At 73.0% G+C, this 46,041-nt stretch carries 38 protein-coding genes and 1 pseudogene; 23 read left to right on the top strand and 16 right to left on the bottom strand.

Going from position 1 to position 46,041, the window contains the following annotated elements; all coding sequences use genetic code 11:
* From ACFZAU_RS31070 to ACFZAU_RS31045, 6 genes are all read left to right on the top strand, one after another.
* The coding region (locus ACFZAU_RS31070) for an amidohydrolase family protein (protein WP_500554899.1) at positions 1 to 624 on the top strand (624 nt) is incomplete at its 5' end.
* Between the two features lie 17 nt (positions 625 to 641).
* Complete coding sequence (locus ACFZAU_RS31065) at positions 642 to 1,661, top strand: TIGR03842 family LLM class F420-dependent oxidoreductase (RefSeq protein WP_500554898.1); 1,020 nt, start codon at positions 642 to 644, stop codon at positions 1,659 to 1,661.
* A 17-nt stretch (positions 1,662 to 1,678) separates the two neighbouring features.
* Positions 1,679 to 3,217 carry an NCS1 family nucleobase:cation symporter-1 gene (locus tag ACFZAU_RS31060; protein ID WP_500554897.1) on the top strand — a complete coding sequence of 513 codons (1,539 nt, stop codon included), beginning with the start codon at positions 1,679 to 1,681 and terminating at the stop codon, positions 3,215 to 3,217.
* Between the two features lie 57 nt (positions 3,218 to 3,274).
* Entirely contained in the window at positions 3,275 to 4,093 is an 819-nt protein-coding gene (locus ACFZAU_RS31055) for an inositol monophosphatase family protein (RefSeq protein ID WP_500554896.1), read from the top strand.
* A complete protein-coding gene (locus ACFZAU_RS31050; RefSeq protein ID WP_500554895.1) occupies positions 4,090 to 5,520 on the top strand; it encodes a phytoene desaturase family protein in 1,431 nt (476 codons plus the stop codon). The genes ACFZAU_RS31055 and ACFZAU_RS31050 overlap by 4 nt, the downstream gene beginning before the upstream one ends.
* A gap of 62 nt (positions 5,521 to 5,582) precedes the next feature.
* The gene (locus ACFZAU_RS31045; protein ID WP_500554894.1) at positions 5,583 to 6,566 is read left to right on the top strand and encodes an aldo/keto reductase; all 984 of its coding nucleotides are present in this window, start codon (positions 5,583 to 5,585) and stop codon (positions 6,564 to 6,566) included.
* Between the two features lie 60 nt (positions 6,567 to 6,626).
* Here ACFZAU_RS31045 and ACFZAU_RS31040 read toward each other — a convergent pair whose 3' ends face one another.
* Together ACFZAU_RS31040 and ACFZAU_RS31035 are read right to left on the bottom strand one after the other, a co-directional pair.
* Positions 6,627 to 7,373 carry an SIR2 family NAD-dependent protein deacylase gene (locus tag ACFZAU_RS31040; RefSeq protein WP_500554893.1) on the bottom strand — a complete coding sequence of 249 codons (747 nt, stop codon included), beginning with the start codon at positions 7,371 to 7,373 and terminating at the stop codon, positions 6,627 to 6,629.
* 53 nt (positions 7,374 to 7,426) lie between these two features.
* On the bottom strand, positions 7,427 to 8,206 hold the full coding sequence (locus ACFZAU_RS31035) for a DUF4037 domain-containing protein (protein ID WP_500554902.1): 780 nt from the start codon (positions 8,204 to 8,206) through the stop codon (positions 7,427 to 7,429).
* Between the two features lie 80 nt (positions 8,207 to 8,286).
* Here ACFZAU_RS31035 and ACFZAU_RS31030 point away from each other — a divergent pair, with 80 nt between their 5' ends.
* Entirely contained in the window at positions 8,287 to 10,086 is a 1,800-nt protein-coding gene (locus ACFZAU_RS31030) for a gamma-glutamyltransferase family protein (RefSeq protein WP_500554892.1), read from the top strand.
* 173 nt (positions 10,087 to 10,259) lie between these two features.
* Here ACFZAU_RS31030 and ACFZAU_RS31025 read toward each other — a convergent pair.
* Positions 10,260 to 10,499, bottom strand: a pseudogene (locus tag ACFZAU_RS31025) (ADP-ribosylglycohydrolase family protein); the annotation flags it as partial.
* 94 nt (positions 10,500 to 10,593) lie between these two features.
* Between ACFZAU_RS31025 and ACFZAU_RS31020 the strand changes: the two are divergent.
* A complete protein-coding gene (locus ACFZAU_RS31020; protein ID WP_500554901.1) occupies positions 10,594 to 11,697 on the top strand; it encodes a glycerate kinase in 1,104 nt (367 codons plus the stop codon).
* A 64-nt stretch (positions 11,698 to 11,761) separates the two neighbouring features.
* Here the strand turns inward: ACFZAU_RS31020 and pssA are convergent, their stop codons facing one another.
* The 8 genes from pssA to ACFZAU_RS30980 all read right to left on the bottom strand — a co-directional run bounded on the left by pssA (position 11,762) and on the right by ACFZAU_RS30980 (position 21,643).
* On the bottom strand, positions 11,762 to 12,613 hold the full coding sequence (pssA, locus tag ACFZAU_RS31015; protein WP_499601402.1) for a CDP-alcohol phosphatidyltransferase family protein: 852 nt from the start codon (positions 12,611 to 12,613) through the stop codon (positions 11,762 to 11,764).
* Complete coding sequence (locus ACFZAU_RS31010) at positions 12,600 to 13,256, bottom strand: phosphatidylserine decarboxylase (RefSeq protein WP_499601401.1); 657 nt, start codon at positions 13,254 to 13,256, stop codon at positions 12,600 to 12,602. The genes pssA and ACFZAU_RS31010 overlap by 14 nt, the downstream gene beginning before the upstream one ends.
* Positions 13,257 to 13,427: 171 nt before the next feature.
* Positions 13,428 to 14,639, bottom strand: coding sequence for an acyl-CoA dehydrogenase family protein (locus ACFZAU_RS31005; RefSeq protein ID WP_500554891.1), 1,212 nt, complete (start codon positions 14,637 to 14,639; stop codon positions 13,428 to 13,430).
* 12 nt (positions 14,640 to 14,651) lie between these two features.
* A complete protein-coding gene (locus ACFZAU_RS31000) occupies positions 14,652 to 15,155 on the bottom strand; it encodes a MaoC family dehydratase (RefSeq protein WP_500460541.1) in 504 nt (167 codons plus the stop codon).
* Between the two features lie 55 nt (positions 15,156 to 15,210).
* On the bottom strand, positions 15,211 to 17,223 hold the full coding sequence (locus ACFZAU_RS30995; protein ID WP_500554890.1) for a protein meaA: 2,013 nt from the start codon (positions 17,221 to 17,223) through the stop codon (positions 15,211 to 15,213).
* Between the two features lie 14 nt (positions 17,224 to 17,237).
* Positions 17,238 to 18,575: a crotonyl-CoA carboxylase/reductase gene (ccrA, locus tag ACFZAU_RS30990; RefSeq protein WP_500554889.1), complete on the bottom strand. Its 1,338-nt coding sequence runs from the start codon at positions 18,573 to 18,575 to the stop codon at positions 17,238 to 17,240.
* 397 nt (positions 18,576 to 18,972) lie between these two features.
* Positions 18,973 to 19,731, bottom strand: coding sequence for a TetR/AcrR family transcriptional regulator (locus tag ACFZAU_RS30985; protein ID WP_500554888.1), 759 nt, complete (start codon positions 19,729 to 19,731; stop codon positions 18,973 to 18,975).
* Between the two features lie 124 nt (positions 19,732 to 19,855).
* On the bottom strand, positions 19,856 to 21,643 hold the full coding sequence (locus ACFZAU_RS30980; protein ID WP_500554887.1) for a 3-hydroxyacyl-CoA dehydrogenase family protein: 1,788 nt from the start codon (positions 21,641 to 21,643) through the stop codon (positions 19,856 to 19,858).
* 861 nt (positions 21,644 to 22,504) lie between these two features.
* On the opposite strand from ACFZAU_RS30980, the gene ACFZAU_RS30975 reads away from it, so the two are divergent.
* Positions 22,505 to 23,458: a HEAT repeat domain-containing protein gene (locus ACFZAU_RS30975; protein ID WP_500554900.1), complete on the top strand. Its 954-nt coding sequence runs from the start codon at positions 22,505 to 22,507 to the stop codon at positions 23,456 to 23,458.
* Here the strand turns inward: ACFZAU_RS30975 and ACFZAU_RS30970 are convergent.
* From ACFZAU_RS30970 to ACFZAU_RS30960, 3 genes are all read right to left on the bottom strand, one after another.
* Complete coding sequence (locus ACFZAU_RS30970) at positions 23,424 to 23,939, bottom strand: GNAT family N-acetyltransferase (RefSeq protein ID WP_500554886.1); 516 nt, start codon at positions 23,937 to 23,939, stop codon at positions 23,424 to 23,426. The two genes, ACFZAU_RS30975 and ACFZAU_RS30970, sit on opposite strands and share 35 nt — an antisense overlap.
* 52 nt (positions 23,940 to 23,991) lie before the next feature.
* Complete coding sequence (locus ACFZAU_RS30965) at positions 23,992 to 25,050, bottom strand: Rv2578c family radical SAM protein (RefSeq protein WP_500554885.1); 1,059 nt, start codon at positions 25,048 to 25,050, stop codon at positions 23,992 to 23,994.
* Positions 25,051 to 25,209: 159 nt separating this feature from the next.
* A complete protein-coding gene (locus tag ACFZAU_RS30960) occupies positions 25,210 to 26,376 on the bottom strand; it encodes an alanine--tRNA ligase-related protein (RefSeq protein ID WP_500554884.1) in 1,167 nt (388 codons plus the stop codon).
* 379 nt (positions 26,377 to 26,755) lie between these two features.
* Here ACFZAU_RS30960 and ACFZAU_RS30955 point away from each other — a divergent pair, with 379 nt between their 5' ends.
* The 8 genes from ACFZAU_RS30955 (at position 26,756) to ACFZAU_RS30920 (ending at position 38,555) form a co-directional block, all read left to right on the top strand.
* A complete protein-coding gene (locus tag ACFZAU_RS30955; RefSeq protein ID WP_500460552.1) occupies positions 26,756 to 27,199 on the top strand; it encodes an SRPBCC family protein in 444 nt (147 codons plus the stop codon).
* Positions 27,200 to 27,410: 211 nt separating this feature from the next.
* On the top strand, positions 27,411 to 29,798 hold the full coding sequence (locus ACFZAU_RS30950; RefSeq protein WP_500554883.1) for an MFS transporter: 2,388 nt from the start codon (positions 27,411 to 27,413) through the stop codon (positions 29,796 to 29,798).
* Positions 29,799 to 30,018: 220 nt separating this feature from the next.
* On the top strand, positions 30,019 to 32,514 hold the full coding sequence (locus tag ACFZAU_RS30945) for an ATP-binding SpoIIE family protein phosphatase (RefSeq protein ID WP_500554882.1): 2,496 nt from the start codon (positions 30,019 to 30,021) through the stop codon (positions 32,512 to 32,514).
* 134 nt (positions 32,515 to 32,648) lie between these two features.
* Positions 32,649 to 33,515: a class I SAM-dependent methyltransferase gene (locus tag ACFZAU_RS30940; protein WP_500554881.1), complete on the top strand. Its 867-nt coding sequence runs from the start codon at positions 32,649 to 32,651 to the stop codon at positions 33,513 to 33,515.
* Complete coding sequence (locus ACFZAU_RS30935; RefSeq protein WP_499601385.1) at positions 33,457 to 34,293, top strand: M55 family metallopeptidase; 837 nt, start codon at positions 33,457 to 33,459, stop codon at positions 34,291 to 34,293. Before ACFZAU_RS30940 ends, ACFZAU_RS30935 begins: the two co-directional genes overlap by 59 nt.
* A complete protein-coding gene (locus ACFZAU_RS30930) occupies positions 34,286 to 35,626 on the top strand; it encodes a M20/M25/M40 family metallo-hydrolase (protein WP_500554880.1) in 1,341 nt (446 codons plus the stop codon). The genes ACFZAU_RS30935 and ACFZAU_RS30930 overlap by 8 nt, the downstream gene beginning before the upstream one ends.
* Positions 35,623 to 37,620: a dipeptidyl-peptidase 5 gene (locus tag ACFZAU_RS30925; protein ID WP_500554879.1), complete on the top strand. Its 1,998-nt coding sequence runs from the start codon at positions 35,623 to 35,625 to the stop codon at positions 37,618 to 37,620. The genes ACFZAU_RS30930 and ACFZAU_RS30925 overlap by 4 nt, the downstream gene beginning before the upstream one ends.
* Entirely contained in the window at positions 37,617 to 38,555 is a 939-nt protein-coding gene (locus ACFZAU_RS30920; RefSeq protein ID WP_500554878.1) for a S66 peptidase family protein, read from the top strand. Before ACFZAU_RS30925 ends, ACFZAU_RS30920 begins: the two co-directional genes overlap by 4 nt.
* A gap of 22 nt (positions 38,556 to 38,577) precedes the next feature.
* Here ACFZAU_RS30920 and ACFZAU_RS30915 read toward each other — a convergent pair whose 3' ends face one another.
* Positions 38,578 to 39,324, bottom strand: a complete 747-nt coding sequence (locus ACFZAU_RS30915; RefSeq protein WP_500554877.1) for a DUF4232 domain-containing protein — start codon at positions 39,322 to 39,324, stop codon at positions 38,578 to 38,580.
* A gap of 230 nt (positions 39,325 to 39,554) precedes the next feature.
* Here ACFZAU_RS30915 and ACFZAU_RS30910 point away from each other — a divergent pair, with 230 nt between their 5' ends.
* The 6 genes from ACFZAU_RS30910 to ACFZAU_RS30885 all read left to right on the top strand — a co-directional run bounded on the left by ACFZAU_RS30910 (position 39,555) and on the right by ACFZAU_RS30885 (position 45,057).
* Entirely contained in the window at positions 39,555 to 40,745 is a 1,191-nt protein-coding gene (locus tag ACFZAU_RS30910) for a L,D-transpeptidase (protein ID WP_500554876.1), read from the top strand.
* A gap of 501 nt (positions 40,746 to 41,246) precedes the next feature.
* A complete protein-coding gene (locus tag ACFZAU_RS30905; RefSeq protein ID WP_499601379.1) occupies positions 41,247 to 42,224 on the top strand; it encodes an ABC transporter substrate-binding protein in 978 nt (325 codons plus the stop codon).
* A complete protein-coding gene (locus ACFZAU_RS30900) occupies positions 42,221 to 42,994 on the top strand; it encodes an ABC transporter permease (protein ID WP_500554875.1) in 774 nt (257 codons plus the stop codon). The genes ACFZAU_RS30905 and ACFZAU_RS30900 overlap by 4 nt, the downstream gene beginning before the upstream one ends.
* A complete protein-coding gene (locus tag ACFZAU_RS30895; RefSeq protein ID WP_500554874.1) occupies positions 42,991 to 43,764 on the top strand; it encodes an ABC transporter permease in 774 nt (257 codons plus the stop codon). Before ACFZAU_RS30900 ends, ACFZAU_RS30895 begins: the two co-directional genes overlap by 4 nt.
* Positions 43,757 to 44,557 (top strand): ABC transporter ATP-binding protein, encoded by an 801-nt coding sequence (locus tag ACFZAU_RS30890; RefSeq protein ID WP_500554873.1) that lies wholly within the window; start codon positions 43,757 to 43,759, stop codon positions 44,555 to 44,557. The genes ACFZAU_RS30895 and ACFZAU_RS30890 overlap by 8 nt, the downstream gene beginning before the upstream one ends.
* Positions 44,554 to 45,057 carry a methyltransferase family protein gene (locus ACFZAU_RS30885; RefSeq protein ID WP_500554872.1) on the top strand — a complete coding sequence of 168 codons (504 nt, stop codon included), beginning with the start codon at positions 44,554 to 44,556 and terminating at the stop codon, positions 45,055 to 45,057. Before ACFZAU_RS30890 ends, ACFZAU_RS30885 begins: the two co-directional genes overlap by 4 nt.
* Here the strand turns inward: ACFZAU_RS30885 and ACFZAU_RS30880 are convergent.
* Positions 45,030 to 45,548 (bottom strand): GNAT family N-acetyltransferase, encoded by a 519-nt coding sequence (locus ACFZAU_RS30880; RefSeq protein ID WP_500554871.1) that lies wholly within the window; start codon positions 45,546 to 45,548, stop codon positions 45,030 to 45,032. The genes ACFZAU_RS30885 and ACFZAU_RS30880 overlap by 28 nt on opposite strands.
* Positions 45,549 to 46,041 lie beyond the last annotated feature (493 nt).

Here is a 46,041-nt window from a genome sequence, read left to right as displayed (position 1 = left end):
GAGGGGCTGAACGTGTTCGGTGAGACGTGCCCGCAGTACCTGTTCCTGTCGACGGACAACCTGGCGGAGCCGGACTTCGAGGGTGCGAAGTACGTGTGTTCGACGCCGTTGCGGCCGAAGGAGCACCAGGCGGTGTTGTGGAGGGGGTTGCGGACGAACGATTTGCAGGTGGTGTCGACGGATCACTGCCCGTTCTGCTTCGTGGGGCAGAAGGAGCTGGGGCGGGGTGACTTCTCGAAGATCCCCAACGGTCTGCCGGGGGTGGAGAACCGGATGGACCTGTTGCACCAGGCGGTGGTGGACGGGCACATCAGCCGTCGCCGGTGGATCGAGGTCGCGTGTGCGACGCCGGCGCGGATGTTCGGTCTGTACCCGCGCAAGGGGACGATCGCGCCGGGTGCGGACGCCGACATCGTGGTCTACGACCCGGGCGTGGAGCAGGTCATCTCCGCGGCCACCCACCACATGAACGTCGACTACTCGGCCTACGAGGGCAAGCGGGTCACCGGACGCGTGGAGACCGTCCTGTCCCGCGGCGAGCCCGTCATCGACGGCCGGGAGTACGTCGGACGGGCGGGACACGGCCAGTACACCCCGCGCGGAACCTGCCAGTACCTCGTCTGAGAAAGGCGCGTGGACCCATGGACTTCGGACTCGTCCTGCAGACGGACCCGCCCGCTGCGGGGGTCGTGGAGCTGATGCGGCGCGCCGAGCGCAACGGCTTCAGCCACGGCTGGACCTTCGACTCGGTCGTGCTGTGGCAGGAGCCGTTCGTCATCTACAGCCAGATCCTGGCGAACACCGAACGTCTGGTCGTCGGCTCCATGGTCACCAATCCGGGGACGCGGACCTGGGAGGTGACGGCGTCGACCTTCGCGACGCTGAACGAGATGTTCGGCAACCGGACGATCTGCGGCATCGGCCGGGGCGACTCGGCGATGCGGGTGGCGGGCCGCAGGCCCAACACCCTCGCGCGCATCGAGGAGGCGATGCACGTCATCCGCGAGCTCGCAGAGGGCCGCGAGGCCGACCTCGGCGGCACGACCGTCCGCATCCCCTGGGTCAAGGAGGGAGCGGAACTTCCCGTGTGGATGGCGGCGTACGGGCCGAAGGCGCTGGCGATCGCCGGGGCGAAGGCGGACGGGTTCATCCTGCAGCTCGCCGACGTCTACCTGACGGAGTGGATGGTCAAGGCGGTCAAGGAGGCCGCGGTCGCCGCCGGACGCGACCCGGCCGAGGTGAAGGTGTGCGTGGCCGCTCCGGCGTACGTCACCGAGGACGACTCCCCGCAGGCGCTGGCCCATGCCCGCGAGCAGTGCCGCTGGTTCGGCGGCATGGTCGGCAACCACGTCGCCGACTTGGTGGCGAAGTACGGCGAGCACTCCGCGTCCGTGCCCGGGGAACTCACCGACTACATCGCGTCCCGTCAGGGCTACGACTACTCGCACCACGGCCGCACCGGCAACCCCGACACCGCGTTCGTCCCCGACGAGATCGTCGACCGCTTCTGCCTCATCGGCACCGCCGAGCAGCACGTCGAGAAGCTGCGCGCCCTCCAGGCCCTCGGCGTCGACCAGTTCGCGGTCTACGACATGCACGACGCCAAGGAGTCCACCATCGACGCCTACGGCTCCACCGTCATTCCCGCGCTCCGCGCCTGAGGGGGAGCACCCCGCCGATGCCGGCCCCCACGCCGCCCGCCCAGATCACGCACCCCGACGGCCGCGTCGAGCTCCGCCTCGACGCGGCCGCGCCGCACGGCCGGTACGCGAACCAGGACCTCCTGCCGATCCCCATCGCCGACCGGCACTGGACCACCTACAACTTCACCGCCCTGTGGATCGGGATGGCGCACAACATCCCCTCCTGGACCCTCGCCTCCGGTCTGGTCGCCCTCGGCATGGACTGGAAGCAGGCGGTGTTCACCATCGCCCTCGCCAACGTCCTCGTGTTGGTGCCGATGCTGCTCACCGGGCACGCGGGCCCCAAGTACGGCATCCCGTTCCCGGTGCTGGCGCGTTCCTCGTTCGGGGTGCGCGGCGCCAACCTCCCGGCGATGCTGCGCGCCGCCGTGGCCTGCGCGTGGTTCGGCATCCAGACGTGGATCGGCGGCCAGGGCATCTTCGTCCTGCTCGGCAAGATCTGGGGCGGCTGGGCGGGCGCCGCGCACGTGGCGGGCTACCCGTGGACGCTGTGGGTCTGCTTCCTCGCCTTCTGGGTGCTGGAACTCGCCATCATCTACCGGGGCATGGAGACGCTGCGCCGCTTCGAGAACTGGGCCGCGCCCTTCGTCCTGGTCGGGGCCGTCGTCCTGCTGGTCTGGATCACGAACAAGGCCGGCGGCCTCGGCCACCTGCTGGACCAGCCCTCGCGACTGGGCTGGGGCGGCGACTTCTGGAAGGTCTTCTTCCCCGCCCTCATGGGCATGATCGGCTTCTGGTCGACGCTCTCCCTCAACATCCCCGACTTCACCCGCTTCGGGGCCGGACAGCGCGCCCAGGTCTGGGGCCAGTCGCTCGGCCTGCCCACGACGATGACCCTCTTCGCCGTCCTGTCGGTGCTCGTCACCTCCGGATCCCAGGCGGTGTACGGCGAGGCCATCTGGGACCCGGTCGAGCTGGCCGGCAAGACCGACAACGTCGTCGGCCTGCTCTACGCCCTGGTCACGGTGCTGGTGGCCACCCTCAGCGTCAACATCGCGGCCAACGTGGTCTCCCCGGCGTACGACCTGTCCAACCTCGCGCCCCGGCACGTCGACTTCCGCACCGGCGCGCTGATCACCGGCGTCGTCGGGGTGCTGATCTTCCCCTGGAAACTGACCTCCACCCCCGAGCTGTACATCTTCACCTGGCTGGGTGTCGTCGGCGGCGTCCTCGGCACCGTGGCCGGCGTGCTCATCGCCGACTACTGGCTCGTCCGGCGCACGCACCTGGCGCTGGCCGAGCTGTACGAGGCGGGCGCCGGACGCTATTGGTACCACCGCGGCTGGAACTGGCGGGCGGTGCTCGCCCTCGTTGTCGGCGGCCTGCTGGCGGTCGGCGGTTCGTACTCCACCGTCGACGCCGAGGGCCGCAGACAGGGCCCGTTCCCCGTCGACGGCCTGATCCCGCCGCTGAAGCCGCTCGCGGACTACGGCTGGGCGGTGGGCCTGGTCACCTCGTTCGTGCTGTACGCAGCCCTGATGCGGAAGGCGGGGCCCGCCGCGCGGACGGCGTGAACCCGCCAAAGCCACGGCGGGTGCGCGTCGCCGCGGCCGATCTGGTCTGATGGAGGAGTGATCGATGACGCACTCTTCAAGGCCGTCGAGGACACGGTGCGCGCGGCCGCCGAGGCGGAGGTCGTGCCGCGCTGGAGGCAGCTGGGCGCCGCCGACATCAGCCACAAGACCGGACCGGGGGACCTGGTCACCGTCGCCGACCGCGAGGCGGAACTGCGGCTCGCCGAGGAGCTGCCGGCGCTGCTGCCCGGTTCCGTCGTGGTGGGGGAGGAGGCCGTGCACGCCGACCCCGGCATCCTGCGCCGCATCGGCGGCGACGCCCCGGTGTGGATCGTCGACCCCGTCGACGGCACCGCCAACTTCGTCGCCGGCAGGCCCGAGTTCGCCACGCTGGTCGCGCTCGCCCGCGGCGGCGAGGTGCACGCCTCCTGGACGTACGTGCCGCGCCTGGGCCTGATGGCCACGGCCCGGCTCGGCGGCGGAGCGCTCCTCAACGGCGAGCCGATCCGCACCGCGTACGACGTCGACGGGTCCGCGCTCAAGGTGGCCACCTCGCAGTTCGCCTTCCTCGACGAACAGGAGCGGCGCCGCTTCGAGGGCCTCGGCACCGACGGCCTCGAGACCCGCCAGTGCACCTGCGCCGGGCTGGACTACCTGGAGGTCGCCCGGGGCGCCATCGACGCCGTCGCCTTCACCTGGGAGTCGCCCTGGGACCACGCGGCCGGCGTGCTGCTGGTCGCCGAGGCGGGCGGGGCCAGCGTCACCGCCGAGGGCGTGCCCTTCCGGATCGGCGGCGGCAACGCCTTCCCCTTCTCCGTGGCGCGCGACGAGGCGACCGCGCGACGGGTCGTCGACCTCATGGCGGGTGACCGATGAGCAGGACCCGCGTCACGGACGTCATCGTCGTCGGCGCCGGCCCCAACGGCCTGACCGCCGCGGTCGAACTCGCCCGCGCCGGCCACTCGGTGGAGCTCTTCGAGGCCGCCGACCAGGTCGGCGGCGGCGCCCGCACCGAGGAACTGACCCTGCCGGGCTTCCGCCACGACCCCTGCTCCGCCGTGCACCCGTTCGGCGCCGGCTCGCCCGCGTTCAACGCCATGCCGCTCGCCGAGCACGGACTGCGGTGGCTCCACCCGGAGCTGCCGCTCGCCCACCCCTTCGACGACGGCACCGCGGCGGTGCTGGCCCGCACGGTCGGCGCGACGGCCGCCTCGCTCGGGCCGCGCGACGCGGGCACCTACCGCCGGCTCCTGGCCCCGTACGTCGGCCGCTGGCCGACCCTCGCCCACGACTTCCTGCGCCCCCAGTGGCGGGGCCTGCCCCGCGACCCGCTGCGCTTCGCGAGCTTCGGGCTGACCGGGCTCCCGCCGGTGGCCGTGCTCGCCCGGCTGTTCCGCGACGAGAAGGCGCGCGGGCTGCTGGCCGGTCTCGCCGCCCACGCCATCGCGCCGCTGACCAGCCCGCTCACCGGCGCGACGGCGCTGATGTTCGCCGTCGCCGGCCACGACGTCGGCTGGCCGGTGCCGCGCGGCGGCTCCCAGGCGATCGCCGACGCCCTCGCCTCCTACCTGCGGCTGCTCGGCGGCACGATCCACACGGGCGTCATGGTCCGCAAGCTCGACGAACTGCCGCCGGCGCGCGCGTACGTCTTCGACACCTCGCCGACCGCGCTGGCGCGCATCGCCGGGCTCGGCGACGCGTACCGGAACTACCGTTACGGACCGGCCGTCTGGAAGATCGACTACGCGCTGGACGGCCCGGCGCCCTGGACCGCCGCCGACGCCCGGCGGGCCGGCACCGTGCACATCGGGCCCACCTTCGGCGAGATCGGCGACGCCCTGAACCGGGCGGTGCGCGGCCGGCCGCCGCAGACCCCGTTCCTGATCGCCGCCCAGCCCAGCGTCGTCGACCCCGGGCGCGCCCCTGAGGGCAAGCACGTCTTCTGGGTGTACGGGCACGTGCCCAACGGCTGGAGCGGCGACGCCACCGAGGCCGTCGAGCGGCAGATCGAGCGCTTCGCGCCCGGCTTCCGGGACCTCGTCCTCGCCCGGGCGGTCAGCGGACCGGCCGAGCTCGCCGCCCGCAACCCCAACTACATCGGCGGCGACATCGGCAGCGGGGCCTTCGCCGGCCTGCAGACGGCCTTCCGCCCCAGGCCCAAGTGGAACCCCTACAGCACCTCGCGCCCGGGGGTCTTCCTCTGCTCCTCGGCCAGCCCGCCCGGACCCGGTGTCCACGGCATGTCCGGCCACCACGCGGCCCGCGCCGTGCGCCGTCACCTGGAGGAGGCCGCCCGCCGGTAGTGCCCGATGCGGGCCCCGCCCCGTCGGTCGCGGCCGGCGGGGCTGCGACTAGCATCGAGGACATGGAGCAGCGCGTATTGGGCAGGACGGGCCGCAAGGTGTCCGTCGTGGGTCTCGGCACCTGGCAGCTGGGCGCCGACTGGGGCGAGGTCCGCGAGGAGGACGCACTCGCGGTCCTGGACGCGGCCGTGGCGGAGGGCGTGACCCTCTTCGACACCGCGGACGTCTACGGCGACGGACGCAGCGAGCAGCTGATCGGCCGCTACCTGCGGGAGCGCCCGGACGCCGGGATCTTCGTCGCCACGAAGATGGGGCGCCGGGTCGCCCAGGTCCCCGAGAACTACGTCCTCGACAACTTCCGCGCCTGGAACGACCGTTCCCGGGCCAACCTGGGCGTCGACACCCTCGACCTCGTCCAGCTGCACTGCCCGCCGACCGCCGTCTACTCCTCGGACGCCGTCTTCGACGCCCTCGACACCCTCGTCGAGGAGCAGCGCATCGCGGCCTACGCCGTCAGCGTCGAGACCTGCGAGGAGGCGCTGACGGCGATCGCCCGCCCGGGCGTCGCGAGCGTGCAGATCATCCTCAACGCCTTCCGGCTCAAGCCCCTGGAGCAGGTGCTGCCGGCCGCCGCCCAGGCCGGGGTGGGCATCATCGCCCGCGTACCCCTCGCCTCCGGCCTGCTGTCCGGCCGCTACACCAAGGACACCGTCTTCCCCGCCGACGACCACCGCACCTACAACCGGCACGGCGAGTCCTTCGACCAGGGCGAGACCTTCTCCGGCGTCGACTACGCGACCGGCCTGGAGGCCGCCGCCGAGTTCACCGCCCTCTCCCCGGAGGGCGCCACCCCGGCCCAGACCGCGCTGCGCTGGATCATCCAGCAGCCCGGCGTCACCACCGTGATCCCCGGTGCCCACTCCGTCGAGCAGGCCCGCGCCAACGCCGAGGCCGCCGCCCTACCGGCGCTGCCGCAGAGCACGCTGGACGCCGTGCGGGACCTGTACGACCGGAGCATCCGCGCCCAGGTCCACCACCGCTGGTAGACCCGCGGCGGAGCCGTCACAGCCGTGCCCCCGGACGCTCGCCGTCCGGGGGCACGCGCGTCAGCCGGCCGCGGCCTCGCGGGCGATCCCGTCCAGGAGCGCCGGTAGAGAGTTCCCGATCGGCTCGCGCACCAGCTCGTCCGCGATCGCGTCGTACGGCGTCGGCTCGGCGTTGACGATCACCAGCCGCGCGCCGTGTTCCGCCGCCATCCCGGCGAGCGACGCGGCCGGCTGCACCTGCAGGCTGGTGCCGACCGCGACGAGGACCGTGCACCCCTTGGCGATGGTCATCGCGTTGCCCAGGACCACCGGGTCCAGCCGCTGCCCGAACATGACGGTCGCCGACTTCAGGATCCCGCCGCACTCCCCGCACGCCGGGTCCGGCTCGCCCGCCCGGACCCGCGCCAGCGCCGCGTCCATGGACGTCCGGTCGTGGCACCGCGTGCACACCACGGCCCGGGCCGTGCCGTGCAGCTCCAGCACCTTGCGCTCGGGCAGTCCCGCCATCTGGTGCAGTCCGTCGACGTTCTGCGTGATCACGCGCACCGGCACGCCCGACCGCTCCAGCCGGACGATCGCCTCGTGCGCGGCGTTGGGCCGCGCCTCCAGCGCCGGGCCCTCCATGCGCATCAGCCACGACCTGCGGCGCACCTCGGGATCGGCCATGTAGTGCTCGTACGTCACGAGCTTCTCGGCCTCGGGGTCGCGCCGCCACAGTCCGTTCGGGCCGCGGTAGTCGGGGATGCCGGAATCGGTGGAGATGCCCGCGCCGCTGAGGATCGCGACAAGCGGCTTCTTCGCGCTCATGCCGCGAGGTTACGCAGACCTGGACGGCCGCGGCCATCGGGTTTTCCCGCCGGTCAGGCCAGCGCCGCGCGCACCCGCGCGACCAGGGCCGAGGCGTCCTCCACCGCCGCCACCGGGTCGCCGAGGCCGGCCAGCACCGCCTCGGCGTGGGCGCGGAAGCCCGCCGGGGTGTCCGGGAGGGCGTCCGCCGCGGCGAGGGCCCCCTTCTCGTTGAGGCACCACACGCGGTGGTGGGCGTGGAGCGACTGCGCCAGCACCCCGACCGCCCGGGACAGGCACAGCGCCGCGTGCAGGACGTCCCCGGCACCCGCGGACTTGCGGGCGTTCGCGACGAGGAAGTCCGCCTCCCAGGAGGCCCCGACGAGCGCCCGGCGCAGCGGCTCGGGGTAGACCCGCGCGGCCTCACGCAGCGCGGTCAGCTCGCCCGCCGGGTCGGCCAGGACCCTGCCGAGGGCGACCTCCCCGGCGTACACCGGGGACCAGAAGCCCAGTGGATGGCCGGCCTGGACGCCCACCTCGTAGCGGCCGGCGCGGCAGTCGTCCCACACCCGCCGCACACGGTCCAGGTCCCGCAGGATCCAGTCGACCTGCACGCCGTCGACGCGCAACCACGCCCCGCCGTTCACCCAGGGCCCCCAGCCGCCGGGGCCGGCGACCTCGACCGGGGCGCCCGTCGCCTCGGCGGCGAGCGCGGCCAGCGCCGCCACGTCCGGTGCGCCGCGGTAGTACACGCCGAGGTCCCAGTCGGAGCCGGGGCGGTGCGCACCGCGTGCTCGGCTGCCGCCGAGCATCACCCCGACCACACCGGGGACGCGGGCGAGCGACCGCGCCATGGAGGCGACGGGGGGTGCGTGTTCGGTTTCATGGGACACCGTGCGAGTGTAGGAGCACCCCCGGCGCGAGGAGCACTGCATTGTTCACGACCCGCCCCACCCTTCAGGGCACCTTCGGAATGGCCTCCTCCACGCACTGGCTCGCCTCGCAGTCGGCGATGGCCGTGCTGGAGAGCGGCGGCAACGCCTACGACGCGGCGGTGGCCGCCGGGTTCGTCCTGCACGTGGTGGAGCCGCACCTCAACGGCCCCGCGGGAGAGGTCCCGATCATCGTCGCGCCCGCCGGCGGTCCGGTGCGCGTGCTCTGCGGCCAGGGCCCCGCCCCCGCCGGGGCGAGCGTCGACCACTACCGCGCGCTGGGCCTGGAGTTCGTCCCCGGCACCGGTCCGCTCGCGGCCGCCGTGCCCGGCGCCTTCGACGCGTGGATGGTGCTGCTGCGCGACCACGGCACCAAACCGCTCGCGGACGTCCTCTCCTACGCCATCGGCTACGCCGAGCAGGGCCACCCCGCGGTCGAGGCGGTCGGCGCCACGGTCGGCTCCGTCAAGGCCCTCTTCGAGACGGAGTGGACCACCTCGGCCGAGCTCTACCTGGCCGGCGGACGTCCGCCCCGGGCCGGGGCCCTGCTGCGCAACCCCGCTCTCGCCGCCACCTGGCGGCGGCTGCTGCGCGAGGCGGAGGCCGCCGGCAGCGGCCGGGAGGCGCAGATCGAGGCGGCCCGCAGGGTGTGGCGCGAGGGCTTCATCGGAGAGGCCCTGGCGGCCTTCGCCGCCCGTCCCGCGATGGACACCACCGGCGAGCGCCACGCCTCCACCCTGACCGGTGACGACCTCGTAGCGTACGAGGCCCGCTATGAGGACCCGGTCACCCTCGACTGGAACGGCTGGACGGTCTGCAAGGCGGGACCCTGGAGCCAGGGCCCGGCCCTCCTGCAGCAACTGGCCCTGCTGCCGCCGGACTCCGCCGACCTGGAGTACGGCACCGCCGACTACGTGCACACCCTGGTCGAGGGCACCAAGCTCGCGATGGCCGACCGCGAGGCCTGGTACGGCGACGCCGAGGACGATGTCCCCCTCGCGGAACTGCTGTCCCCCGCCTACAACGACGTGCGGCGCGCCCTGGTCGACCGCGCCAAGGCCTCCCACGAGCTGCGCCCCGGCAGCCCCGGTGGCCGCACGCCGCGGCTTCCCCGCTTCCCGCTCCACGACCCGGCGGCGGCACCGGACTTCGACGCCATGGGGGTCGGGGAGCCGACCGTCGCCCACAACGGCGCGACCCGCGGCGACACCTGCCACCTCGACGTCGTCGACCGCTGGGGCAACATGGTCGCCGCCACCCCCAGCGGCGGCTGGCTCCAGTCCAACCCGGTCGTCCCCGGGCTCGGCTTCCCGCTCGGCACCCGCCTGCAGATGACCTGGCTGCAGCCGGGACTGCCCAACTCCCTCACCCCGGGCCGCCGTCCGCGCACCACGCTCACCCCCTCGCTCGCGCTGCGCGACGGGGTGCCGGTGATGGCCTTCGGCACCCCCGGCGGCGACCAGCAGGACCAGTGGTCGCTGCACTTCTTCCTGGGCGTCGCCCTGCGTGCCCCGGTCCGGGGCGGTCTCGACCTCCAGGGCGCCATCGACGCGCCCAACTGGCACAACGACAGCTTCCCGAGCTCCTTCCACCCCCGGGAGATGCGCCCGGGCAGCCTCACCGTGGAGAGCCGCTTCGAGGAGTCCGTCATCGCCGGGCTCCGCGGCCGCGGCCACGACGTGACCGTCGGCGCCCCCTGGTCCGAGGGCCGCCTGTGCGCCGTGGCCCGCGACCCGGAGACCGGCGTGCTGTCCTCCGCGGCGAACCCGCGCGGGATGCAGGGCTACGCGGTGGGCCGCTGACCGGCCCGCCGGGGGCGGTCAGCGGCGGGCGGGCCGGTCAGGCGTCGTCCACGGGGCGTCGGGCCCGCGGGCCGGGGCGGCCGGGCTCCGGACCCGACGCTCGGCGTACGCCGCCCGCCCGGGCGGGACGCGGTACTACGCCGGGGGACGCCCGTTGACCAGCTCGATGGGAATCCGCGGGTGCACTGCGGCCACTCCGGGCGCAGCGCGAACTCGGCCGGGTCAGGCGGCGGGTCCAGCGCCGGGATGTAGTCGGTCAGCGGCAGCGCCCCGGCACGGCGCAGGTAGCGGTCGATCCGGTCACGCGTCCAGTGGTCGCCGCGTTCGACGGGCTTGCCGAGCATGTTGCCGGCGATCCGGCCGAGCCAGCCGCCGAGGACGCGGTCGTCGAGGGAGAGGGCGGAGAAGGCCATGCCTCCGGTGTACCGCCCCGCGCCCCGGGATAGGGTCCAAGCGGCGCGACCTGCCGAAAGGAAGATCAAAGTGACGGACGCACGACCAGTGCGGGTGCTCATAGCGGCGGACAAGTTCAAGGGTTCGCTCAACGCCGTCGAGGTGGCGGAGCGGCTCGGGTCGGGACTGCGGCGGGCCGCCCCCGGTCTCGTCGTCGAGTCCGTGCCGGTGGCCGACGGCGGGGACGGCACGGTGGACGCCGCCGTCGCCGCGGGCTTCGAACGGAGGCTGGTGGAGGTCACCGGCCCGCTGGGGGAGACGGTCACCGCCGCGTACGCGCTGCGCGGGGGCACCGCCGTGGTGGAGATGGCCGAGGCCTCGGGGCTCCGGCACCTGCCGCCGGACGTCTTCGCTCCGCTGACGGCGACCACGCGCGGCACCGGTGAACTGCTGGGGGCGGCGCTCGACGCGGGGGCCCGGTCCATCGTGCTCGGCGTCGGCGGCAGCGCGACCAACGACGGGGGCGCGGGCATGCTCGTCGCGCTCGGCGCCCGCCTGCTGGACGGCCGGGGCGAACCGGTCGGCCCGGGTGGTGCGGCGCTCGCGGGGCTGGCCTCGGCGGACCTGTCCGGGCTCGACCCCCGGCTCGCCGCGACCGAGGTCGTCCTCGCCAGCGACGTCGACAACCCGCTGCTCGGCCCCAAGGGCGCCGCCGCCGTCTACGGCCCCCAGAAGGGCGCCACACCGGAGGACGTCGCGACGCTGGACGCGGCCCTGGCCCACTACGCGGAGGTGCTGGGGGCCGGTGCGGCCGCCGAGGCCCCGGGCGCGGGTGCGGCCGGCGGGGTCGGCTTCGGCGCGCTGGTGGGGCTGCGCGCCTCCTTCCGGCCCGGCGTCCAGGTGCTCCTGGACATGCTCGGCTTCGCGGCGGCCCTGGAGCGGGCCGACCTGGTGATCACCGGTGAGGGTTCGCTGGACGAGCAGACCCTGCACGGCAAGGCCCCGGCCGGTGTGGCCGCCGCCGCCCGTGCCCGGGACGTGGACGTGGTCGCCGTCTGCGGCCGTCTCACGCTGTCCGGGGAAGCCCTGGGCGCGGCCGGCATCCGGCGGGCGTACGCCCTGACCGACCTCGAGCCGGACCCGGCGCGCTGCATGGCCGAGGCCGGGCCGCTGCTGGAACGCCTCGCCGGGGACATCGCGCGCGACCTCCCGGCCTGACCGGGCGAACGCCAGGGGCCCCGAGCCTTCCCGGCTCGGGGCCCCTGGCACGTACCTCGTACGGCTACGGAAGCTGCGCCGTACGCGCCTCACGGCGGTTGTTGCGGATCGTGTTGACCCGGCGGGTCGTCGCGAACAGCGGGATCACCGCCGCGGCGCAGATCTGCAGGGCCGCGCCCGTCTGCAGCAGCACGTCACCGCCGGGGACGGCGAACGCCCAGCAGACCAGGCAGCCCATGCTCAGCACGATCCAGGCGAGCGTGATCGTCGCGAGCCGGCCACGCGGCTTCGGGTACTCGACCCGGCTGACCATCAGCCACGCCACACCGACGATGGCCAGCACCGTCGGGATGAAGGGCAGCTCCAGCAGCACGACCGAGATGACCGTCATGGCCCCGAAGGGGCTCGGCATGCCCTGGAAGATCCCCTCCCGCACCGTCGTGCAGGAGAAGCGGGCCAGGCGCAGGACGACCGCCAGCAGCACCACGACCGCCGCCACGGCCGACAGCTTGCCGTAGGCGTCGTCCGAGATCAGGCCCCAGACGACCACGAAGTAGGCGGGGGCCAGGCCGAAGCTGATCAGGTCGGAGAGGTTGTCCAGCTCCGCACCCATCGCCGAGCTGCGCAGCTTGCGCGCCACCAGCCCGTCGAAGAGGTCGAAGACCGAGGCCATGAGCATCAGCAGCACGGCCGTGGCGGCGCTGTGCCGCGTCATGCCGCCGTCGGTGTTGCCCATCAGGTGCGGGACGAGCACCCCGGTGGTGGTGAAGTACACCGCCATGAACCCGCAGATCGCGTTGCCGAGGGTCAGGCCGTCCGCTATCGACAGGCGCGTCGACAGCGGCATGTCATCGTCGTCGTCCTCGTCCACCGAGGCGACCCACGGTGCCTGGGTGTCGGGATCAATCACGGTCAAGGCGCGTCACCCCAGCCACGGTGGTCTGGCCGACCTCGACGGCGGGCTCGACGCCCTCCGGCAGGTAGATGTCTACACGGGAGCCGAAGCGGATCAGGCCGATGCGCTCGCCCTGCTCCACCTTGGTGCCCTGCGGCACGTAGGGAACGATGCGGCGCGCCACGGCTCCGGCGATCTGCACCATCTCGATGTCGCCGAGCTCGGTGTCGAAGTGCCAGACGACGCGCTCGTTGTTCTCGCTCTCCTTGTTGAACGCCGGAACGAATCCACCGGGGACGTGCTCCACGGACGTGACCGTGCCGGCCAGCGGCGCGCGGTTCACGTGGACGTTCAGCGGGCTCATGAAGATCGCGACGCGGGTGCGCCCGTCCTTCCACGGCATGATGCTCTGCACCACGCCGTCGGCCGGCGAGATGACGCGGCCCTGGGCGATCTCGCGCTCGGGGTCGCGGAAGAACCACAGCATGCCCGCCGCGAGGGCGGTGGTGGGGACGGCCACGGCCGCCCAGCGCCCGGAGCGGCGGGCGCGGACCAGACTGACCGCCGCGGTGGCCACGGTCGGGAGGAGCCACGGCGACGCTCCGCGCGCGAGGCGTACGCCGGCCCGGCTGTCGCGTTGTGCAGAGGAATGGCTGTGGGGCATGGAAGACCTTCGTAGCGGAGGGTGCCGCAAAGATGGTGCTGGGGACGGCGGCTTTCCGTGAATGGTATCGGGAGTCACCGGCAACTGGGCAAGCCAGCAGTCGAGTCAGTGGCCGGTATTTGATGACTGGGTGTGACCTTTGGCTCGCACAAAGTGTCACAACCCAGACATTCACCCCTGGATCCGGTACTCCTCGAGCAGCCGGCGACCGATGATCATTTTCTGGATCTCGGCGGTGCCCTCGCCGATGAGCAGCATGGGTGCCTCGCGGTACAGGCGCTCGATCTCGTACTCCTTGGAGAAGCCGTAGCCGCCGTGGATGCGGAAGGAGTCCTCCACGACCTCCTTGCAGTACTCCGAGGCCAGGTACTTCGCCATGCCGGCCTCGAGGTCGTTGCGCTGGCCGGAATCCTTCTTGCGGGCCGCGTTCACCATCAGCGCGTGGGCCGCCTCGACCTTGGTGGCCATCTCGGAGAGCTTGAACTGGATCGCCTGGTGCTGCGCGATCGGCTTGCCGAAGGTCTGCCGCTGCTGGGCGTACGCGATCCCCAGTTCGAAGGCCCGCTGTGCGACACCGCAGCCCCGGGCGGCCACGTTGACCCGGCCGACCTCGACGCCGTCCATCATTTGGTAAAAACCGCGGCCGCTCTGACCGCCCAGGACGCGATTTGACGGAATCTTCACATCTTGGAGGATGAGTTCGGTCGTGTCGACGCCCTTGTACCCCATCTTCTCGATCTTGCCGGGCACGGTGAGGCCCTTCACCTTCGGGTTCGGGCCGAAGCCGGGCTCCTTCTCGATGAGGAAGGTCGTCATGGACTTGTGCGGGGCCGCGCCCTCCGGCTGACCCTCGTCGGTCCGGCACAGCACCGCGACGAGGTTGGACGTGCCGCCGTTGGTCAGCCACATCTTCTGGCCGTTGATGACGTAGTCGTCGCCGTCACGGACCGCCTTGGTGCGGATCGCGGAGACGTCGGAGCCCAGGCCCGGCTCGGACATCGAGAAGGCGCCGCGCACCTCGCCGGTGGCCATCCGGGGCAGGAAGTGGTCCTTCTGTTCCTGGGTGCCGTGCTGCTTGAGCATGTAGGCGACGATGAAGTGCGTGTTGATGATGCCCGACACGCTCATCCAGCCGCGGGCGATCTCCTCGACCGTCAGGGCGTACGTGAGCAGGGACTCGCCGAGGCCGCCGTACTCCTCGGGGATCATCAGTCCGAAGATGCCGAGTTCCTTGAGGCCCTCGACGATGTCGGTCGGGTACTCGTCCTTGTGCTCCAGCTCGTTGGCGACCGGGATGATCTCCTTGTCGACGAAGCTGCGGACGGTGGAGAGGATCTCCTGCTGGACGTCGGTCAGCCCGTCGGTCTGCGCGAGGCGGCTCATGTCTGCTGTCTCCTAGGCGTTCAGCTCGGGGCGGCCGGGCTGCTCGCCGCCGCGCTCCTTGACGTAGGTGGCGGTGGGGACCATCACCTTGCGGCGGAAGACGCACACCAGGGTGCCGTCCTGCTTGTAGCCCTTGGTCTCCACCTGGACGATCCCGCGGTCGTCCTTCGACTTCGACGGCCACTTGTCCAGCACCGTCGTCTCGCCGTAGATGGTGTCGCCGTGGAAGGTCGGCGCCACGTGCTTGAGCGACTCGACCTCCAGGTTGGCGATCGCCTTGCCGGACACGTCCGGCACCGACATGCCGAGCAGCAGGGAGTAGACGTAGTTCCCCACGACCACGTTCTTCCCGAAGTCGGTGGTCCGCTCGGCGTAGTTCGCGTCCATGTGGAGCGGGTGGTGGTTCATGGTCAGGAGGCAGAAGAGGTGGTCGTCGTACTCGGTGACCGTCTTCCCGGGCCAGTGCTTGTAGACGGCGCCGACCTCGAACTCTTCATACGTACGGCCGAACTGCATCTCTGCTACGCCTCCGGGGTGTCGAACGTGTTCGTACGGGTGTTCGCCGCGGGGGTCATGCGGCGACCTCCAGCGGGTCCAGCTTGTTGGCCCTGCGGATCTCGTCCACGATCCTGCCGATGATCTCGGTGATCCCGAAGTCCTTCGGCGTGAACACGGCCGCGACGCCGGACTCGACCAGCTTGGCCGCGTCCGCCGGCGGGATGATGCCGCCGGCGATGACCGGCACGTCGTCCACCCCGGCCCTGCGGAGCCGGTCGAGCACGTCCGGCACCAGCTCGGCGTGCGAGCCGGAGAGGATCGACAGGCCCACGCAGTGGACGTCCTCGGCGACCGCCGCCGAGACGATCTGCTCCGGCGTCAGCCGGATGCCCTGGTAGACCACTTCGAAGCCCGCGTCGCGCGCCCGTACGGCGATCTGCTCGGCGCCGTTGGAGTGACCGTCCAGCCCCGGCTTGCCCACGAGCAGCCGCAGCTTCCCGGCGCCCAGCTCCCGGGCGGTCAGCGCCACCTTGCGGCGGACCTCGGCCATCGGGGTGCCCGGCTCGGCGGTGACCGCGACGGGGGCGCTGCTCACGCCCGTGGGGGCGCGGAACTCGCCGAACACGTCGCGCAGCGCCCAGGACCACTCGCCGGTGGTGACGCCCGCCCGGGCGCACTCGACGGTGGCCTCCATGAGGTTGCCGGTGCCGGCGGCCGCGGCCTTGAGGGCCTCCAGCGAGCGCTGCGCCCGCACCTCGTCCCGGTTGTCGCGCCAGTCGTGGAGGGCGGCGACGACCCGCGCCTCGTTCTCCGGGTCGACGGTCATGATGGCGCCGTCGAGGTCGGAGGTGAGGGGGCTGGGCTCGGTGCCCTCGTAGCAGTTGACGCCGATGATCTTCTCCTCGCCGGACTCGATCCGCGCCCGGCGCTCGGCGTGCGAGGAGACCAGCTGCGACTTCAGGTAGCCGGACTCCACGGCGGCCATGGCGCCGCCCATCTCCTGGATGTGCTCGATCTCGGCGAGTGACCGCTCGACGAGTTCGCCCACCTTCGCCTCGACGACGTGGCTGCCGTCGAAGATGTCGCCGTACTCCAGCAGGTCGCTCTCGTGGGCCAGCACCTGCTGGATGCGCAGGGACCACTGCTGGTCCCAGGGGCGCGGCAGGCCCAGCGCCTCGTTCCAGGCGGGCAGCTGCACGGCGCGGGCCCGGGCGTCCTTGGAGAGCGTCACGGCCAGCATCTCCAGCACGATCCGCTGGACGTTGTTCTCCGGCTGCGCCTCCGTCAGGCCGAGCGAGTTGACCTGCACCCCGTACCGGAAGCGGCGCTGCTTGGGGTCCTCGATGCCGTAGCGGTCACGGGTGATCCCGTCCCAGATACGGGTGAAGGCCCGCATCTTGCACATCTCCTCGACGAAGCGGACGCCCGCGTTGACGAAGAAGGAGATGCGCGCGACGACGTCGCCCATCCGCTCCTGCGGCACCTGGCCGGAGTCGCGGACCGCGTCGAGGACGGCGATCGCGGTGGACATCGCGTAGGCGATCTCCTGCACCGGTGTGGCCCCGGCCTCCTGCAGGTGGTAGCTGCAGATGTTGATCGGGTTCCACTTGGGGAGGTGGTTGACCGTGTACGCGATCATGTCGGTCGTCAGCCGGAGCGAAGGGCCGGGCGGGAAGACGTACGTCCCGCGCGACAGGTACTCCTTGACGATGTCGTTCTGCGTCGTCCCCTGGAGCCTGGTGACGTCGGCGCCCTGCTCCTCGGCGACCACCTGGTAGAGCGCGAGCAGCCACATGGCGCTGGCGTTGATGGTCATGGAGGTGTTCATCTCCTCCAGGGGGATGTCCTGGAAGAGCCGGCGCATGTCGCCGAGGTGGGCGACCGGGACCCCGACCCGGCCCACCTCACCGCGGGCCAGGACGTGGTCGGGGTCGTACCCGGTCTGCGTCGGGAGGTCGAACGCGACCGACAGGCCCGTCTGGCCCTTGGCGAGGTTGCGCCGGTACAGGGCGTTGGACGCCTCGGCGGTGGAGTGCCCCGCGTACGTCCGCATCAGCCACGGACGGTCCTTCTGACGCTGGTTCATGGTCCCTCCCGGTCTCAGACGTTCCGGAAGCGGTTGATGGCGTCGATGTGCCGGGCCCGCAGCTCTTCGTCGCGGACGCCGAGGCCCTCCTCGGGGGCGAGCGCCAGCACGCCGACCTTGCCCTGGTGCACGTTGCGGTGCACGTCGTGGGCGGCCTGGCCGGTGTCCTCCAGGCGGTACGTCTTCGACAGCGTGGGGTGGATCCTGCCCTTGGCGATCAGCCGGTTGGCCTCCCAGGCCTCGCGGTAGTTCGCGAAGTGGGAGCCGACGATGCGCTTGAGCGACATCCACAGGTAGCGGTTGTCGTACTCGTGGTTGTAGCCCGAGGTCGACGCGCAGGTGACGATCGTGCCGCCCTTGCGGGTGACGTAGACCGAGGCGCCGAAGGTCTCCCGGCCCGGGTGCTCGAAGACGATGTCCACGTCCTCGCCGTCGGTCAGCTCGCGGATGCGCTTGCCGAAGCGCTTCCACTCCTTCGGGTCCTGGGTGTGCTCGTCCTTCCAGAACCGGTAGTCCTCGGCCGTGCGGTCGATGATGGCCTCGGCGCCCATGCGGCGGCAGATCTCCGCCTTCTGCGGCGAGGACACCACGCAGATCGGGGTCGCGCCGCCGGCCAGCGCGAACTGGGTGGCGTAGCTGCCGAGGCCGCCGCTGGCGCCCCAGATCAGCACGTTGTCGCCCTGCTTCATCCCGGCGCCGTTGCGGGAGACCAGCTGGCGGTAGGCGGTGGAGTTCACCAGGCCCGGGGCCGCGGCCTCCTCCCAGCTCAGGTGCCTGGGCTTGGGCATCAGCTGGTTGGACTTGACCAGGGCTATCTCGGCGAGGCCGCCGAAGTTGGTCTCGAAGCCCCAGATGCGCTGCTCGGGGTCGAGCATCGTGTCGTTGTGGCCGTCCGCGGACTCCAGTTCGACGGACAGGCAGTGCGCGACGACCTCGTCGCCCGGCTTCCAGAGGTTCACGCCGGGGCCGGTGCGCAGCACCACGCCCGCCAGGTCGGAGCCGATGACGTGGTACGGCAGGTCGTGGCGCTTGGTCAGCGGGGAGAGCCTGCCGTAGCGCTCCAGGAAACCGAAGGTGGACACCGGCTCGAAGATCGAGGTCCACACCGAGTTGTAGTTGACCGAGCTGGCCATGACGGCCACCAGGGCCTCGCCCGGGCCGAGCTCGGGCACGGGCACCTCGTCCAGGTGCAGCGACTTGCGCGGGTCCTTCGCGCGGCTGTCCACGCCCTCGAACATGCCGGCCTCGTCCTTGTGGACGGTGACGGCGCGGTACGACTCGGGGAGCGGCAGCGCGGTGAAGTCCGCGGCCGTGCTTTCGGACGCCATGATTGCGTCGAGGATGTCCTTCACGGTGATGCCTCCGGCGAAGCGCGACGTAGGGACGCTTGAGGGAACGTCGGGGGGTTGCTGAGGGTGGTGCCGTCGGTTCGGCGGTGGTGCTTCGGTCCGTGGCGGTCGCACGGATGGAGCGGGAGCGCGTGGTGGCGCTGTGAATGCCTGTGACGCAGGCGTCCGGGCCTCGGGGACAGACGGCGTGCGACGGATCCCAGCACGCCGCCCGCCCGGACTGCTCTCACGGTATGGCACCGCGTGCCACCCTGCAAGACACTGCGTGCCAACAATTTTTCTCAGATGGCACCATGGCTTCACGTTTGAGCAACACGCGAAGGCGCCCCCGGCACGAGGGCCTGGGGGCGCCGGTGGGATGCCGGGGGCGCGGGAGGGCGCCGGGGGCGCGAACGGGCGGCTACGCGCCCTTCAGGGCTTTTTCGATCGTCCGCATGACCTCGGCCGGCGAGGCGTCGGTGCGGGCCACGGCCACGATGACCTCGCCCTGCTCGGAGGCGAGGATCGGGGTGGGGGAGGGGCGCCGGCCGATGCCGGTGCCGAAGGTCTGCTTGATCACCTCGAAGGCGTGATCGAGCTGCGACTCGACGTCGCCCTTGCCGCCGGCGCGCAGCCAGCGCCGCAGCACGTGGTTGTGGGCGGCGACGACGGCGGACGCGGCGACCTCGGCCAGCAGGGGGTCGTCGTCCCCGTCGTGCTGGGCGCCCTCGTCGAAGTGGCCCAGCAGGTAGCGGGTGAACAGCCGCTCGTAGCGGGCCACCGAGGCGATCTCGCGCTCCCGCAGGATGGGGATCTCGCGGGTCAGCCGGTAGCGCTCCACCGAGACCTCGGGAGCCTCCGCGTACATCCGCAGCACCTCGGTGATGCCGCGGCACACCGTGTCGAGCGGGTGCTCGTGCGGTTCTGCCGAGTCCAGCACCTGCCCCACGCGCACCAGGGTGTCGTCGTGGTCGGGGAAGATCGCCTCTTCCTTGGAGCGGAAGTGCCGGAAGAACGTCCTCCGCGCGACCCCGGCGGCCGCGGCGATCTCGTCGACCGTGGTCGCCTCGTACCCCTGGCTCGCGAAGAGGTGCATCGCCGCGGCGGCCAGTTCCTGGCGGACACGATGGCGCTGGGCGGTGGTGGAGGACGCACGGGCGGGCTTCACGGGCTGGGGCATACCGCGAACGTACTGCATTCCCGTGGAAGCGTGGGCCGGGCCCGGTTTCCGGAGGCGGTGGGGCGGCCCCAGCAGGCCGCCCCAGCCGCCGGGACCGTCCCGGCCGTCCCAGCCGCCCGTGTGATCAGCGGCGGGCATACTCGCGGAAGCCGCGGCCCGTCTTGCGGCCGAGGCAGCCCGCGGACACCAGGTGCTCGAGCAGCGGCGCCGGCGCCAGGCCCGGGTCGCGGAACTCCCTGTGCAGCACCTGCTCGATCGCGAGCGAGACGTCCAGCCCGACGACGTCGAGCAGTTCGAAGGGCCCCATGGGGTAGCCGCCGCCGAGCTTCATCGCCGAGTCGATGTCCTCGACCGTCGCGTAGTGCTCCTGGACCATCTTCACGGCGTTGTTGAGGTACGGGAACAGCAGCGCGTTGACGATGAAGCCGGCCCGGTCGCCGCAGTCCACGGAGTGCTTCCCGATCCGGCCGCAGACCTCGTGGACGGTGGCGTGCACGTCCTCGGCGGTCAGCACGGTGCGGACCACCTCGACCAGCTTCATGGCGGGGGCCGGGTTGAAGAAGTGCATGCCGACGACGTCACGCGGACGTGTGGTCGCCGTCGCGACCGCCACCACGGGAAGCGAGGACGTCGTCGTGGCCAGCACCGCGTCCACCTTGCAGACCTTGTCCAGGGTCGCGAAGAGCTGCTGCTTGACGGGCAGGTCCTCGGCGACCGCCTCGACGGCCAGGTCCACGTCGGCGAAGGCGTCCAGCGAGCCCGCAGCGGTCACCCGCGCCAGGGCGGCGTCGCGCTGCTCCTGGCTGAGCCGGCCCTTGGCGACCGAGCGGTCCAGCGACTTGGCGAGCGCCGCGACGGCCCTGTCCGCCTTCTCCTGGCCGCGTGCGGCCAGGACGACCTCGTACCCGGCCTTGGCGAAGACCTCGGCGATGCCGGTGGCCATCGTGCCCGAGCCCGCGACGCCCACGCTGCGCACGGGACGCCCGCCGCTCGCGCCGCCGGCCGCGGCCGGCGTCTCGGCGTCCGGGACGACCGTCGCGCTGCCGGGGGCCTCGTAGCTGTAGAAACCGCGCCCGGCCTTGCGGCCCTTGAGGCCGGCGGCGGTGAGCTGCTTCAGGATGGGCGCGGGGGCGTGCAGCCGGTCGCGCGAGGCCTCGTACATCGCCTCCAGGACGGTCTGGGCCGTGTCGATGCCGATCAGGTCCAGGAGGGCGAGCGGGCCCATGGGCAGGCCGCAGCCCAGCCGCATCGCCGCGTCGATGTCCTCGCGGGTGGCGTAGCGCGCCTCGTACATGGCCGCGGCCTGGTTGAGGTAGCCGAAGAGCAGCCCGTCGGCGATGAAGCCCGGACGGTCGCCGACCGCCACCGGCTCCTTGCCGAACGAGCGGACCAGTCCGGTCACGGCGTCCGTGGTCTCGGGGGAGGTCAGCACGGTGGAGACCACCTCGACCAGCTTCATGGCCGGGGCCGGGGCGAAGAAGTGCAGGCCGAGGACGCGGTCCGGCCGGGAGGTGTGGGAGGCCAGCTGGGTCACCGACAGCGCGTTGGTGCCGGTCGCGAGGATGGCGCCGGGCTTGACGATGGCGTCGAGCGCCGTGAGGACCTCGCGCTTGATCTCGAAGTGCTCGGTGACGACCTCGATCACCAGGTCGGCGTCGGCCGCCGCCTGCAGGTCGGGGAAGGTGCGGAAACGGGTCAGGATGTCGCCGCGTTCGGACTCCGTGATCCGCTCGCGCTGCACGGCGCGGGCGGTGGAGGCCTCCAGGGCGGCGACGGCGCGGTGCGCGGCCGCGTCGTCGATCTCGATGCCGATCACTTCGTGGCCGGCCCGGGCGACGACCTCGGCGATGCCGGTGCCCATGGTGCCGAGACCGATGATGGCGACGGTGGGGAAGGGTCGTGGACGGTCCATCGCGGAACTCCGAATGCTGAGGATCCGCGCCGTGCATCTCTGCTGCGCAGGCGCGGGGCGGGAGAGTCGAGGAGCCGCGGGGGTGCGTACGCGTGCGTGTGCGTACCCGCGTGAGAACCGGCGAGCCCTGTCCCGGGGCTGCGCCGCGATGGTGCCGAACCGACAACGGCCGCACAAGCGGCTGCGTCACCAGGCCGCCACGTGCGTTGGTTAGAGGGTAACCGGTGAGTAACCTCGGCGCCAGCCCTCCCGCCCATGTGATTTGCGCCTCCCACAGATGAGCGCGCCATTAGAGTGAGCGCACGGGGGAGAGGGGGAACGGTGGAGCGGGTGCAGGGGGGCGCCGGTCACGCGGCGCGGCGCGCGGCCCGGCTGTACGGGGCCGTTCGGGCCGGGGAGACGGACGTCGCGCGGCTGCGAGGGCGCGGCGAACCGCGCCGTGTCCTGGGCCTGCTGGAGTTCGCCGCCCAGGGGCGCCGCGAGGAACGCGGTTCCTATCTGCGGCGGCTCGCGGCCTCCCCTGACGCCGCCGCCATGGTGCGGCCCTGGCTGGGGCCCACGGAACGGGCGCGCCTCGACGTCGCGGGCGGGCAGATCCCCGCAGTCCCGCCTTTGCTGGTCATGCTTCCCCGCGGCACGGAGGAGGGGCGCCGCTACGCCCTGGAAGCGCTGGCGGTGCAGCGCGCCCTGGAGGCGACGGGACCGCTCTTCGGCCTGCTCGCCGTACTCGCCGCCGGGGAGCCGCCGTGGTATCCGGGGCTGATCGAGGACACCGTCAGTCGCATCGTCCTCGGCCGGCACCTGCCCTCGTGGCGCCGGCCGTCCGGGACCGAGCCCGTACTGCCCGCCGTCTGTGTGCCCATGCTGCTGCGCCAGGCCGGTCAGGCCGCGCCCCGCGTCAGGCGGCCGGCCCTGACGCTGCTCGGGTGCGACCGGGACTCGGCGCACCTTGAGCTGTTCCTCGCGGCGGCGGGCGACCCGGACCAAGGGGTGGCCTCGGCGGCGCTCGTCGCCCTGGGCCGGCTGGACGATCCCGCGGCCCGGGACCGGCTCGCCGCCGTCCTCACCGAGCCGTCGCGCTCCCTGGAGGAGCGGGAGATCGCCGCCGTGATGCTCGGCCGGGCCGGCGACCGGAGGGCGTTCGAGACCCTGGTGCTGCTCCTGAACCACCGCGACGGCATCCGCAACGTCACGGCGGCCGAAGCCCTCGCCCGGCTCGGCGACCCCCGGACCGCACGCGCCGCCGCCGCGCTCGCCACGAACCGGCTGCGGATCGCCTACGCCCTGGCCTCCGTGCGCCTGCTGGGGCGGTTGCGGGCGCCGGAGTCGCTGCCCGCGCTCACGTCCACCCTCGCCTGGCTCCTGGACGAGGGCCGGACGACCTGCCGGGCGGCCGTCGGCTGCGTCGAGGAACTGGGACGACTCGGGGACGCGCGGGCGGTGCCGGTGCTGACCCGGGCCGCCGGTGATCCCCGCCTGCGTGCCGCGGCTGTCGACTCCCTCGGCCGGATCGGGGGCCCGGAGGCGCTCTCCACGCTGCTCGCGGCGGCGGCGGCGTCGGACGGGGACGGGGAGGTGCGCTCCGCCGCGGCGCGCGGCCTGGCCCGCTACGAGGCTGAGCCCCGCGCGACCGCAGCCCTCGTCGGGCTGTTGGCGCCGCCCTATCCCCGGCGGATCGTCCGCGCCCTGGTACGGTCCGGCGACCCGGTGGCGACGGAGGTACTGGCCTCGGCACGGGACGAGGCACCGAGTGTCGCGACGCGCCGACTCGCCGGGCGCTTCAGGCCAGATCCGTCGCGTACCGCAGCTCCTTGAGCGGGACGCCGTCGTACATCTCGATCTGGTCGGTGCCGTCCGGCGCGAGCCCGGATCGCTCGTAGAAGCGCAGCGCCTGTGCGTTGTCCGCGAGCACCCACAGCCGCAGGCTGCGGAAGCCGCGTTCGTGCGCGCGGGCGCGGACGGCGTCCATGAGCGCGCGGCCGGTGCCCCGGCCGGTCCGGTCGGGGTGCACGTAGATCGCGTACAGCTCGCCGGTCACGGCGTCGTCAGGCTCGCCCCGGTAGGGGCCGAGCGCGGCCCAGCCGGTGACCTCGTCGCCGTCCGTGGCGACCAGGTTGTCCACCCGGCTGCCGCCCGCGTCGAACCACTCCTTGCGGCGTTCCGCCTCCGCCGCGACGTCCATCGCGTCCAGGTACGAATGCGGCACGATTCCCGCGTAGGCCGCCTGCCAGCCCCGGACGCGGACCGCCGCCACGGCGTCGATGTCGTCGCGGGTCATCACCCTCACAACCGTCATGGCCGCGACGTTAAGGGGGACCGGGCCCGGCGGGCACCCGTTTTTCGCGGGATCAGATCAGGGTCAGTTGCGTCGGCTGGGCCGGCTGGGCCGGTCCGGCTGCGACGGCGGGCGGCCCCGGGGTGTCCTCCTCGGGTGCGGCGATCCGGCGCGCGGCTGCGGGGCGGCTCGGACCGATCCCGAACTCCGCGGCGAATTCGTGCACTTGGCGGGTGATGCGGCGCTGGTACCAGGTGGGCGCGTAGGCGCCGTCCGCGTACAGCGCCTTGTAGCGGGGGATCAGCCGCGGGTGGTGCACGGAGAGCCAGGCCATGAACCACTCCCTCGCCCCGGAGCGCAGATGCAGCACGAGCGGGGTGACGGACGTGGCGCCCGTCCCGGCGATCGCCCGGACCGTCTCGCGCAACTGCTCCGGGGAGTCGCTGAGGTACGGCAGCACCGGCGCCATCAGGACGCCCGAGGGGATGCCGTGCTCGTTGAGGGTGCGGCAGACCTCCAGCCGCTTCGCCGGCGACGGCGTGCCCGGCTCCACGGTGCGCCACAGCTCCCGGTCGACGAACCCCACGGAGACCGCGGTCGACACGTCGGTGACCTGCGAGGCCTGCACCAGGAGGTCCAGGTCGCGCAGGATCAGCGACCCCTTGGTGAGGATCGAGAAGGGGTTGGCGTGGTCGCGCAGTGCCGCCAGGATGCCGGGCATGAGCCGGTAGCGGCCCTCCGCGCGCTGGTAGCAGTCGACGTTGGTGCCCATGGCGATGTGCTCGCCGCGCCAGCGGGGCGAGGCCAGCTCGCGGCGGAGCAGCTCCGGCGCGTTGACCTTCACGACGATCTGGGAGTCGAAGTCCAGGCCGCTGTCGAGGTCCAGGTAGGTGTGCGTCTTGCGGGCGAAGCAGTACACGCAGGCGTGGCTGCAGCCGCGGTAGGGGTTGATCGTCCACTCGAACGGCATCCGTGACGCGCCGGGCACGCGGTTGACGATCGTGCGGGCGCGCACCTCGTGGAAGGTGATCCCGCGGAACTCGGGGGTGTCGAACGTACGGGTCACGGCGTCCACGCCGAAGAGCGCCGGTGTGGTCGCCGCCGTGTCGCGGCTCAGGTTGTCCCACCTCATGCCGCCTCCTTCGTTGCTCTCCTCCCGACAATAGAACATCTGAGCGAATAGCGTCGAGGGGATCCATGGGATTCCCGGGTTTCACCGTGCGTGAGCGGTCGTGACGGAGGGCCCCGGGCGGCTGCGACGCCGCCCGAGGCCCGGCCGGACCCTCCGCCGTCACCGCGGACGCAGGCTCAGGACGAGGTCGCGCGGCAGGCCGTGGGTGTCGTGGAGGTAGCGGAGGTCGTCCTCGTCCAGCGGACCCCGGAACCGGGGGCGGGCCAGTACCTGACGGCCACGCTCCAGGAGCCCCCGGAACCGCCGTTCCTCCTCCAGCAGCACCCGGCGCGGTTCGTCCGGGTCCACGGACTGGCGGAAGTGGTCCAGGGTGTGCCGGACGAGCTCCTGCGGGAGGTCGCCGAGACCGCGGGACGGATCGTCCCGCCACAAGGTGGTGAGGACCCGCCGCACCAGCCGGCGCAGCACGTAGCCGCGGCCGGTGTGGGACGGGCGCACCCCGTCCCCGATGACCACCACGGCCGACCGCAGGTGGTCGCAGACCAGGCGCAGCGACGGCTCGTCCAGCGGCCACAGGGACGGTACGAGACGGCGCCACGGGGTGAAGACGTCGCACTCGAACACCGACGTCCGGCCCTGCAGCAGCGAGGCCAGCCGTTCCAGGCCGAGGCCGGTGTCGACGTTGCGCCGGGGGAGCGGCACAAGGGAGCCGTCCTCGAGACGGCGGTGGCGCATCATCACGTGGTTCCAGACCTCCACCCAGCGGTCGTCACCCGTGGGGGTGGACCGCGGCGGGGTGTCACCGGTCCACAGGAAGATCTCCGAGTCGGGGCCGCACGGGCCGGTCGGGCCGTTGGACCACCAGTTCTCCTCGCTCGTGAGCTCCACCGGGACGCCGTGCCTCTCCCACGACTCCAGGGAGGCGGTGTCCGGGCCGGTACGGTCGTCGCCGCCGAACACCGTGACGTGCAGCCGCCCCGGGTCGATGCCGAATCCCTCGGTGAGCAGTCCGTAGCCCCAGTCGAGGCTCTGCGGGCCCTCGTAGTCGCCGAGGGACCAGGTGCCGAGCATCTCGAAGACCGTCAGATGGGTGGGGTCGCCGACCTCCTCCAGGTCCGTGGTGCGCAGACAGCGCTGCACGTTGACCAGCCGGCTGCCGAGCGGGTGCGGCCGCCCCTCCAGGTAGGGGGTGAGCGGATGCATGCCCGAGGTCGTGAACAGCACGGGATCCCCGGGCGGCGGCAGCAGGGTCGATCCGGTGATCCGGCGGTGGCCGCGTTCCTCGTAGTACGAGACGAACGTGCGGACGATCTCTTCGGTGTTCACGGGGGGTGCTCCTTCGCGTGGAGAGGCGGGGAGGCACCGGGCAACGGGACCGCACGAGCACCGGGATCGGGGCGGGAACCACGAAACCACCGGCGGGCCGTTCCCGGTCGCCGGTGGTGAGGAAGGGAGGTACGTCAGGCGGCGGCAACCGGCGAGCTGGTCGCTCGCGCGGTCGCGGTGGTGCTGGGGCCGGTGACGTTCATGCCGTCGACGATAACGCGCCGCGTCGCGCCGGGCACGTGATTTACGGCCCCATCGCCGGTCGGCCCCGGAGCCGTCGTCAGGAGGCGCACCACCGGGAGGGCGGCCCGATTTCGCGGGCACGCGGCCGTGGTGATTGGCTTGTCGGCGACGGCACACGGATCCACGGAGGACGGCGATGGCACAGGTCGAGGCCACCACGCAGCGCGAAATCGCGGCGAGCCCGGAGAGCGTCTTCGCGGCGCTCGCCGACTACTCGGGCACGCGGCAGCGACTGCTTCCCGAGCAGTACAGCGAGTACGAGGTGCGCGAGGGCGGCAGCGGCGCCGGCACCCTCGTGCACTGGAGGCTGCAGGCGACCGAGAAGCGCGTCCGGGACTGCCTCCTCGCGGTGACCGAGCCGACCCCGGGGCAGCTGGTCGAGAGCGACCGCAACTCCACCATGGTCACCACCTGGACGGTCACCCCGGCCGGCGAGGGCCGCGCCAAGGCGGTCGTCACCAGCAGTTGGACCGGTGCCGGCGGCATCGGCGGCTTCTTCGAGCGCACCTTCGCGCCCAAGGGCCTCAACCGCATCCACGACGCGGTGCTCGCGCGGCTCGCCGCGGAGACGGAGAAGTAGCAGACGGCACAAAGGAGACGGCCGGGGCCGGTTGATGCCCGGCCGTCTCCTTTGACGTGCCGGACGCCGTGCCCGGCATGCCTGACTGTCGCCCGACGGGCGCACGCCGGTGGGCACGTCACTTGAAAGGGTGGATCTGCCGCACTCCGGCGCATCCCCGGCGCCCCGGATCGTTGTCGCAGGGCAGGCGCGACGAGGGGAGCGGTAGCAGATGGGCGGCACCACCGGGACGACCCTGTCCGAGGAGACCGGCACCCTCACGGACGCGACCGGCGCCGGCACGGGCCCCGAGGACCGACCCGCCGCCGCGCTCCGGGAGCAGGACGCGCCCGTCCCCGGACTGAGCCCCCGAAGGGTGCGACTGGTCTTCCTCGGGCTCATGCTGACCCTGCTGCTGGCCGCCCTCGACCAGATGATCGTGGCGACCGCGCTCCCCAAGATCGTCGGCGAACTGCACGGCCTGGACAAGATGTCCTGGGCCGTGACCGCCTACCTGCTCGCCTCCACCGTGGGGCTGCCGATCTACGGCAAGCTCGGCGACCTCTTCGGGCGCAAGAGCGTCTTCCAGTTCGCGATCGTCGTCTTCGTCGTCGGATCCGCCCTCGCGGGCTGGTCGCGCTCCATGGACGAGCTGATCGCCTTCCGCGCCGTCCAGGGCGTCGGCGGCGGCGGGCTGATGATCGGCGTCCAGGCGATCATCGCGGACATCGTCCCGCCCCGGGAACGCGGCCGCTACATGGGCCTGATCGGCGCCTCCTTCGGCCTGGCCTCCGTGGCCGGCCCGCTGCTCGGCGGCTTCTTCACCGACCACGCCTCCTGGCGCTGGTGCTTCTACATCAACGTGCCCTTCGGTCTTTTGACCCTTGCCGTCATCGCCGTCGTGCTGAAACTGCCGCGTCCGACCGTGCGCCCCCGGCTGGACGTGCTGGGCGCGCTGCTGCTGGCCGCCGGCTCCACCTGCGTGGTGCTGCTGACCAGTTGGGGCGGGACGACGTACGCCTGGCGCTCGGACGTGATCGTCGGGCTGGGCGCGGCGACGCTCGTCTGCGCCGTGCTGTTCGTGGTGGTGGAACGGTTCGCCGTCGAACCGGTCATCCCGCTGCGGCTCTTCCGCGACGGCGTCTTCACGGTCTCCGCCCTGATCGGGGCCGTCGTCGGCGTCGGCCTCTTCGGCGCCGCCAGCTACCTCCCGACCTTCCTGCAGATGGTCAACGGCGTCAGCGCCACCGAGTCCGGGCTGCTGATGCTGCCCATGATGCTCGGAGTCGTCCTGGCCTCCGTGGTCTCCGGCCACATGATCAGCCGTACCGGGCGCTACCGGGTCTTCCCGCTGCTCGGCGGGGCGCTCTCGGTGGCCGGAATGTGGCTGCTGTCGCTGCTGGAGCGGGACACCCCACGCGTCGAGTACAGCGTCTACATGGGCGTGCTGGGGCTGGGCATCGGGCTCGTGCTGCCGGTGCTGATCCTCGCCGTGCAGAACTCCGTGCGGCCTGCCGACCTCGGCACCGCCACCAGCGCCAACAACTTCTTCCGGCAGATCGGCGGCTCGGTCGGGGCGGCCGTCTTCGGCACCCTGTTCGCCAACCGGCTCGCGGACGGGCTCGCCGACCGGCTGCCGGGCGGCGTCGGCCTGCCGGACCCCCAGTCCATCACCCCGCACATGGTGCACGCGATGCCGGCGCCGCTGCGCGACGCCTATGTGAGCGCGTACGCGGAGGCCATGCCGCGGATCTTCCTCTACCTGGTGCCGGTGCTCGCCCTCGGCTTCCTGCTCGCCTTCCTGCTCAAGGAGAAACCCCTGGTGACCCAGCACGTCCCCACCGCCCGCAAGGCCGAGACCGTCGGCGTCCCGGTGTGCGGCACCGTCCAGCACGCCGACGGCAGCACCGTGGGCCGGGCGGCGCTCACCCTCATCGATGTGACCGGCCGCCAGATCGGGCGCGGCGCCACCGGCGAGGACGGGCGCTACGCGCTGAGCACCCCGGGCAGCGGCAGCTACGTGCTGATCGCCGCCGCCGGGGGGCACCAGCCCCAGGCCGTCAGCGTGACCGTCGGGGAGCGCCCGGTCGAGCTCGACGTGGTGCTCGGCGGCGCCGGACGGCTGGCGGGCACCGTGCGCACCGCCGACGGCACGCCCGTACGGGAGGCCACCGTCACCCTCACCGACTCCCGCGGCGACGTGGTGGCCACCACCCGCACGGGGAGGGACGGCGACTACGTCCTGAGCGACCTCGTCGCGGGGGAGTACACGCTCGCCGCCAACGCCCCCGCCTACCGGCCCGCGGCGCTGCCGGTGTCGGTGCACGCGGCCCGGGAGACCCGGCAGGACGTCGAACTCGCGGGCGGCGCGCTGCTGCGCGGCACTGTGCGCGGCCCGGGCGGCAGCCCGGTGGAGGACGCCCGGGTCACGCTGCTGGACGCGGCGGGCAACGTCCAGGACACCGTGACGACCGGCCCGGACGGCGTCTTCCGCTTCGTCGACCTGGCGGCGGGCGAGTACACCGTCGTGGCCTCGGGATACCCGCCGGTGGCCACCGTGCTGCGGCTGAGCGGCGGCGAGCGCACCGAACGCGACGTGCACCTGGGACACGAGGACTGACCCTCCCCTGACGTCCCTTCAGCGCCCGTGCGTGCGCCCGCGCATGCTCCGGCGCATCCACGGCCGGGCGCGGGCGCACACCGGATTCGTCCAATGCCCTACGCGGCACCCGGTGTCGGTCGTACCGTGGTTGCGGAGCCGCAGATCTTGCGCCGGGGGCCGACCACCTCCGGGCCTCGGTCGGGATCCGGGCGCCGCAGGGGAAGGAGCCGGACGCGTCATGCAACGTCGCACTCCACCGGGGGAGGGGAGCCGCGCCGCGCTGCCGGAGCAGCGGACCGTACTCACCGGACGCATCCCCCTCGCCGTGGTCGTGGTCGACGGCGACGGGCACGTCTCGCACTGGAGCACCGGCGCGCGGAAGCTCTTCGGGCGCACCCGGGAGGAGGCCGTCGGCCGCGCGGCCGTCGATCTGCTCCCGGTCTCCGGCGCGCTCGGCGAGGAGCCCGGCCCGGACGGCCCCGGGTCGCCGGACGGAGCCGGCCTCGACGCCCCGCTGAGCGGGGCGACCTCCTACCCGACCGCCGGACGCGCCCGGCTCAACCAGGGGCCCGAGCCCGACCCCGGGGGCGTCCCGGCCGACGTCCTGTGGTGGGCCTACCCGCTGGTCGGTCCCGGCCCCGAGCGCCTGCTGGTGCTGGCCGCCGACGCTGCCCTGGTGCATGGCGAGGACGACTCCCCGCCCCGTGAGTCCGAGCGGATCGCACCCGGTTTTGCGCTGCACACCGAGTTCCCCGGCGCGGACGGGCTCGCCAAGCGCCTCCCCGAGATCCTGCCCAGCATGAGCGTCGCCGAGAGCGGGCGGATCGTCTCCCAGGTGCTGGAACTCGGCTACCCCGTGCTGGAGATCAGCCGGCACGACCGGGTGCCCGTCACCCCCGACTGGGGTGTGCCCCGGCGGGAGGAGCGCAGGGCCCGCAGGCAGCGCGCGGCCCGTGAGGCCGCCGCCGCGCCGCACGCGCCCGCGCCGGAGGAGCTCGAGCCCGACCTGGAGTACGCCGCCGTCCGCGAGCGCCTGGAGTTCCTCAACGAGGTCAGCGGGTGCATCGGCAGCTCCCTGGACCTGACCCGTACGATCCGTGAGGTCAGCGCGGCCGTCGTCCCCCGCTTCACCGACGTCGCGGGCACCTACCTGCGCGAACAGGTACTGGCGGGCGAGGGCTTCCCCGACGGGCCGCCCGACGTCACCACCATGTGGTACCGGGCCGCCCTGGAGCACACCGACGAGCCCGGCCGCTGGGACGACGTCGTACCGGTCGGCGAGTCCATGCCGTTCCCCGAGCACACCCCGTTCTTCCAGTGCATGACGAGCGGCCGGCCGGTGCTGGTGCCCAGGATCACCGAACCCATGGGTGAGGCGATCGCCTCGCAGTTCGAGAAACGCGACATCCGTCCGCTGATCACCGGGCGGTCGATGCTCGTGGTGCCGCTGAAGGCGCGCGACGTCGTCCTCGGCTTCATGATCCTGCTGCGGCACGGCGAGCGTCCGCCGTTCAACGACATGGACCGCGTCACGGGCGCCGAACTCGCCGCCCGCGCCGGGCTCGTCCTGGACAACGCCCGGATGTACACCTACCAGGAGAACGTCGCCGACACGCTGCAGGACAGCATGCTGCCGCAGATCACCCCGCGCATGCCGGGGTGCGACGTGGCGACCCGCTACCTGCCCGGCACCCGGCTGGGGCGCGTCGGCGGCGACTGGTTCGACACCATCAAGCTGCCCGGCTCCCGGCTCGCCCTCGTCGTCGGCGACGTCATGGGGCACGGGCTCAACGCGGCCGCCATGATGGGCCAGTTACGCACCGCCGTGCAGACCATGGCCGCGCTGGACATGCCACCGGCGCAGCTGCTGCGCAACCTCGACGACCTGGCGCAGCGCCTGGGCGAGCACTACCTCGCCACGTGCCTGTACGCCGTGTACGACCCGATCCGGTCCGAGCTGCACATCGCCAACGCGGGGCACATCCCACCCGTGCTGGTGCGCGCGGAGGACGGCCGCAGCGCACTGCTCGACGTGCCGACGGGCGCGCCCATCGGCATCGGGGGCGTGCCCTTCGAGACGGTCCAGGTGGCCGTCCGCCCCGGTGACCGGCTCGTGCTGTGCACGGACGGGCTGGTCGAGGTGCGCGGGCAGGACATCGGGGCCGGTCTCGCCGCGCTGTGCGAGAGCGCGGCGCACCCCGCTGCCTCCATGGACGACGCCTGCGACACGATCATCCGCGCCCTCAACCCGCCGGGCGGCCGCAAGGACGACGTGGCCCTGCTGATGGCCCGGCTCAACGGCATCCCCCGTGAGGACGTCGTCAGCTGGCAGCTCGCCCTCGACCCCCGCGAGGTGGGCCGGGCCCGCGTGCTCACCCGGGGCGCGCTGGAGCGCTGGGGACTGGACGAGGCCGCGGAGGCGGCCGAGTTGATGGTCGGCGAGGTGGTCACCAACGCCGTCCGGCACGCGCACTCCCGGCACGTCGAGCTGCGCCTGGTCCGCACCGACGCGCTGCTGTGCGAGGTCTCGGACGACGACCACGCGGTGCCCGTCCTGATGGGCGCCGGGCCCGAGGACGAGTCGGGGCGGGGCCTGCGGATCGTGAGCCGGCTCGCCCGGAGGTGGGGCGCGAGCCGTACGGCACAGGGCAAGACGGTCTGGTTCGAGCAGGCCCTGCCGTGGCGGCCGGCCGCGGGACGCGGCAGCAGGATCCCGGCGGGTCCTCGAACGTAGCGAACACCAGGTCACGACTTCCACCCGCAGGCTTGCCCGCGCCGGGCACCGCCTGTAGCACGTACCCTGACGGGGCTTCGGCCGCGCGGCCGGACCGGTCCGCGGCGACGGACACGTGGACCTGGGGAGATCGCATGGACGTCACCGGCACGAATCTGCAGGCGTGGGAGGGCTTCTGGCGGGACGCCCCCGGAGAACCGGGGGCGGCGTTCTGGGACGCGGAGGCGGAGGTCACCGCGGCGGCCCACCTCCCGTACTTCGAGGCGCACTTCGACCCGTCGCTGCCCGTCGTCGACCTCGGCTGCGGCAACGGCACCCAGACCCGCTTCCTCGCGGGGCGGTACGGCCGGGCCGTCGGGGTGGACCTCGCGGCGGCCGCGATCGGCCACGCGCGGCACCAGGACCCAGGCGGCGTCGCGGAGTACCGGCAGCTCGACGCGGCCGACCCCGAGGCGGTCCGGCGGCTGGCCGAGGAGCTGGGCGAGGTGAACGTGTACATGCGCGGAGTGCTCCACCAGTGCCCGCCCGCGGAACGCGCACCGGTGGTCGAGGGCATCGCGGTGCTGACCGGCGGGCGCGGCCGGGTGTTCGCCGACGAACCCGCGGCGTCCGCGAAGGACGTGCTGACGGGACTCGCGCAGCGGCCGGGCGGCCCGCCCGCCAAGCTCGCGGCGATCTTCACGCACGGGATCGCGCCGGCCGAGATGCCCGACGGGACGGTCGCGGAGCTCTTCCGCGAGGCGGGGATGGAGGTGCTCGCGCGCGGTGAGGTCCCGCTCGTGACGACGGAGCGGCGGGCGGACGGCTCGCGGTTCGAGGTGCCGACGAACTGGCTGGTGGCAGGGGTGCGCGCTGACCGCCACCGGTCTGGGCCACTGAAGTTTTCCACAGGCGGGGCGGGGGCCTGGTGCGGGGCGGTGACTTTGCGTAACGTTCCATGCCATGAAGATCCTGATCAGCGCGGACATGGAGGGCGCCACCGGGGTGACCTGGCCCGGTGACGTCCTGCCCGGCACGGAGGGCTGGCAGCGGTTCCGGCACCTGTTCACGTCCGACGTGAACGCCGCGATCGCCGGCTTCTTCGACGGCGGCGCCGACGAGGTCCTGGTCAACGAGGCCCACTGGTCGATGCGGAACCTGCTGCTGGAGCAGCTGGACGAGCGGGCCGAGATGGTCACCGGACGCCACAAGGACCTCTCCATGGTCGAGGGCGTGCAGCACGGCGACGTGGACGGCATCGCCTTCGTCGGGTTCCACACGGGCGCGGGGACGGAAGGGGTGCTCGCCCACACCTACCTCCCCAACTCCATCACCGGCGTGTGGGTCGACGGCGGCCCGCCCGCGAGCGAGGGACGGCTGAACGCGCTGGTGGCCGCCGAGTACGGGGTGCCCGTTGTGCTGGTCACGGGGGACGACCGGACCGGCGTCGACGCCCGGGACTACGCGCCGGCCGCGCGCACGGTCGCCGTCAAGGACTACGTGTCGCGGTACGCGGCCGTGTGCCGGCCGCCGGCCCGCACGGCCGCGGACATCCGCGCCGCCGCGAAGGACGCCGCGTCGCTCGCGGTGCGCCACGAGCCCGTCCGGGGCGGGCCGTTCACGATCGAGGTCGAGTTCGACGCGGCGCACCTGGCGGGAGCCGCCGCGATCGTGCCCGGTGTGGAGCGCACGGGCGAGCGCCGCGTCTCGTACACCTCACCGACCATGTACGAGGGGATCCGCTGCTACAAGGCCGTGACCACCCTCGTCTCGGCAGCTGTGGAGGAGCAGTATGGCTGACACCCGGGCACTGGACGAGGCGGTCCGCTTCACCTCGGAGCTGATCCGGATCGACACCACCAACCGCGGCGGCGGGGACGGCAACGAACGTCCCGCGGCGGAGTACGCCGCTGGACTTCTCGACGAGGCCGGGATCGAGGCCCGCGTCCTGGAGTCCGCGCCGGGCCGGGCCAACGTCGTGGCGCGGATCGCGGGCACCTCACCCGCCGGGGAGGGGCGGGGCGCGCTGCTGGTCCACGGTCATCTGGACGTCGTGCCCGCCCAGGCCGAGGACTGGAGCGTGCACCCCTTCTCCGGCGAGGTCCGGGACGGGGTGGTCTGGGGCCGGGGCGCGGTCGACATGAAGGGCACCGTGGCGATGGTGCTCGCCACCGTGCGGTCCTGGGCCCGGAGGGGCGTGCGTCCCGAGCGGGACATCGTGCTCGCGCTGACCGCCGACGAGGAGGACAGCGCCACCTACGGCGCGACCTACCTCGTGGAGCAGCACGCGGAACTCTTCCGCGACTGCACCGAGGGCATCAGCGAGTCCGGCGGCTTCACCTTCCACGCCGGGCCCGGGCTGCGCTTGTACCCGGTCGCGGCCGGGGAGCGCGGCACCGCCTGGCTGAAGCTCACGGCGCACGGCCGGGCGGGGCACGGCTCCAAGGTCAACCGCACCAACGCGGTGACCCGGCTCGCCGCGGCCGTCTCCCGCATCGGCGAGCACCACTGGCCGGTGCGGATCATCCCCACCGTGCGGGCGGCACTGTCCGAACTGGCCGCGCTGCACGAGGTCGAGCCCGACTTCGACGACGTCGACACCCTGCTCACCAAGCTGGGCACCGCCGCCGCCCTGGTGGAGCCGGTGATCCGCAACAGCGCGAACCCGACCGTGCTCGAGGCCGGCTACAAGGTGAACGTCATCCCCGGCACCGCGGTCGCCTACGTCGACGGCCGGGTTCTGCCCGGCGCCGACGAGGAGTTCGCGGCCACCATGGACGAACTCACCGGCCCGGACGTGGACTGGGAGTTCCACCACCGCGAGATCCCGCTGGAGGCCCCCCTCGACGCGCCGGTCTACGCCGCGATGCGGGAGGCCCTGATCCACTTCGACCCGGACGCCCACGTCGTGCCCTACGTCATGGGCGGCGGCACCGACGCCAAGCAGTTCTCCCGGCTCGGCATCACGGGGTACGGCTTCTCTCCGCTGAAGCTGCCCGAGGGCTACGACTACGCGGGGATGTACCACGGCGTCGACGAGCGGGTCCCGGTGGAGGGACTGCACTTCGGCGTCCGCGTACTCGACCGGTTCATGCTGGGCCGGCAGGACACGACCGAGGAAGCAGCCCGATGACGCGCGCCCCGATCATCGCCCCCTACGGTGCCTGGGAGTCGCCGGTCGACGCCCGTACCGCCGCATCCCACGACGGACGCCCCGAGTTCCCCGCGTTCGTCGGCGAGGAGGTGTGGTGGACCGAACCCCGCCCGGCCGAGGGCGGCCGCCGCGCCCTGGTGCGCCGTCGCGCGGACGGCACGGTCGGCAGCCCGCTGCCCGCGCCGTGGAACGTCCGCACCCGTGTCATCGAGTACGGCGGCCGGGCCTGGGCGGGCACCGACCGACCCGGCGCGGGACCGCTGATCGTCTTCTCCCACTTCCCGGACCAGCGGCTGTACGCCTACGAGCCCGACGCGCCCGGCGCCTCTCCGCGGCCGCTGACCCCGCTCTCGCCGGTCGGCGACGGGCTGCGCTGGGCCGATCCGCAGATCCATCCGGACCGCGGTGAGGTGTGGTGCGTGCTGGAGGAGTTCACCGGGGAGGGGCCCAGCGACGTACGGCGGTTCGTCGCCGCCGTTCCGCTCGACGGCTCGGCCGCCGAGGACCGCGGGGCCGTACGGGAACTCTCCGACGACTCGCACGGCTTCGTGACCGCGCCCCGCCTCTCACCGGACGGCCGGCAGGCCGTGTGGATCGCCTGGGACCACCCCCGGATGCCCTGGGACGGAACGGAGCTCCAGCACGCCGCCGTCGGTCCGGACGGCACCTTCGGCCCGGCCCGGACGATCCTCGGCGGCCCCGCGGAGTCCGTCGCCCAGGCGGAGTGGACACCCGACGGCACCCTGATCGCCGCCACCGACCGTGACGGCTGGTGGAACCTGCACCGTGTCGACCCGGCCACTGGAGAGGCGGTCAACCTGCGGCCGGCGCAGGAGGAGTTCGCAGGACCCGGCTGGCAGATGGGGGCGAGGTGGTTCGCACCGCTCGCCTCCGGAACGCTGGCGGTGCTGCACGGCAAGGGCGCCCAGCGCCTGGGGATACTCGACCCGGCGACGGGCGAGTTGGCCGACGTGCCGGGACCGTGGAGCGAGTGGACCGCGGCGCTGGCCACACAGGGCACCCGGGTGGTCGCCGTGGCCGCTTCGGCCCGCACGTCCTTCGAGGTTCTCGAGCTCGACACCTGTACGGGGCGGACCCGTGTCATCGGTGCCGCCCACCACGACACCGTGCCGCCGGAGTTCCTGCCCGACCCGGTGGAGCGCACCTTCACCGGGCCCGGGGGACGGGAGATCCACGCCCAGCTCTATCCGCCGGCGAACCCCTACTTCGCCGCGCCCGAGGGAGAGCTGCCACCCTACGTGGTCTGGGTGCACGGTGGTCCCACCAGCCGGGCACCGCTCGTGCTCGACCTGGAGATCGCCTACTTCACCTCCCGGGGGATCGGCGTCGTCGAGGTCAACCACGGAGGTTCCACCGGCTACGGGCGCGCCTACCGCGAGCGGCTGCGCGAGCAGTGGGGGGTCGTCGACGTCGAGGACTGCGCCGCCGTCGCGCGAGCGCTGGCGCAGGAGGGGACGGCCGACGGGCGGCGGCTCGCGATCCGCGGCGGCAGCGCCGGCGGCTGGACGAGCGCGGCCTCCCTCACGGGTACCGACGTGTACGCCTGCGGCGTGATCAAGTACCCGCTGCTCGACCTCACCGGCTGGGCCCAGGGCGGTGAGACCCACGACTTCGAGTCCCGTTACCTCGACTCGCTCGTCGGGCCCTACGCCGAGGTCCCCGAGCGCTACCGGGAGCGCTCGCCGGTCACCCGGGCCGACCGGCTGGCCGTGCCCTTCCTGCTGCTGCAGGGGCTGGAGGACGTGATCTGCCGGCCCGTGCAGTGCGAGCGGTTCCTGGAACGGATCACGGGGCGAGGCATCCCCCACGCCTACCTCACCTTCGAGGGCGAGGGCCACGGCTTCCGCCGCGAGGACACGATGATCACCTGTCTGGAGGCCGAACTCGCCCTGTACGGGCAGGTCTTCGGCTTCACCCCGCCCGCCGTAGCACTTCTGGAGCTCACCAAGTGACACCGCTCGTCCCACTCATCCGCCCCCGCCGCCTCGTCCCCGGTGACCGGGTCGCCGTGGTCGCGCCCAGCGGACCCGTGCCCCGGGAGCGCCTGGACGCGGGGCTCGACATCCTCCGCGGCTGGGACCTCGATCCCGTGGTGGCGCCGCACGTCCTGGACCGGCACCCCACCTTCGACTACCTGGCGGGAGAGGACGCGGCCCGCGCCCGCGACTTCCAGGAGGCGTGGTGCGACCCGTCGGTGGCCGCGGTGGTCTGTGCGCGCGGCGGCTACGGCACCCAGCGCATGAGCGACCTCCTGGACTGGGACGCGCTGCGGGCGGCCGGGCCCAAGACGCTCCTCGGCTTCAGCGACATCACCGCGCTGCACGAGGCGTTCGCGGTCCGGCTGGGCCTGTCCACCCTGCACGGCACCATGGTCGCGGCGCACGGCTTCCTCAAGGACGAGCCCACGCGAGCACAGTTGCGGGACACCCTCTTCGAGCCAGAGGCGACGCGTGTCCTCGGGGCGCCGACCGCCCGGGCGCTCGTCCCCGGCACGGCACGCGGTGTCACCGTCGGCGGGTGCCTGGCGCTGCTCGCCTCCGGTCTCGGCACGCCGGACGGGCGGCCCGGTGTGCCCGGCGGCATCCTCCTGCTGGAGGACATCGGCGAGGAGCCGTACCGGATCGACCGGATGCTGACGCAGTTGCTGCGGGCCGGCTGGCTGGACGGGGTGGCCGGCGTCGCCCTCGGTTCCTGGCGGGAGTGCGGCCCCTACGAGCAGGTGCGGGCAGTGCTCCTGGACCGGCTGGGCGGGCTCGGCGTCCCGGTCGTCGAGGAACTGGGCTTCGGTCACTGCGAGACCAGCCTGACCGTGCCGCTCGGTGTCCCCGCCGTGCTGGACGCGGACGCGGGCACCCTCACGGTGGAGGCCGCCGCGACGGCCGGCTGACCCCGGGGCGGGGCCCCCGGCCTCAGGAGGGTTCGGTGGCCGAGAGCGCGGTGACAGCGACGACGCCGTCGCACTCGGCGAACACCCCGTCGTCCAGGGCGACCTGGTGCCTGCCCGCCCCACCGGGCAGGCCCAGCACCATCGTCGGGTACTGCACCGGGGCCTCGCCCGATTCGCAGTAGCCGTCGCCCTCGCCCTGCACCTGATGGAACGTCAGCTTGACCCAGGCGCGACCGCCCGGTGCCAGCGTGACGGGGGCGGCCGCACCGGTGTGCCGCACCGTCAACGGCACGTTCATCTCCGGGGAGCCGTTGGCCGCCCCGGCCACCGTCGGGAAGCCTTCGAGGACGCAGGGGGCGCCCGAGGTGTTGGTGAACCCGATCACCGCCGCGCCGGTGCCCGTTCCCTGCGGACGGTCGGCGGCCTGGCGCGCCGCGGTCGCCTCCAGGTCCTCCGCGCCGCAGTGGGCCGCGGCGCCGGCCGGGGCCCCGGAACCGGTGGAGGGCGCGGAGCCCTCGGCGCCACCCGAACCCCCCGAACCCCCCGAACCCCCCGAACCCCCCGGCACCGGGGTCGTGCTGGAGACCGGGACCGTGTCCCCCGCGCTGCGGGAGGGCGCGGACGACGAGGGAGCGGACGACGAGGGAGCGGATGGCGAGGGCGTCCCTCCCGCGACGTCGTCCTCCCCCTGGCATCCCGTCAGCAGCACAGCCGCCGTCGCCGCCAGTGCCACCGCGATCGCGGCCCGCCTCGTGTTCCTGCGCTCCATGACGTCCCCCCGGGTCTTCGGGCCTGCCGTGCGGTCGTGCGGCCACGCGGCCGTGCTGCCGCGGAACACGGGGCCGGGCCGGACCCGGGTTCCGTGCGTACACGCCTGCTACGGAACGGTGACGCCACGGAGTCGTCCGGCACGCAGAGTTGACACTGCCGGCACGTGGTGGACCCCCACGGGTGCGGGCAGGAGCACAGTACGACTCGACAGGGGAGGAGAGCCGTCACATGACCAACGACCGGACCCGGAACCGCAGGAGGATCCTGCGTGCCGGAGCCGCGACACTCGCCCTGGCCGTCGCCGCGACGCTGTCCGCGTGCAGCGGCTCCGGGGGCGGCGGGCCGCACGCCGCGGAGCCACGGCCCGCCATCGCCGTCGCCCCCGCCTCCGGCGGGCGTGCCGTGCCCGTCGACCGCAAGGTGACCGTGCGGGCCACCGCCGCCCGGATCGACTCCGTACGCGTCACCGCCCCCGGCCCCGGGTCGTTGCGCGGCACGCTCGCGTCGTCCAAGGAGAACTGGACCTCGACGGGCCGGCTGGCCCCGGGCGTGACCTACGACGTCCTCGTCCGCGCCACCGCCTCCGACGGCAAGCGGCTGACGGAGCACACGACCTTCACCACCGCCGAGCCGAAGCGCACCTTCGTGGGGGAGTACCACCCCGACAAGGGCACCACGGTCGGCGTGGGCATGCCGGTGTCGATCGTCTTCAACAAGCCGATACAGGACCGGGCGGCCGTCGAGCGCAAGCTCGGCGTCAGCGCCGACCCGGCGGTGGACGGCGCCTGGAGCTGGATGAAGGACTGGAGCGGCCGCGACCGCGTCGACTTCCGTCCGCGCTCCTACTGGAAGCCCGGCACCCAGGTCACCCTCCGCATGGACCTGGACGGCGTCGACGCGGGCGGCGGTCTCTACGGCACGCAGAACCGCGTCGTCCGCTTCCGGATAGGGGAGTCGGTCGTCACCACCGTCGACACGGCCCGCAAGACCCTCACCCTGCGCCGGGGCGGCGAGGTCCTGCGCACCCTCCCCGTCTCCACCGGCAAGCCCGGGTTCGAGACGTGGAACGGCACGATGGTCGTCCTGGAGAAGACGCCCAGCATCACCATGAACTCCAGCACTGTGCGCATCTTCGGCCCCGAGGCCTACAACCTGAAGGACGTGAAGTGGGACGTCCGGCTCACCACGTCGGGCACCTTCGCGCACGCCGCGCCCTGGAACGAGGGCAAGTTCGGCCGGGTCAACGGCAGTCACGGCTGCATAGGGCTGAGCACGGCCGACGCGAAGTGGTTCTACGAGCACGTGTCACCGGGCGACCCGGTGACCGTCGTCCACTCCACCGACACCGTCCAGGTCAACAACGGCTACGGCGCCTGGAACGCGAGCTGGGCGGACTGGCGGGCGGGAAGCGCCCTCTGAGAGCGGCCGGAGCACGAGGAGAGCCCGCGCTCACCGCGCGGGCTCACCGGCTGCAGTTCCACGACCTACGAGGTGGGACTCCCTTCGCCGGCATGGTCCGGATCAGGTGCTAGGGGTCGCTCTCCGGTCTCAAAACCTCTTCCCGGACCTTCGAGCCTCTCAGCCCGGCCGTTGATCCCGGTTCCGGTGGAAGCCGCTGCTCCCTGCTCCGGCTCCGGTGCTACCGGACTCCCTCGCTCGCCCCGTAGGCCACATCCCAATCTACTCAGGGCGCAAGCCGACCACCAGTGGTAAATCCACTCAATCCGTGGTTTTCTCCGCAGACTTCCACCTCTCGCGCCCCCTGCACCCCTGCTTTCCCGTCCGCGACACGGCTGACACCGGCCGGCCGTTGTGCGATCCGTTGACGCGGCCGCGCCACGCCCCTACCGTCACTTGGCGCGCCACCCAATGAACGACAGTTCACTGTGCGAACGGAACTGATCAGATCAGGGAGTGCCCATGCGTCGCACCTTTCCCCTGCTCCTGACGGCGGCAGCGCTCCTCGCCGCCGGACTCACCGCTTGCGGCGACTCCGACGCCCCCGCAGGCAAGGGCGGCTCCTCCGGTGGCGGAGGCACGCGGAGCGTCACGGTCGGCGCCATCGCCATCGTCGACACCGCGCCCGTGTACCTCGCCCAGAGCCAGGGCTTCTTCAAGAAGCACGGCATCGACGCGAAGATCACCTCGGTGCAGGGCGGCGCCGCCAGCATCACCGGCGTGATGGGCGGCCAGTTCGCCTTCGGCTTCGCCAACACCACCTCCCTGCTCACGGCCCAGCAGCAGGGCCTCCCGCTCAAGGTCGTCGCCAACGGCGTCGCCTCCACCGGCGAGCGGGACACCGACTACAGCGCCGTCCTCGTCCCAGCCGACAGTCCCGTCAAGTCCGCCAAGGACCTGGCGGGCAGGACCGTCGCGGTCAACCAGCTGAAGAACATCGGCGACACGACCGTGCGCGCCGCCGTGCGCAAGGACGGCGGCGACGCCTCCAAGGTCGAGTTCGTCGAGATGCCCTTCCCGGACATGCCGGCCGCCCTCTCCAAGGGCCGGGTCGACGCGATCTGGGAGGTCGAGCCCTTCGTCACCCAGGCCACCGGCCAGGGCGCCCGAGCCGTCGCCTGGCCCTACGCCGACGCCGCCCCGGACCTCACCGTGGCCATGTACTTCACCACGCAGCAGACGCTCCAGAAGGACCCGGAGCTGGTCAAGGACTTCACCGCCGCCATGAACGAGGCCCTCGCCTACGCGGACGCGCACCCCGACGCCGTGCGCGAGACGCTCAAGTCGTACACCTCGATCCCCGCCGAGGCGATCGCCGCGATCAAGCTCCCCAAGTGGCCGACGGAGATCAACCGGGACTCCGTGCAGACCGTCGCCGACGACGCCCGCCAGGACGGGACGCTCACCAAGGACGCCGACCTGGCGGCCCTCCTGCCATGAGGGGACGCGACACCGCGTACGGAGCGGCCGGCCTCGCGGTGCTGTTCGGCATCGCGGAGGCCGTCCCGCGACTCGGCTGGGTGTCCCGGGACTACCTGCCCCCGGCGAGTGAGATCCTGCGCACCCTCGGCCGTGAACTGACCACCCGCCAACTCTGGTCGGCCCTCGGCGACACCATGAGCGCCTGGGCCCTGGGCCTTGCCATCGCGTTCGTCCTCGCCGTCGTGCTCGGGACGCTCATCGACGCCGTCCCGGGCGCCCGCGCCGCCACCGCCTCCACCGTGGAGTTCCTCCGCCCCATCCCCTCCGTGGCGCTCATCCCGCTCGCCACCCTGCTCTTCGGCGCCGACCTCGGCTCCAGCCTCCTGCTGGTCGTCTACGCCGCGTTCTGGCAGGTGCTCATCCAGGTGCTGTACGGCGTCGCCGACGTCGACCCCGTCGCCCGCGAGACCGCCCGCTCCTACCGGCTCGGCCACTGGACGACGCTGCGCCGGCTCGTCTGGCCCACCGCGCTCCCGTACGTCATGACCGGCCTGCGGCTCGCCGCCTCCGTCGCATTCATCCTCGCCGTCACCGCCGAACTGGTCATCGGCAGCCCGGGACTCGGGCTGCGCATCCAGCTCGCCCAGTCCGGCGGCGCCGTCGCCACCGTGTACGCCCTGATCACCCTCGCCGGGATCATCGGGGTCGTCGTCAACCTCGCGGTACGCCGTCTGGAGCGGTGGCTGCTGGCCTGGCACCCCGCCGTCCGAGGGGAGGGGCCCGCATGAGCCGTCCCGCGCGCCTGATGCTGGGCGCCCTGCGGGTGCTGGGGCTGCCCGTCCTCCTCGTCCTCGGCTGGTGGGCGTGGAGCGTGTGGCGGCCCAGCTTCTACGTGCCGTCGCCGCAGCGGATCGCCGCCGTATTCGGCGACGTGTGGTTCACCGCCCGCCTCGGCGACGACGTCCTGCCCAGCCTCGCCCGGCTCCTCGCCGGGTACGTGCTCGCCGCGTTGCTCGGCGTCGCCCTCGGTGCCGCCATCGGCCTCTCGGGCCGGCTGCGGGCCGCCACCGAACCCGCCCTGGAGTTCTTCCGGGCCATCCCGCCGCCCGTGCTCGTGCCGCTGATCATGCTGGTCGCGGGGCTCGACACCGCCATGAAGGTCCTCGTCATCGTCTCCGGCGCGATCTGGCCGGTGCTGCTCAACACCATCGAGGGCGTCCGCGCCGTGGACGAGGTGCTCTCCGACACCGCGCGGGTCTACGGGCTGCGCGGCCCGGCCCGGCTGCGGCGCCTCGTGCTGCCCGCCGCGAGCCCGCAGATCATGGCGGGACTGCGGCAGGCCCTGTCCATCGCCATCATCCTCATGGTCATCGCGGAGATGTTCGCCAGCACCTCAGGTATCGGCCACAGCGTCGTGCTGTTCCAGCGGCAGTTCCAAATCCCCGAGATGTGGAGCGGCATCGTGCTGCTCGGCCTGGTCGGCTTCCTGCTCTCGCTCGCCTTCCGCGTCCTCGAACGGCGGGTCCTGCACTGGCACCAACGGGAGACACATGCTTGAGATCACCGGACTGCGCAAGGTGTACGAAGGCCGGGGCCGCGTCGTCGAGGCGCTGCGCGGCATCGACCTCAGCGTCGAGCGTGGCGAACTCGTCTGCGTCGTCGACCCGTCGGGGTGCGGCAAGACCACCCTGCTCAAGTGCGTCGCCGGACTCCTCACGCCCACCGCCGGCCAGGTCCGGCTCGCCGGGCGCGTCGTGGACGGGCCGCCGCCCGGCATGGCGGTGGTCTTCCAGGAGTACGGCCGCAGCCTCTTCCCCTGGCTCACGGTCAGCCAGAACGTCGAACTCCCGCTCCGCGAGAAGCGCGTGCCGCGTCCGCGCCGCACCGCCCTCGTGCAGCAGGCGCTCGCCGCCGTCGGCCTGGCCGACGCCGGCTCCGCCCACCCCTGGCAGCTGTCCGGGGGCATGCAGCAGCGCGTGGCCATCGCCCGGGCCGTCGCCTACGAGCCCCAGGTCCTGCTCATGGACGAGCCGTTCGCCGCCGTGGACGCGCAGACCCGCGCCGACCTCGAGGACCTGCTCCTCGGCCTCTGGCACCGCCTCGGCATCACCACGATGCTCGTCACCCACGACATCGACGAGGCCGTCTACCTCGCCCGCCGGGTCGTCGTCCTCTCCGCCGCGCCCACGGTCGTGCAGGAGGACCTGCACGTCGACCTGCCGCACGACCGCGACCAGATCATCACCCGCTCCGACCCGCGCTTCGCCGAACTGCGCGCCCACGTGTACGGGCACATCCGCGCCGCCAAGACGGATCCGGGACGGCCGCCGGCGGGCACCATGAAGGCATGAGACGGTCCACGGCCGCGCTCGGCAGCGCGGTCTTCCTCTTCGCGGCACCCGGCGTCGTGGCGGGACTCGTGCCCTGGTGGCTCACCCGCTACGCGTCCGGCGACGGCCCCTGGCCAGTACGGGCGGCCGGCGGCCTGCTGGCCCTCGCCGGCGCGGCGGTGCTCCTGCACGGCTTCGCCCGCTTCGTACGCGAGGGGCGCGGCACGCCCGCGCCCGTCGCCCCCACCGAACGCCTCGTCACCGGTGGCGCGTACGCCCGGGTCCGCAACCCCATGTACCTGGCCGTCGTGGCGCTCGTCGCCGGGCAGGGACTGCTGCTCCTGCGGCCCGTCCTGCTCCTCTACTCGGCCGCCGTGTGGCTGACCGTCGCCGCGTTCGTCCGCTGGTACGAGGAGCCGACGCTGCGCGCCGCGCACGGCGAGGAGTACGAGGCGTACCGCCGGGCCGCGCCCGCGTGGCTGCCGCGGTGCGCTCAGACCCGGTCGAAGGGCTCCGCGTAGCGGAACGCCCCGCTCACCGAGGGGGTGTAGGCGGACAGCGGGCGCACCTGGAAGTACGGCCCCCAGGCCGGGTCGGGCGGCGTGATCCGGTAGTCGGTGCTCGCCCGGAAGCCGTAGCGGCCGTAGTAGTCCGGGCTGCCCAGCAGCGCCACCAGCGGTTCCCCGAGGGCGTCCGCGGCGCCCAGAGCGGTGTGCACCAGGGCCAGTCCGACGCCCTTGCGCTGGTGCTCCGGCGCGACGCTCAGCGGGCCGAGACCCACCACGGGCGTGCCCCCGGCGTGCGCCCGCGTGCAGACGACGTGGCCGATGACGCTCTGCCCGTCGGAGTCCACGGCGACCAGGGACAGCTCCGGCAGCCAGGCGTCGCTCTTCCGTAGCTCGGCCAGCAGCGTGACCTCGACGGGAACGGGACGGTCCGCCGAGGCGAACGCCTCCCCGGTGAGTGCTTGTACGGCAGGGACGTCGTCGGGGGTCTCGCGTTGAATCAGCACCCGCGCAGTCTGAACGCCCCGCCCTCACCGGGCAACCGCATTTCGGCCGCGACCACACCTCGGCCCGCGTTCCGGGGCCGGATACTGGTCGGGGGTACCGGCCTTCGCGGGGTGGGCGGACGAGGCGCGCCGGCGGGTCGCGGCGGCCCGGTCCGGACGGCTGCGCGTACCGCGGTTGCCACGGGGGGCGGTGCCGTGCGCGCTGGCGCGCGCGGACGGGCCTCGCGCACCGTGCTGTGCGGCGAGGCGGCCAGGCGGTCGGATGGCCGAAGGCCGTGCCGACGTCGCAGGCGGACAGGGCTCAGCGTGCCGTGGACGCGTCCGCGGGGCCCGCGGTGGCGGTCCGTTCCGCGCCGGGCCGGAGGGCTGCCGGTGCCGGGGGGCCTCAACCCGTTGCGGCGGAACGCCTTCGGGCGGCCGCCCGGTCGGCCCGTCGGCTCACGGCTGTGGTCATCGCGGCTTCCACGCGATGCTGACCCGGAGCGGTCAGGTC

The sequence above is a fragment of the Streptomyces sp. NPDC008238 genome (assembly GCF_042956445.1).
Classification (GTDB): domain Bacteria; phylum Actinomycetota; class Actinomycetes; order Streptomycetales; family Streptomycetaceae; genus Actinacidiphila.
The sequence above is the reverse complement of the archived record's forward strand: the minus strand, read 5'-3'. Positions and strand labels throughout refer to the sequence as shown.

Bases quoted from the DNA above. Each gene is read 5' to 3' on its own strand.
- ACFZAU_RS31065 (WP_500554898.1), top strand. From the start codon at position 642: ATGGACTTCGGACTCGTCCTGCAGACGGACCCGCCCGCTGCGGGGGTC.
- ACFZAU_RS31060 (WP_500554897.1), top strand. From the start codon at position 1,679: ATGCCGGCCCCCACGCCGCCCGCCCAGATCACGCACCCCGACGGCCGC.
- ACFZAU_RS31050 (WP_500554895.1), top strand. From the start codon at position 4,090: ATGAGCAGGACCCGCGTCACGGACGTCATCGTCGTCGGCGCCGGCCCC.
- ACFZAU_RS31045 (WP_500554894.1), top strand. From the start codon at position 5,583: ATGGAGCAGCGCGTATTGGGCAGGACGGGCCGCAAGGTGTCCGTCGTG.
- ACFZAU_RS31040 (WP_500554893.1), bottom strand. From the start codon at position 7,373: ATGAGCGCGAAGAAGCCGCTTGTCGCGATCCTCAGCGGCGCGGGCATC.
- ACFZAU_RS31035 (WP_500554902.1), bottom strand. From the start codon at position 8,206: ATGGCGCGGTCGCTCGCCCGCGTCCCCGGTGTGGTCGGGGTGATGCTC.
- ACFZAU_RS31010 (WP_499601401.1), bottom strand. From the start codon at position 13,256: ATGCCCCACAGCCATTCCTCTGCACAACGCGACAGCCGGGCCGGCGTA.
- ACFZAU_RS31005 (WP_500554891.1), bottom strand. From the start codon at position 14,639: ATGAGCCGCCTCGCGCAGACCGACGGGCTGACCGACGTCCAGCAGGAG.
- ACFZAU_RS31000 (WP_500460541.1), bottom strand. From the start codon at position 15,155: ATGCAGTTCGGCCGTACGTATGAAGAGTTCGAGGTCGGCGCCGTCTAC.
- ACFZAU_RS30995 (WP_500554890.1), bottom strand. From the start codon at position 17,223: ATGAACCAGCGTCAGAAGGACCGTCCGTGGCTGATGCGGACGTACGCG.
- ACFZAU_RS30985 (WP_500554888.1), bottom strand. From the start codon at position 19,731: ATGCCCCAGCCCGTGAAGCCCGCCCGTGCGTCCTCCACCACCGCCCAG.
- ACFZAU_RS30980 (WP_500554887.1), bottom strand. From the start codon at position 21,643: ATGGACCGTCCACGACCCTTCCCCACCGTCGCCATCATCGGTCTCGGC.
- ACFZAU_RS30975 (WP_500554900.1), top strand. From the start codon at position 22,505: ATGCTGCTGCGCCAGGCCGGTCAGGCCGCGCCCCGCGTCAGGCGGCCG.
- ACFZAU_RS30970 (WP_500554886.1), bottom strand. From the start codon at position 23,939: ATGACGGTTGTGAGGGTGATGACCCGCGACGACATCGACGCCGTGGCG.
- ACFZAU_RS30965 (WP_500554885.1), bottom strand. From the start codon at position 25,050: ATGAGGTGGGACAACCTGAGCCGCGACACGGCGGCGACCACACCGGCG.
- ACFZAU_RS30955 (WP_500460552.1), top strand. From the start codon at position 26,756: ATGGCACAGGTCGAGGCCACCACGCAGCGCGAAATCGCGGCGAGCCCG.
- ACFZAU_RS30950 (WP_500554883.1), top strand. From the start codon at position 27,411: ATGGGCGGCACCACCGGGACGACCCTGTCCGAGGAGACCGGCACCCTC.
- ACFZAU_RS30945 (WP_500554882.1), top strand. From the start codon at position 30,019: ATGCAACGTCGCACTCCACCGGGGGAGGGGAGCCGCGCCGCGCTGCCG.
- ACFZAU_RS30940 (WP_500554881.1), top strand. From the start codon at position 32,649: ATGGACGTCACCGGCACGAATCTGCAGGCGTGGGAGGGCTTCTGGCGG.
- ACFZAU_RS30935 (WP_499601385.1), top strand. From the start codon at position 33,457: ATGAAGATCCTGATCAGCGCGGACATGGAGGGCGCCACCGGGGTGACC.
- ACFZAU_RS30930 (WP_500554880.1), top strand. From the start codon at position 34,286: ATGGCTGACACCCGGGCACTGGACGAGGCGGTCCGCTTCACCTCGGAG.
- ACFZAU_RS30925 (WP_500554879.1), top strand. From the start codon at position 35,623: ATGACGCGCGCCCCGATCATCGCCCCCTACGGTGCCTGGGAGTCGCCG.
- ACFZAU_RS30915 (WP_500554877.1), bottom strand. From the start codon at position 39,324: ATGGAGCGCAGGAACACGAGGCGGGCCGCGATCGCGGTGGCACTGGCG.
- ACFZAU_RS30910 (WP_500554876.1), top strand. From the start codon at position 39,555: ATGACCAACGACCGGACCCGGAACCGCAGGAGGATCCTGCGTGCCGGA.
- ACFZAU_RS30905 (WP_499601379.1), top strand. From the start codon at position 41,247: ATGCGTCGCACCTTTCCCCTGCTCCTGACGGCGGCAGCGCTCCTCGCC.
- ACFZAU_RS30900 (WP_500554875.1), top strand. From the start codon at position 42,221: ATGAGGGGACGCGACACCGCGTACGGAGCGGCCGGCCTCGCGGTGCTG.
- ACFZAU_RS30895 (WP_500554874.1), top strand. From the start codon at position 42,991: ATGAGCCGTCCCGCGCGCCTGATGCTGGGCGCCCTGCGGGTGCTGGGG.
- ACFZAU_RS30890 (WP_500554873.1), top strand. From the start codon at position 43,757: ATGCTTGAGATCACCGGACTGCGCAAGGTGTACGAAGGCCGGGGCCGC.
- ACFZAU_RS30885 (WP_500554872.1), top strand. From the start codon at position 44,554: ATGAGACGGTCCACGGCCGCGCTCGGCAGCGCGGTCTTCCTCTTCGCG.